This is a genomic window from Humibacillus sp. DSM 29435 (assembly GCF_001758225.1).
Lineage (GTDB): Bacteria > Actinomycetota > Actinomycetes > Actinomycetales > Dermatophilaceae > DSM-29435.
The window spans coordinates 1-44,204 of the sequence record NZ_MAST01000026.1; the positions used below are offsets into that span (position 1 = coordinate 1).

General features: G+C 68.6%; 46 protein-coding genes, 2 tRNA genes and 1 pseudogene. 27 read left to right on the forward strand and 22 right to left on the reverse strand.

From position 1 onward, the window contains the following. Window positions 1-364: pseudogene (locus BA895_RS15140) on the reverse strand (acetyltransferase); the annotation flags it as partial. 201 nt (window positions 365-565) lie between these two features. Here BA895_RS15140 and BA895_RS15145 point away from each other — a divergent pair. From BA895_RS15145 to BA895_RS23600, 5 genes are all read left to right on the forward strand, one after another. Beyond that, the gene (locus BA895_RS15145) at window positions 566-1,555 is read left to right on the forward strand and encodes an alpha/beta fold hydrolase (protein WP_070192737.1); all 990 of its coding nucleotides are present in this window, start codon (window positions 566-568) and stop codon (window positions 1,553-1,555) included. A gap of 294 nt (window positions 1,556-1,849) precedes the next feature. Continuing rightward, window positions 1,850-2,545, forward strand: coding sequence for a phosphotransferase (locus tag BA895_RS15150; protein ID WP_070192738.1), 696 nt, complete (start codon window positions 1,850-1,852; stop codon window positions 2,543-2,545). A gap of 304 nt (window positions 2,546-2,849) precedes the next feature. Beyond that, the gene (locus BA895_RS15155; protein WP_256388453.1) at window positions 2,850-4,016 is read left to right on the forward strand and encodes a GNAT family N-acetyltransferase; all 1,167 of its coding nucleotides are present in this window, start codon (window positions 2,850-2,852) and stop codon (window positions 4,014-4,016) included. Window positions 4,017-4,108: 92 nt separating this feature from the next. Continuing rightward, window positions 4,109-4,663 (forward strand): hypothetical protein, encoded by a 555-nt coding sequence (locus BA895_RS15160; RefSeq protein ID WP_070192740.1) that lies wholly within the window; start codon window positions 4,109-4,111, stop codon window positions 4,661-4,663. A 139-nt stretch (window positions 4,664-4,802) separates the two neighbouring features. Then, window positions 4,803-5,099, forward strand: coding sequence for a hypothetical protein (locus tag BA895_RS23600; protein ID WP_139142689.1), 297 nt, complete (start codon window positions 4,803-4,805; stop codon window positions 5,097-5,099). A gap of 32 nt (window positions 5,100-5,131) precedes the next feature. Here the strand turns inward: BA895_RS23600 and BA895_RS15165 are convergent, their stop codons facing one another. Together BA895_RS15165 and BA895_RS15170 are read right to left on the reverse strand one after the other, a co-directional pair. Next, entirely contained in the window at window positions 5,132-5,782 is a 651-nt protein-coding gene (locus tag BA895_RS15165) for a GNAT family N-acetyltransferase (protein WP_139142690.1), read from the reverse strand. A 90-nt stretch (window positions 5,783-5,872) separates the two neighbouring features. Beyond that, entirely contained in the window at window positions 5,873-6,430 is a 558-nt protein-coding gene (locus tag BA895_RS15170; protein ID WP_175442341.1) for a GNAT family N-acetyltransferase, read from the reverse strand. A 473-nt stretch (window positions 6,431-6,903) separates the two neighbouring features. Here BA895_RS15170 and BA895_RS15175 point away from each other — a divergent pair, with 473 nt between their 5' ends. Continuing rightward, the gene (locus BA895_RS15175) at window positions 6,904-7,380 is read left to right on the forward strand and encodes an NUDIX hydrolase (protein ID WP_070192743.1); all 477 of its coding nucleotides are present in this window, start codon (window positions 6,904-6,906) and stop codon (window positions 7,378-7,380) included. Between the two features lie 36 nt (window positions 7,381-7,416). After that, on the forward strand, window positions 7,417-7,917 hold the full coding sequence (locus BA895_RS15180) for a GNAT family N-acetyltransferase (RefSeq protein ID WP_254666498.1): 501 nt from the start codon (window positions 7,417-7,419) through the stop codon (window positions 7,915-7,917). A gap of 115 nt (window positions 7,918-8,032) precedes the next feature. On the opposite strand, the gene BA895_RS15185 is transcribed toward BA895_RS15180, so the two are convergent. The 3 genes from BA895_RS15185 to BA895_RS15195 all read right to left on the reverse strand — a co-directional run bounded on the left by BA895_RS15185 (window position 8,033) and on the right by BA895_RS15195 (window position 9,496). Then, a complete protein-coding gene (locus BA895_RS15185; protein WP_070192745.1) occupies window positions 8,033-8,254 on the reverse strand; it encodes a hypothetical protein in 222 nt (73 codons plus the stop codon). A 306-nt stretch (window positions 8,255-8,560) separates the two neighbouring features. Then, window positions 8,561-8,791, reverse strand: a complete 231-nt coding sequence (locus BA895_RS23605) for a hypothetical protein (protein ID WP_139142691.1) — start codon at window positions 8,789-8,791, stop codon at window positions 8,561-8,563. Between the two features lie 243 nt (window positions 8,792-9,034). After that, window positions 9,035-9,496 carry a hypothetical protein gene (locus BA895_RS15195; protein ID WP_139142692.1) on the reverse strand — a complete coding sequence of 154 codons (462 nt, stop codon included), beginning with the start codon at window positions 9,494-9,496 and terminating at the stop codon, window positions 9,035-9,037. 316 nt (window positions 9,497-9,812) lie between these two features. On the opposite strand from BA895_RS15195, the gene BA895_RS15200 reads away from it, so the two are divergent. From BA895_RS15200 to BA895_RS15205, 3 genes are all read left to right on the forward strand, one after another. Then, on the forward strand, window positions 9,813-10,601 hold the full coding sequence (locus tag BA895_RS15200; protein ID WP_175442342.1) for a hypothetical protein: 789 nt from the start codon (window positions 9,813-9,815) through the stop codon (window positions 10,599-10,601). Between the two features lie 385 nt (window positions 10,602-10,986). Beyond that, entirely contained in the window at window positions 10,987-11,172 is a 186-nt protein-coding gene (locus BA895_RS23990) for a hypothetical protein (protein ID WP_175442343.1), read from the forward strand. Window positions 11,173-11,371: 199 nt separating this feature from the next. Further along, a complete protein-coding gene (locus BA895_RS15205; RefSeq protein WP_139142695.1) occupies window positions 11,372-11,869 on the forward strand; it encodes a hypothetical protein in 498 nt (165 codons plus the stop codon). Window positions 11,870-11,937: 68 nt separating this feature from the next. On the opposite strand, the gene BA895_RS15210 is transcribed toward BA895_RS15205, so the two are convergent. The 5 genes from BA895_RS15210 to pepN form a co-directional block, all read right to left on the reverse strand. Continuing rightward, a complete protein-coding gene (locus BA895_RS15210) occupies window positions 11,938-12,195 on the reverse strand; it encodes a hypothetical protein (RefSeq protein ID WP_070192750.1) in 258 nt (85 codons plus the stop codon). Between the two features lie 454 nt (window positions 12,196-12,649). Further along, window positions 12,650-13,255 (reverse strand): hypothetical protein, encoded by a 606-nt coding sequence (locus BA895_RS15215; RefSeq protein WP_371327721.1) that lies wholly within the window; start codon window positions 13,253-13,255, stop codon window positions 12,650-12,652. 135 nt (window positions 13,256-13,390) lie between these two features. After that, the gene (locus BA895_RS15220) at window positions 13,391-13,777 is read right to left on the reverse strand and encodes a globin (RefSeq protein WP_070192751.1); all 387 of its coding nucleotides are present in this window, start codon (window positions 13,775-13,777) and stop codon (window positions 13,391-13,393) included. A gap of 28 nt (window positions 13,778-13,805) precedes the next feature. Then, on the reverse strand, window positions 13,806-14,744 hold the full coding sequence (locus tag BA895_RS15225) for a mechanosensitive ion channel family protein (RefSeq protein WP_083283413.1): 939 nt from the start codon (window positions 14,742-14,744) through the stop codon (window positions 13,806-13,808). Between the two features lie 6 nt (window positions 14,745-14,750). After that, on the reverse strand, window positions 14,751-17,324 hold the full coding sequence (pepN, locus tag BA895_RS15230; protein WP_070192752.1) for an aminopeptidase N: 2,574 nt from the start codon (window positions 17,322-17,324) through the stop codon (window positions 14,751-14,753). Between the two features lie 169 nt (window positions 17,325-17,493). On the opposite strand from pepN, the gene BA895_RS15235 reads away from it, so the two are divergent. Genes BA895_RS15235 through BA895_RS15245 form a run of 3 tightly spaced genes read left to right on the forward strand, consistent with a single transcriptional unit; the run spans window position 17,494 to window position 19,783 of the window. Further along, complete coding sequence (locus tag BA895_RS15235; RefSeq protein ID WP_070192776.1) at window positions 17,494-18,105, forward strand: DsbA family protein; 612 nt, start codon at window positions 17,494-17,496, stop codon at window positions 18,103-18,105. 25 nt (window positions 18,106-18,130) lie between these two features. Then, window positions 18,131-18,613, forward strand: a complete 483-nt coding sequence (locus BA895_RS15240; RefSeq protein ID WP_070192753.1) for a ribose-5-phosphate isomerase — start codon at window positions 18,131-18,133, stop codon at window positions 18,611-18,613. 57 nt (window positions 18,614-18,670) lie between these two features. Next, on the forward strand, window positions 18,671-19,783 hold the full coding sequence (locus BA895_RS15245) for a PP2C family protein-serine/threonine phosphatase (protein WP_070192754.1): 1,113 nt from the start codon (window positions 18,671-18,673) through the stop codon (window positions 19,781-19,783). A 71-nt stretch (window positions 19,784-19,854) separates the two neighbouring features. On the opposite strand, the gene BA895_RS15250 is transcribed toward BA895_RS15245, so the two are convergent. Then, window positions 19,855-20,058: an antitoxin gene (locus BA895_RS15250; protein WP_070192755.1), complete on the reverse strand. Its 204-nt coding sequence runs from the start codon at window positions 20,056-20,058 to the stop codon at window positions 19,855-19,857. A 130-nt stretch (window positions 20,059-20,188) separates the two neighbouring features. On the opposite strand from BA895_RS15250, the gene trmB reads away from it, so the two are divergent. Next, entirely contained in the window at window positions 20,189-20,881 is a 693-nt protein-coding gene (gene trmB, locus BA895_RS15255) for a tRNA (guanosine(46)-N7)-methyltransferase TrmB (RefSeq protein WP_254666493.1), read from the forward strand. 38 nt (window positions 20,882-20,919) lie between these two features. On the opposite strand, the gene BA895_RS15260 is transcribed toward trmB, so the two are convergent. After that, window positions 20,920-20,993: transfer RNA gene (locus BA895_RS15260), tRNA-Pro, on the reverse strand. Between the two features lie 104 nt (window positions 20,994-21,097). On the opposite strand from BA895_RS15260, the gene BA895_RS15265 reads away from it, so the two are divergent. The 4 genes from BA895_RS15265 (at window position 21,098) to BA895_RS15280 (ending at window position 22,559) form a co-directional block, all read left to right on the forward strand. Further along, window positions 21,098-21,171 (forward strand) — tRNA-Gly (locus BA895_RS15265). Window positions 21,172-21,193: 22 nt separating this feature from the next. Further along, the gene (locus BA895_RS23995) at window positions 21,194-21,439 is read left to right on the forward strand and encodes a hypothetical protein (protein WP_070192756.1); all 246 of its coding nucleotides are present in this window, start codon (window positions 21,194-21,196) and stop codon (window positions 21,437-21,439) included. Between the two features lie 180 nt (window positions 21,440-21,619). Continuing rightward, window positions 21,620-22,279, forward strand: coding sequence for a VanZ family protein (locus BA895_RS15275; RefSeq protein ID WP_070192757.1), 660 nt, complete (start codon window positions 21,620-21,622; stop codon window positions 22,277-22,279). Further along, window positions 22,245-22,559: a DUF2087 domain-containing protein gene (locus tag BA895_RS15280; RefSeq protein WP_070192758.1), complete on the forward strand. Its 315-nt coding sequence runs from the start codon at window positions 22,245-22,247 to the stop codon at window positions 22,557-22,559. Before BA895_RS15275 ends, BA895_RS15280 begins: the two co-directional genes overlap by 35 nt. A 59-nt stretch (window positions 22,560-22,618) precedes the next feature. Here BA895_RS15280 and BA895_RS15285 read toward each other — a convergent pair whose 3' ends face one another. Further along, window positions 22,619-23,116: a hypothetical protein gene (locus BA895_RS15285; RefSeq protein WP_254666494.1), complete on the reverse strand. Its 498-nt coding sequence runs from the start codon at window positions 23,114-23,116 to the stop codon at window positions 22,619-22,621. 110 nt (window positions 23,117-23,226) lie between these two features. Between BA895_RS15285 and tig the strand changes: the two genes are divergently transcribed. From tig to BA895_RS15325, 8 genes are all read left to right on the forward strand, one after another. Beyond that, on the forward strand, window positions 23,227-24,636 hold the full coding sequence (tig, locus tag BA895_RS15290) for a trigger factor (protein ID WP_070192760.1): 1,410 nt from the start codon (window positions 23,227-23,229) through the stop codon (window positions 24,634-24,636). A gap of 139 nt (window positions 24,637-24,775) precedes the next feature. Next, window positions 24,776-25,027 (forward strand): hypothetical protein, encoded by a 252-nt coding sequence (locus BA895_RS15295; RefSeq protein WP_070192761.1) that lies wholly within the window; start codon window positions 24,776-24,778, stop codon window positions 25,025-25,027. A gap of 137 nt (window positions 25,028-25,164) precedes the next feature. Then, on the forward strand, window positions 25,165-25,848 hold the full coding sequence (locus BA895_RS15300) for an ATP-dependent Clp protease proteolytic subunit (protein WP_070192762.1): 684 nt from the start codon (window positions 25,165-25,167) through the stop codon (window positions 25,846-25,848). A gap of 34 nt (window positions 25,849-25,882) precedes the next feature. Further along, complete coding sequence (locus BA895_RS15305) at window positions 25,883-26,539, forward strand: ATP-dependent Clp protease proteolytic subunit (RefSeq protein ID WP_070192763.1); 657 nt, start codon at window positions 25,883-25,885, stop codon at window positions 26,537-26,539. Window positions 26,540-26,697: 158 nt separating this feature from the next. After that, complete coding sequence (gene glpK, locus BA895_RS15310; protein ID WP_070192764.1) at window positions 26,698-28,215, forward strand: glycerol kinase GlpK; 1,518 nt, start codon at window positions 26,698-26,700, stop codon at window positions 28,213-28,215. 67 nt (window positions 28,216-28,282) lie between these two features. After that, the gene (locus tag BA895_RS15315; protein ID WP_070192765.1) at window positions 28,283-30,013 is read left to right on the forward strand and encodes a glycerol-3-phosphate dehydrogenase/oxidase; all 1,731 of its coding nucleotides are present in this window, start codon (window positions 28,283-28,285) and stop codon (window positions 30,011-30,013) included. A 186-nt stretch (window positions 30,014-30,199) separates the two neighbouring features. Further along, window positions 30,200-31,477 carry an ATP-dependent Clp protease ATP-binding subunit ClpX gene (gene clpX, locus BA895_RS15320; protein ID WP_070192766.1) on the forward strand — a complete coding sequence of 426 codons (1,278 nt, stop codon included), beginning with the start codon at window positions 30,200-30,202 and terminating at the stop codon, window positions 31,475-31,477. 16 nt (window positions 31,478-31,493) lie between these two features. Continuing rightward, complete coding sequence (locus BA895_RS15325; protein WP_254666495.1) at window positions 31,494-32,147, forward strand: hypothetical protein; 654 nt, start codon at window positions 31,494-31,496, stop codon at window positions 32,145-32,147. Window positions 32,148-32,208: 61 nt separating this feature from the next. On the opposite strand, the gene BA895_RS15330 is transcribed toward BA895_RS15325, so the two are convergent. The 7 genes from BA895_RS15330 to BA895_RS15360 all read right to left on the reverse strand — a co-directional run bounded on the left by BA895_RS15330 (window position 32,209) and on the right by BA895_RS15360 (window position 38,816). Further along, a complete protein-coding gene (locus BA895_RS15330; RefSeq protein ID WP_070192778.1) occupies window positions 32,209-33,765 on the reverse strand; it encodes a DHA2 family efflux MFS transporter permease subunit in 1,557 nt (518 codons plus the stop codon). 46 nt (window positions 33,766-33,811) lie between these two features. Next, window positions 33,812-34,483, reverse strand: a complete 672-nt coding sequence (locus tag BA895_RS15335) for a TetR/AcrR family transcriptional regulator (RefSeq protein ID WP_070192768.1) — start codon at window positions 34,481-34,483, stop codon at window positions 33,812-33,814. Window positions 34,484-34,621: 138 nt separating this feature from the next. After that, complete coding sequence (locus BA895_RS15340) at window positions 34,622-35,206, reverse strand: hypothetical protein (RefSeq protein WP_254666496.1); 585 nt, start codon at window positions 35,204-35,206, stop codon at window positions 34,622-34,624. 4 nt (window positions 35,207-35,210) lie between these two features. Next, entirely contained in the window at window positions 35,211-36,527 is a 1,317-nt protein-coding gene (locus BA895_RS15345; RefSeq protein WP_254666497.1) for a DUF58 domain-containing protein, read from the reverse strand. Between the two features lie 5 nt (window positions 36,528-36,532). Then, the gene (locus BA895_RS15350) at window positions 36,533-37,546 is read right to left on the reverse strand and encodes a MoxR family ATPase (RefSeq protein WP_070192769.1); all 1,014 of its coding nucleotides are present in this window, start codon (window positions 37,544-37,546) and stop codon (window positions 36,533-36,535) included. Then, entirely contained in the window at window positions 37,540-38,088 is a 549-nt protein-coding gene (locus BA895_RS15355) for a hypothetical protein (protein WP_070192770.1), read from the reverse strand. Before BA895_RS15355 ends, BA895_RS15350 begins: the two co-directional genes overlap by 7 nt. Continuing rightward, window positions 38,085-38,816 (reverse strand): DUF4129 domain-containing protein, encoded by a 732-nt coding sequence (locus tag BA895_RS15360; RefSeq protein ID WP_070192771.1) that lies wholly within the window; start codon window positions 38,814-38,816, stop codon window positions 38,085-38,087. The genes BA895_RS15355 and BA895_RS15360 overlap by 4 nt, the downstream gene beginning before the upstream one ends. Before the next feature lie 70 nt (window positions 38,817-38,886). Between BA895_RS15360 and BA895_RS15365 the strand changes: the two genes are divergently transcribed. Next, complete coding sequence (locus BA895_RS15365) at window positions 38,887-41,325, forward strand: hypothetical protein (protein ID WP_139142697.1); 2,439 nt, start codon at window positions 38,887-38,889, stop codon at window positions 41,323-41,325. On the opposite strand, the gene valS is transcribed toward BA895_RS15365, so the two are convergent. Then, complete coding sequence (gene valS, locus BA895_RS15370; protein ID WP_070192773.1) at window positions 41,322-44,000, reverse strand: valine--tRNA ligase; 2,679 nt, start codon at window positions 43,998-44,000, stop codon at window positions 41,322-41,324. The genes BA895_RS15365 and valS overlap by 4 nt on opposite strands. Window positions 44,001-44,204: the final 204 nt, after the last annotated feature.

Consider the following 44,204-nt stretch of genomic DNA (forward strand, 5'->3'; position numbering starts at 1 on the left):
CCACCTCGATGAAAGTCATCGCCACCAACTGCTCGTCAGCGTCGAAGACACCGAACCCCCAACGTTTCGCGGTCGGCACCGCACTAGCGGCCGTGAGTGATGCGTGGGCTGTCGCCACGCTTCCCGGGTAGTCACCGGTCGTCGCTGCATCCAAGGCCAGGACTGCGGGACCATCAACTTCGTTTAGTGCTCGATGGGTGTCCGTCGGGCCAAAGAGGGCCAGGTATGTCTCCCACGTCTCGATGTTCTCGCCCGTCACGTCGAGTTGGGCCGCCCAGGACCGCGCCGTCACCGTCCAGCCATCGTCGGCGAGCGACTGGCCCCGCTGGTCATCGGCACGGAGGACCACTACGTCGCTTGGCACGGGCGCAGCCTGACACACCTTCACTCAGAACGTCCGAAGTGCGGCATGATCGGACGAGCGTATCCGTCCTCTACGCGGCAGAGTCGGACGAGCGTAGCCGTCCTCTACGCGGCAGAGTCGGACGAGCGTAGCCGTCCTCTACGCGGCAGAGCCGGACGTCCTCTTGCTGGTGGCCGGGGCTCGGTCTGGTCTTATTGATCCATGCGTGTGCAGGGACACCCGGTCCAGGATGGGCTCCTCGATGTCGGTGATCAAGAGGTCATGTACTGGGAGGAGTGGGGCACGCCGGACGGCGTCCCAGCCCTCTACGTTCATGGCGGCCCTGGCGGAACGCTGCGCACGAGCGCTTACCGGAGCCGATTCGACCTGGACCGCACGCGCGTTATCGGGTTCGAGCAACGCGGCTGCGGACGCTCGAGCCCGCATGTCAGCGACCCGGCCGTGTCGCTGACGGCCAACGACACGCCTCACCTGGTCGCGGACATGGAGGCCCTGCGCGAGCACCTGGGCATCAACGCATGGATCCTCAACGGTGTCTCGTGGGGATCCACCCTGACCCTGGCCTACGCAACTGAGCACCCCGACCGGGTCCTGGGCATCGTCCTATTCGCTGTGACCACCACGAGTCGCGCCGAGGTCGACTGGATCACCGAAGGGGTCGCAACGGTGTTCCCTGAGGCCTGGGACCGCTTCGCCTCCCACGCGGAGCAGGCCGGCATTGGGTACACACGAGGCCACGGTCGCCTGGTCGAGGCCTACGGACGACTGATGGAGTCGCCCGACGCCCGTGTCCGCGCCGCCGCATCTCACGAGTGGGCCTTATGGGAGGACGCTCACGTCGCGATCGGCGCCGGGGGCTACCAGCGAGACCCGCGCTGGGAAGACGATGCATTCCGCCACGCTTTCATGCGCCTTACGGCGCACTACTGGGCTAACGACGGCTTCTGTAACCCGCCGATCCTTGCTCGCCTTGATCGGCTCGCTGGCATCCCCGGCACGTTGATTCATGGCCGTCGCGACATCTCCAGCCCGGCGAACACCGCGTGGCAGCTGCACCGAGGTTGGCCCGGCTCCTCACTCATCATCCATGAAGGCGACGGACACGGCGGCAGCTCGATGGTGGAGTGCTGGCAAGCCGCGAACGACGAACTCGTCGGCCTTCACTCAGATCCACCGAAAGGCGCCGAGTGATCACCCCACCGAGAACCCAACGCCTAATTCTCGGAACTACCGCTCGGCGGCAATTGCGGACGTCTCTTCGCTTGCGGTGGACTCAGACGTTGAACGGGAACCCAGCGACTAGGTTGCCGTCAAGACGCCCGCTCTCTCGCGGACGGTCCGCCTTCTGCAGGTGGCCGAGGAAGGAAACGCGTGGACATGTCCCCTGGCCCGCCTCCGGCGACCGTTCTGAGCGCGTTCGCGGTGACCGGGCCACCCCACCCGGTGCCTGGCGGCCAGGGCACTTCGTGGGGTGCAGGTGGCTTGGTGTTCAAGCCAGAGACCAGCCAGACGTACGAGTGGCTGGCGCAGGCTCTGGCCGAGTTCGCATCCGGCGAAGTCCGCATCGCCAAGGCGGCGAGCACCCAGGACGGCTCGTGGTCTTTCGAGGGTTGGTCGGCCACCCACCGGGTCGAGGGCACCGAGCCGGACTTCTCGGCGACCTCGACCTGGGTAGAGATCATCAAGGCCGGGAGAGCGTTTCATCGGGCGGTCGTGCACCTGCGCCGACCGGACTGCCTCGACGCGCGACACGACTGGTGGGCGCGGGCGGACCGAGCCGCCTGGGGCGAACGACCGATCCAGTTCTACGACGAGTTCGCCGGTATCGCCCGACGCCTGCAGGACGTCCTCGAGCCACTCAGTGCCCCGCAGATCGTCCATGGGGATCTGACGGGGAACGTCCTGTTCGCTCCGGGCATGGTCCCGGCGGTCATCGACATCTCGCCCTATTGGCGTCCGCCCGAGTACGCGGACGGCATTGTTGTCGCGGACGCCCTGGCGTGGCATGGTGCGCGCCCATCTCTGCTGGATCGCGTCGACGTGTCTGTCGCTGCGGTCGCCCGCGCCCTGCTGTTCCGGATGGCGACCACCACCGAGTGCGTGGCCTCTGGCGTCGAGGGAGTCGACGTCGTGGGCGAAGCGCAGCGGTACGCCTCCGCTGCAGCGGCCATCGGCGTGTGATGAGTGGAAGCAGTCGCGTGGCCGGGGCCGGACAGGGGCCAACCCGAAGTGCACCCAACAGGACGGGGCGAAGCCGGCCCCACTTGGCCTTCTCATTGACGCGCTGTCTGCGGCATTCGGATAGGGGTGTTGCTGGTACCGCGGGGCTGGTCAGGTCTCTCGTGTGCCGGCGACCGGCTGGCAGTATTTCGCTGGACGGGGCTGGTAGGAAGGGTTTGTGTCTACAGGTGCCGAGTCGTCCTTTGTCCTGCGGTCGATGGACGCTGGGGATCGTGGACCCGCCTTGGACGTGTTCTGGCGTGCCATGGGGTGGGGAGCGCGCACCGAGGACGCGGACGCTGTGTTCGCCGATCGCGCCATCGAGGTGGACCGCACCTTCGTGAGCCTCGACACCGACTCGGGCGAGATCGTGGGGACGACCAGTGCCTACTCGCTGACGATGTCCATGCCGGGAGGGGCTCTGGTGCCCGTCGCCGGCGTGTACCTGGTGGGTGTCGAGCCCACTCACCGCAGGCGCGGGGTGATGTCTTCCATGATGCGTCATCAGTTGAAGGGGCTCGCGAACGGTGGAGAGGCTGTTGCTGCCTTGTGGACCACCGACCCCGCCATCTATCAGCGCTTCGGGTACGGGCTCGCGACATGGCGCTCGCGCATCGAGCTCGACCTGGCTCGGGCGATGTTCTCGCCCCGTGCAGACGCACTCGCGTCGGCATCGTGCGCACGGTTGAGGCAGATGTCCGTGGCCGATGCGTTGCCACACCTCGCTGCCGTCCACGAAGAGATTGTTGGCTCGAGGCCGGGTGTGCTGGCGCGCTCGGAGAGCCGCTGGAACTTCCTGATGCGCCTCGAGGACGGGGAGCCGGAGGTCGTGGTCGCCATGGGTCCGGAGGGGCCGGTCGGATACGTGGCCTACCGCATCCGGCCGGGGCAGTCCTGCGCGTCACCAGGGGGCGAGGTGGAGGTCCAGGAGATCAGCGCAGTGGATCCGGCTACGCATGCGCAGCTGTGGCGCTACCTGCTCGGCCTTGACCTGATGCGGACCGTGTCGGCTCACAGGCCCCTACCCGATCCGCTTGTTCACCTGCTTGTCGACCTGCGCCATCTACACGCCACCATCGACGACGCCCTGTGGGTTCGACTCGTCGACCTACCTCGCGCTTTCGGACAGCGTGCCTTCGCGGCCCCCATCGACCTGGTTCTCGAGGTCACGGACGCCGTGCTGCCAGCCAACGCTGGGCGGTGGCGCGTGAGCGTCGACGCGGCGGGGGAACCAGCCGCTGCCAGGCCCACCCGTGGCGACGCCGATCTGTCGCTGGACATCTCAGACCTCGGCGCGGCCCACCTCGGCGCAACTCACCTGGCAGATCTCGCCCTGGCTGGGCGCGTCCACGAGCACACTCCGGGCGCCCTCGCAGCCGCATCGCTCGCCTGGTCCTGGTCACCCATCGCAACGTGCCCCGAGATCTTCTGACGACAGGCCTCACCGATCGCGGCAAGATCGGACGTCCCATCCGCGGCAGAAGCGTGCGTTCGCTGTCTTCGACCTTGTGCGATTCTCTTTTCATGGCCGATGACTTGACGCAGTCAGAGCTCGTCCCGATCGGTGGCAGTTGGAGTGGCCTCCTCTTCGACAACCCGCGTGCCGACGCCACGACGGCACTGACCTGGTCCTTCACTTTCGACTTCGCGGACATCGAAAGGGACTACGGGAACGTGACGCCGGGATTGACTGTGGACTGGGCGCCGCTTCCCGGACTCGCATCGTGGCGCGGACTGGCCAGAGCCAACATCTCATGTGCCACCTTCGGTGAACCTGTCGAGTCAAGCGTGTACTACTTCGAGCACCATCGCTTTGACGGCGTCGAGCTCTCGGTTCTGGACCAGGAGGGCGGACGGATCCTGGCACGCGCGCTTGTTTCGGGTGACATCGACGACCTCGGAATTCCCGAGTTCGCGGTCGAAGCATGGCTGGACTTCGAGGGCGTCATTGTCCAACTGCCTCATCAACCAGGGTCACTGCAGGCGGCAGCGAGAGAACTTGCACGGTTCACGTCTGTCGAGGGGCTGCAAGGCCGTGACCAAGGGCGGAGCTACCTCTTCGAATCCGCCCGTTCGTAGCGTCCCCTCATCGGCGCGCGATTTAGCAGCGGCAGGATCGGACGTCCCGTCCGCGGCATCGGGCGTAGCCGTCCTCAGAGCGGCAGATTCGGTGAACCTGTCAGGTAGTGAGCGGGCGGCAGACCTCTATCCTGTGGCCATGAGCCTGAAGGGGAAGCATGGTGTTGATCCGCGACGCCGCAGCAATGACGCATGGTCGTTCGGCTCGCTGGCCGTGATCTTCGGATGGTGGTCCCTCGACCGATGGATCGGCACGGCCGAGAACGGTGCGGACCTGCCCTCACTGGCGCTCACCATCTTCATGACCGCAGGGGTGGCCTTCAATTGCTGGCGCGCGCTCCGAGGGTTTGTCGGGCCAGGCACGCGAGAGCGAGGCGCGTCCGTGAGCACCGGGGTGCAGCGACCCGACATAAGTGAACGAAATCATTCCGTTTGAGCCCCGAACATCGCGGCTGCCGTGAGGACTGCTCAGCGGCACTGTCGCCTTTCGGAGCGGCTCGACCCGGAGGTAACTGTCCTCTCCGCGGCATGAGCGGTAAACGCCTCACGACGATGTCCGCACCATTGAGGCCTCGGCGTGTTGGGCGGTTCGTCAGGCCTCGCCGTGATGACGAACTGGCGGTAGTAGGTCGGCTGGTCCCGGTAGTTTCCGGGTTCGCCGGGTCTTGTCTCGCGTAGGCCGAGGCGCTGCAGGATGCGGATCGAAGCGTGGTTCGCGTCGAGGGCCTCGGCCCAGATCTCGTCAAGGTGCATCTCCTCGAATCCGCGTCTCAGCCCGGCGCGGGCGGTCGCGCGCCCGAGTCCGCGGCCCCAGAGGGTGCGGGGTCCGATGAGGAAGCCGAGCTCGCGGCGGTGTGGCTCGTCACCGTGTAGGGCGAGGTAGCCGACGAGTTGGCCCTCAAGAACAGCCCCCAGCCGGACGAGGTCTGACGGGGGTGAGCAGATAAGACGTGCCTGGAACTGGCGGTGCTCCTCGCGGGAGAGGCCGAGGCTCCACTCAGCGGCTCGGCAGAAATCTTCGTCTGCAGCCCAGCCAGCGATGACGTCGGCGTCCTCGAGCGTCATCGACCGGAGGGCGACCTTCGGTTCTTGGATGGGATCGCGACGAGGCTCATGCACGGATCAATCATGGCGTCCATGGACCGAACGCTCCGACGCACCCGAGCACCCACTGGCTGGATCGGAGTCACTGTCGGCGGCATGATCCGGTTAGTGGCTGACTGCGAAGCGTGGGTCCAGATGAGCCAGGGTGCAGTCATCGAGCCAGGTGCCATCTCTACCGAGGACGGCAGCGCGCTCGGTTCCCTCAAGCTCGAAGCCGTTCTTGAGAAGGACTCGGATGGATGCCTGGTTACGGGAGAACGCCTTCGCGACCACCCGGCGGATGCCCCCGTCGTGGTGCAGGGCCGGTGTGAGGAGAGCGACGGCGGAGCTGGCGATGCCCTGGCCCCACCTGTCCGGTCGCACTGTGTAGCCGAGGTAGAAGTCCCAGCCGTGCGGGTCGGGCCCAAGGGTCTCCGGCCGGTAGCGGCGCCCGCCGATGTCTCCGACCACCTGACCATCGATCGTTAGTGCGCCCATGACCACGTCGGTTCGTGCGGTCCGCTCGGACAGGAAGGCCCGGGCCTCTTCGAGCGTGGCCACGGTGTGGGAGGTGTACTCCTGGCACTCGGGCAGTTGCCAATACTCCAGGAACGCTGCAGCGTCTCCATCGCCGAAGGGACGGATGCTGACCCGGCCGTCAGATAGGGGCCAAGTGATATCCACGCCGGCAGTCTGCCTGGGCCGCGCGGGCGAGGCAACCGTGCGCCCGGCAGAACCGCAGACCCGCGGCCGCAATGGGATGCGTCATCGTCTTGCCAGCGCCCGCGTCGGTCGGCGACAGCTGACCGCGTGTACCCGTACCGGTGGCGGACACGGATGAGGCGTGCGTGGCCGTGGTTCTTGATCGACATGGGTGGTGCGGCGAAGGGACGCCGTAACTGCGGAAGCCACGACTGGTACCGCGAGCACGACGATGTTTGGGGTTTTACCACTGGAAAGCCGGTGAGTTCACGGGTGCTGACCCGCCGGCCGCTACCGGAACCAAGCCTTCCAGAGACCCGGTCAGAACCCATGAGATGGGGACATTCGACAAAGCTCCATGGTCGTCGACCAGTTGATGTCCGGTCTGGTCGTGGGGTGGCTGGCTCAGAAGCTGAATCGTGTCCTTGGTCGGAGCGACGTGACACCGTGGTGACATGACATCCCCCCTCGAAATCGACCGCAAAGGCAACGAGCTGTTGGTGTTCCAGGCCGGGCAAGAGGCTGACCTCGAGCAGCTGGACACGCGTATCCCACTACCGCTCTCTCTCGTGGTCGCCCGACACCAGGGCGACACCCTGCTGGTCTTCAACAAATGGCGCCAGGAGTGGGAACTGCCAGGCGGCATGATCGACCCAGGAGAAACTCCGCACGCGGCCGCTGTGCGCGAGTTCGTGGAGGAGACAGGTCAACCGTGCCCGCAGGCGCAGTACGTCGGCGTCGTAACTTTCCGCCTCATGCCTGACCAACGGGTCGAGTACGCGGCGGTCTACACCGCCGCGCTCTCTGCTCGGGGTGCGTTCGTACCGAACGACGAAATCGATGCGATCCGGTGGTGGGACGGGACGGATCTCGCCGATGTGTCACTGCTCGACGCCGCCATAGCCCGGCTCGTCGTCCAATCACCAACCTGATTGACGGCCTTCTGGACCTAGGATTCGGGCGTGGCCATGCCCGAGACGTTGCAGACACAGCGTCTGGTCCTTCGGCTCTTGGGACCCGGCGACCTCGACAGTGTGCACGCGCTGTTCTCCAGTGCGGGGCACACGATCGGCGACGGGCCGGTTTCCAACCGGGAGTCCACCGCTCAATGGCTCGCGCGGCGGCAGATGCGCTACGCGACCCAAGGGTTGGCCTGGTACGGGCTGTGGACTGCCGACCGGACGTTCGTCGGCAACTGCGGCGTCTTCGTTGGAACCCGTTGCGGAGCCGAACCCGAGATCGGGTACGAGATCAACTTTGCCTACCGGGGCCAAGGCCTCGCTCGGGAGGCCGCTGCCGAGGTTACTCATCTGGTGCACGAGGCAGGACATGAGCACCTCTGGGCCACGATCCAACCCTCGAACCTTGTGTCGGCTCACATCGTTCGGTCACTTGGATACCAGCTTGTTCGAAGCCGCGCCGACTCTGAAGACTCGATTGACTACTACCTGAGTTCGGCCACTCACTGACTCGCTCCGGTCCTGGACGCAACGAACGGCCCCGTCACTCGCAAGGGATCTCGACAGAACTCCGTGACCCGCGCCAATGCACTATCCGCGGCATGATCGGACGTTGGCGCTGCCGTCAGCTCTGTGCCCGCCGGCGTCGCTGACCGGCGACCCGTCTGGGGGGCGGCGTCAGCGGTGAAGGTTCACCCATGATGTCGGCGCTCAGGCGCTTGAATGCTCCCGGTTCGTTTGCGCGCAGCCAGGTCAGGACCTTCTTCATGCTGCGGGTCCGGCCCAACCAGTAACAGGCCGCGCCGAACGCACCAGTCAGCGTCAACTCGATGAGAACCTTGATCACGAGGCGAGCGTGGCATCTGCGCTTCGGTCTGTCCGATGTTTGCGCTCAGACTGCCCATCGGGACTAGTCGGCGAATCGCGGTGTCCGCGTCAGATCATTGCGACTGGACCTTGCTCCTTGCTGCAACGGATACACAATGATGCCCCCATGGAGATTGCCAGCCCCCGACCCTCGGACATGGACCGAGGGCTCCTTCGCATCGTTACCGAAGTATTCGAGCGCCTGCCGTCGGGTGCTGCGACACTTACGCATACATGGAGCGAAGCCGCAGGCATGTGGTTCGTAGAGGTCATGCCCAGGAACCCCTCAGCCGCCATGCTCAGCGTCGCCTTTGACGGCGACGACCTGCTCAACTTCGTGGTAGGGAACATCTGGTTCGAGGTCTTCCCTGTTGAGTCCGCTGAGGACCTTGCCCAGGCCGCTGACATAGCGCGAGCTGTGTTCGAGGGGCGCGTCGAGGAGAGCGGCTTTCGTCGTGAGGACGCCTTCGGGCGCATCTTGCTGGATGACGGACCGATGGGGGTGGGACGCATTCACGTGCCTTGGCCTTGGAAGGCACGTCCCTCGATGCGTCGATATGGGCCCTACTCAGTACAGGCTGCCGCGCAGCGATAGACCTTTCATCGGCATGACCGATCACTCGCACTGCGGCATGTGCGTACGTCGTGATGTCCTGCGTCCGGTTCGCCCGGGGCTGGAGGCCATCCACTGTCGACCACAGGCCCGTAGTCGGTTTCGAGTCGGTCTCCCCAAGGATTCGCGACGCGCGATGTGATCAGGTCAGGCAGTCACAGCGGGGAAATCAAGGACCTCTGGCAACACCTGACGGCGCAGCAGGCGGGCGACGAAATGTCCCGTCGTTGTCATGATGGTGTCTTCTTCACGGTCAGGCCCGTCCGGGTCGATGACCATGGTGGACCTGACGATCTGCCCATCGACTCTGTAGAGAGTGACGCGGGTCGGACCCAGCGTTGCTCGGGCGGCCAGTTCGAGCCGTTGCTCTAAGACTTCGACGCGATCGCGATCCGTGTAGGCGAAGTCGGCGGTGCGGTGCCCAGCAAAATCCAAGAAAAAGATCTCCAGTCCAATCTGAACCTGCGCTTTTCGATCGCTCGCCGCAAGGGGGTAGATGTCGAGGATTGGATCCCTCGTGTCTGGCTGTCCTGACGCCATGGTCCACCCATGAGATGGGTGCTTGGCCATGAGGCCAGGGACCATGTCGGTCAGGTCGCTGATGTTCACAGTGAAGTGAACCATCCACACCCACCGAGGGCCAGAAGGACTCCGCAGGCTCGACGGGCGTCCAAACGGCGGCCTCTGCTCCTACCGGAGTGGCTGGACGTGCCGCCCTCCACGCGGCATGATCGGTAAACATTTCACGTTGATGATCGGACTCCTGGGACCGGGCCCGGTCTTGTCCCTAGCGCCGCCTGGCCTCCAGTCGCGGACGAGCCGCACCGCCATGAACCCGCTGGTCTACGCGTGGGGATCTGATTCGACACCCGTGTCGCTGCGCTGTCGTCGGCTCGCTATCCGCCGATCTGACATGCTGCCCCGCATGACTGCTCTCGGCCGGCGGGCCCACACCTTGAGGTGTGCTGCGGCCGTGATGATGTTCGCCGGCTCGTGCGTGTTGTTAGGTTGCACCACAACCCCAGCGCAACCTCAACCGCAGCTCATCACCGACACGTCCGCGACGCTCTCCACGGGCCCGACGATGACAGCGATCGCTGCTGCCGCTCGATGTACGACCCACAAGATCGACGATGACTTGGAGCATTCGCTGCGACCGCAGCAGGTGTTCACCAACTTCGTCAGCGGAGGCGCTGCTCAAGCCGACGTGACGCGGCTGGGCCCCGACGGTGGCGATCTCTCGAGTTGTCCCGGGGATCTGCCTGAAGACACGTGGTGCGATCAGGGCATCCCTTGGTCCGGACTGGACTGGAACACCTTCGTCACGGCGAGCGGAACAACCCGGGAAGTGCGTCAGGAGCTGCAGGCCTTCCCCGCCGACGCCGCCCCAGACCCCGATATTTTCGCACCTGGGGCGCGTTTCCTCGAGTACCGCCAGTACGACATCGCCGCGGGCGACCCGCGGGGCCTGATCCCCTACCTTCAACGCGCGTTTCAGCACTGCGCGCACGCCAAACCCACCACGATCGCCGGGCACCCTGCCTTAGCGGGCACCGCGCCTTCCGAACAGGGAAGTACCGTCCCAGCGCGCTACATCCTGTTCACCGGCCAGCGCAGAGTCGCGTGGGTGGCCCTTGACGGCGCCGGCTGGGACGGCCCGAGCCGTCAGCATGCCGTCCAAGCCGCACTCACGTTCATGACCAGCACGCAATAGTTATGAAGAGGCCGGGCGAACGGCGGCGGCTCACGCCTTGAGGGACAATTAGGCACGTTCGGTAACACGCGAAACTTACCCTTGGGAGCTGCGTGAGATCCCGCGCCTCGGCGGATTCGATCACCTATGTATCGGCACGACCGCGCGGATTGCGGCAGAGTCGGACGAGCGTAGCCGTCCTCAACGCGGCAGTTGAGGACTTTGGTTCCGTGCTGTTAGACAAGGTCCCATGCCACCCGAAGAGGCTTTGCCTCGCGACCCACGGTTGGACCCGTTCCGTGATGCGGTCTGGGAACTGCGTCGTTCGGGGAGCCTGGAGGCGTACCTCGTCACGAATGTGACGTACTTTCGGTCTTGGCCGTTCGGGCGCAAACCCCGTGAGTGCATGTGGTCCAAGGTCTGTTGGCTCGACGGCCGACAAGACATGCCCGAGGACGACTACGGCCCTGAGTGGTACTTCGTCGCCGACTTGGAAGAGGGCAAGTATGAGGACACGCACGGCCTGTTCGACGCCAAGCCGGTGGAAGGGTCCGTGCGTGACCAACTGTGGGAGAAGTACGGGCCGCCGTGACACACGAGCAGGAAACGTCGGCCATACTTTCGCCACCTGACACGACTGTTCGCGACGCACAACCGGGTGTTGCGATTCGATCACGGCCGGTCTGCGGCAAGTGGTTCTGTGCAACGTTGGGCGCGTGAGATCCCTTGATCCGCTGAGGCGGACACGCTGGCGAGTTGCAGGTGCAGCAAGCCTCGTGATGGTCACGACAGTGACGACCTCGGCCGGATGCGAGACCGTCGCCGGCGCCGGGGCTACGGGCATCAGCGTCGATGCTCAGGCTCGACCGATGGTCGTGTTCACGCTGTGCAACGACCACATCGACGGAGCGACGATCTACCGTGACCGACTCACGACCGACCCGAAAGGGGAAGACTCCTCGGTTCCAGTGGCGGATTGGAACGCGATTTCACCGATCACACCCGGTAACGCGATGAAAGCCAGTCTGAGCACGGCCGAGCCGTCGCAGTCGTGGTCCCGCGTTGGCGCTGTAGAGGCGTTGCGCCCCGGCGTGCGCTACGTCGTATACGGCTGGACCCGCGACAACACCTGGTCTACGGCAGCGGTGGAGTTCACGCTCGAACGTCTCTCCAGATTGAAGCCTGGGCAGGTGCTCACCCAAACGTACGTGCAAGCCACAGGTAAGGACGTGGACACCGTGCAGTCTTACCGGCAATTCGAGTCGTCGACCTGCGCTGTGACGTCGTAGTCAGCACTTCCCGCCAGCGTCGGACTAGAGGCAGAGTCGGTCTCGCGAGGTGTGCGGGGGTTGGCGTCTCAATCGTCCGCGGCTTCGCCAGGGCCAACGGCGCGAAGTTCCTCGTGGAGGGTCGCGAACCGTAAGAGACCCAGCGAGTCCCACGGCTTCTGATCACCTGACTTGAACACTGAGATGGTCTTGCGATCGTCCAGTTCGCTCTCGAGGACCAACAACCAGTGACCTGGCAGCGACCCCTTGAGGTGGTCGTCAACTTTGCCGACCTTGTCGATGGCGCGCTGAAGAACCTCGTCAGGATCTAATGGTTTCGAGGCCATGGACGAGCAAGACCCTCCTTCGCGACGTTGGGGCTTCAGCCCTGATCAAAACACAGTCGAGGGCATCTACCGCCGTGTCCCCAACGACGGATTCTCGGCCCACGTCCGCACATCGGCATGTGAGTAAATTGAGCCGAGGCGAGCGACCCCCGGTTCTACCGCCCGACGGGCTTAGTTCTGAGCCTTCGTCTCAGCCTCCATCGCGGAACGTGTCCCAGAGTCTCCCTTTCTCACCTGGTCGTGTCCCAAAGTCGATCCTCGCCGACAGGGGCTTCACCTCTCTCGAGCCGGTGGGGCACCACGCGTGGGCGCAGGCGGGCGCCACCTGGTGGGTCGAGAGCTGGTGGGATGTGCCCCGGGGCCCTGACGGCCTCGAGATGGTGCGCCGCCGGGTCGCAGCCGGCCCGCCCACGCAGTGAGCGCGCGGGCGGGCCTCGTCGGGACGAGAGCGTCGTCAGCGTTGCCCTCGGTCGCCACCCATCCCGATCACGCCGGCCTTGGCCGCCTTCTTGACGGCGTCCGCCTCGGCCTGGGTGAGCTTGCTGTCCTTGACGGCCTGAGCGAGGCGGTCGTCGAACGCCTTGGTGCGATGGGCCTCCGCTGCCGTTCGCAGCTCGGTGAACGCCGCCTTCACCTTGGCGCTGTCGATGCCCAGCTTGCTCGCCAGCTTGGTGGCGAGCTCGTTGTCGCGGACGCTCCGGTCGGGCTTGGCGGCCCCGTCGGGCTTGATGCCGTCGGGCCTGATGCCGTCGGCCGGCTTCATCTCCTCGCGCACCGTGGTCAGCGCTGTCTGAAGCTTGGTCTGGTCGACGCCGAGCGTGGTCGCGAGCGAGCCCAGGTCGAGCCCGCGCCCCGGCCCGCCCCCGTGTCGACCGCCCGGGCCGTGACCGGCGCGAGACGAGCTTGAGGCGGCATCCCCCGAGCTCTGGGTCGAGGTGGACGTCGGGGTCGGGGTGGTCGTGTCGGCCTGGGCGACGCCCGAGACACCGAACCCGATCGCGGCGGCGGCGGCGGTCGCGGCCGCCATGCTCACGGCCTTCTTCTTCGCAGTCATCGACATGGTGGGGGTTTCCTCACAGCTGTGGCCCGGCCCCTGCTGGGCTCGAGTCCTGACACCCCCGACCATGCCCAGCGCACCTGTCCGCAACGGCATTCCCAGCCTGTGGGTTGCTGTGAACCCTGAGACGCCGCGAGCTCAGACGGCGCCGTCAGGCCCGGGTGTGTTCACCAGCGAGTAAGCCGCTCGAGTGAGGTAGTCGCGAAGCCGCTCGTCGTCGTCGGGCGAGAGAGCCAGGGTGTCGACGGCGTTCAACATGTGCAGCAGCCAACGGTCGCGCATGTCGGGCGTGACGGCGTACGGCACGTGTCGCATGCGCAGGCGGGGATGACCACGCTGGTCGGAGTAGGTCGTCGGGCCGCCCCAGTACTGCTCGAGGAACATCCGCAGACGCTCCTCGGCAGGGCCGAGGTCGGCTTCGGGGTAGAGCCCGCGAAGCACCTCGTCGTCGGCCACGCCACGATAGAACTCGTGAACGAGCTTGCTGAAGGCTGCGTGGCCACCGAAGTCGTCGTAGTAGGTCACCGGGCCAGTCTCCCAGAGCGGCCCGGCCTCACTTCGCCGGGCCGGGTCCGAAGGGCGGTATCACCGGAGGTGTGCGCACCCCGGCCGCGTCGAGGGCGAGCTTGATGCGCTCGCGCATCTCCCGTTGCACGCCGAAGTGCTGCTGCGCCACGGTCTTCGCCACGACCCGGATGGTTGTTGCGCCGTTGGCGACCGACTCGACCCCGACCACCTCCGGCACCTCGAGCAGCCGCTCGGACCACGGCTCGTCGGCGTCCATCGCGGTGACCACGCCCCGGATGATGTCCATGGCGCCGTCGACGTTCTCGTCGTAGGCGATCGCCACGTCGAGCAGGGCGGTCGACCAGCCCTGAGACCTGTTGCCGATACGCACGACCTCACCGTTGCGCACATACCAGGCGACGCCCTGGGCGTCGCGCAGCTGCGTTACGCGCAGCGAGACGTTCTCGACGGTGCCGACCACCTCGCCGGTGTCGATGACATCGCCCACGCCGTACTGGTCCTCCACGATCATGAAGACCCCGGAGAGGAAGTCCTTGACGAGGCTCTGCGCCCCGAAGGCCAAGGCCACGCCACCGACTCCCGCCGAGGCGAGCATCGGGCCGAGGGGGATGCCGACGATCGACAAGATCGTCAGGCCCGCCACCCCGAACACGACGAACGTGGTGATGCTGCGCAGCAGCGCGCCCATCGTCTGGGCGCGTTGGGTGTGCCGCTCGCTCGCCATCCCCGCCGCCGCCAGAGCCCGGCCGGCCCCGGGCAGCCCGGCCAGCCGCGTGGCGTGCCGGCTGGTCGTGGCCTGCACGACGCGCCGAATCCCCCGGTGCAGCGCCCACCGGGCGCCCACCGAGACGACGAGGACGATGAGGATGGAGACCGGGGCGCCGACCAGCCAGCTGACGAAGCTGTCCATGGTCAGCGTCGGGATCGCCGCCACCGCAGGGATCGCCGTGTGTGCCGCCGGCATCCTCCCTCAGCCCTGCGCGTCGCGGGCCTGCGCCCGCAGGGCACGCGAGATCGTGTCGCGGTTCTCGGCCACGGTTCGCACGAGGCCGGGCGCGGCGTAGGGGTGAGCGGCCAGCCAGGCGTCGGAGGCCTCCTTCAGCTCGGCGCTGGCCAGCGAGAACGGGTAGAAGCCGCCGACGACGCGCTCGCCGATCGCGGCACTCCGGCTCGCCCAGGCTTCGACCGCCACGGCGTGGTACCTCTCGATGTAGGGCTCGAGCAGCGACAGGTCGCAGCTGCGTCGGAACCCGGCGCTGACCGCCTCGACCATCTGGTTCGAGAGCACGTTCGCCTCGACCGCCTCCGCCCAGGCCTGGGCCTTGGCCTCGGCCGTCGGGCGAGCGGCCAGGGCCTCGTGGGCACGCTCCTTGCCGGTCGAGGTGCGGTCACGACCGAGCTCGGCCTCGATCTGTGTGTCGTCAGCCGCGCCGATGGCTGCGAGCGCCTTGACCAGGGTCCACCGCAGCTCGGTGTCGATCTCGAGACCGGGCAGCACGTCGTCTCCGGAGAGCAGTGCCCGCAGGGGTGCTTCGGCGCTGGGATCGGAGGTGCCGTCAGCCCACGCCTGCACGAGCTGGAACTGAGCGTCGCTGCCTGGTTCGGCCGCCAGGGCCAGGTCATGCAACGAGGAGGTCAGCAGCGCGGCCGTCTCGTCGCGGTGGGCCGGTGCGGTGTAGAGACGGGCCGCTGTCGAGAGCTGCCCGATAAGCACCCCCAGCATCGTGGAGTCGTTCTCGCCCGGCAGGGTCTCGAGCACGAAGCGCACGAAGTCACGAGCCGACATCTCGGCGTCGCGGGTCATGTCCCACGTGGCCCCGAGCACGAGGGAGCGGGGGAGGGAGTCGGTGAAGCCCCGCGGCAGGCGCAGGGCGGTCGCGAGCGACCGCTCGTCGAGGCGGATCTTGGCGTAGGCGAGGTCGTCGTCGTTGACGAGCAGCAGGTCGGGCTGGGCCATCCCGACGAGTGCCGCGATCTCGGTGCGCTCACCGGCGATGTCGACCTCGTCGTAGCCCACCCGCTCGAGCCCGTCGCCGTGCTCGCCCGGCCGAGCGGCGTACCGCCCGATGCCCAGTCGATGCGGGCGCAGGGTGGGATGTACGTCGCTCGCCGTCTGGCTGATCGCGAACGAGGTGTACCGGCCGTCGGCGTCGACCTCGAAGACCGGCCGCAGCGTGTTGACGCCCGCAGTCTCGAGCCAGAGCCGGCTCCACTCGGTCAGCTCGCGACCGGATGCCGTCTCGAGCTCGCCGAGCAGGTCGGCAAGCGTCGTGTTCCCCCAAGCGTGCTTGCGGAAGTACTCGCGAAGGGCGGCCACGAAGGGTTCACGACCGACGTAGGCGACGAGCTGCTTGAGCACCGACGCGCCCTTGGCGTAGGTGATTCCGTCGAAGTTCACCTCGACATCCTCGAGGTGGCGCATGTCGGCCGCGATCGGGTGGGTCGAGCTGAGCTGGTCCTGCGCGTAGGCCCAGGCCTTCTCGGACGTGCCGAACGTGGTCCAGGCGCTCGACCACTGTGTCGCCTCGGCCTGGCAGGTCGTCGAGGCCCACTCGGCGAACGACTCGTTGAGCCAGAGGTCGTCCCACCACTTCATCGTCACCAGGTTGCCGAACCACATGTGCGCGAGCTCGTGCAGGATGGTCAGGGCGCGGCGCTCGACCTTGGCCTCGGAGACCTTCGAGCGGAAGACGTAGACCTCCACGAAGGTCACCGCGCCGGCGTTCTCCATCGCGCCCATGTTGTACTCCGGCGTGAAGATCTGGTCGTACTTCTCGAACGGGTAGGGCTGGTCGAACTCCCGCTCGAAGAAGGCAAAGCCCTTCTTGGTGGCGTCGAAGATGTTGTCGGCGTCGAGGTACTGGGTGAGCGACCGGCGGCAGAACACTCCGAGCGGCACGGTGCCGGCTCTGGTCTCCACCTCGTCGCGCACCTCGTCGTAGGGCCCTGCGATGAGCGCGGTGATGTAGGAGGAGATGCGTCTCGTCGGCGAGAAGCCCCACGTCGCGCGCTCGACGCCCTCGGCGACGCCGGCCGGCACGGGCTCGGGCGTGGGGGAGTTCGAGATCACCTTCCAGTGCGCGGGAGCCGTCACCGTGAACCGGAAGCTGGCCTTGAGGTCGGGCTGCTCGAAGACGCTGTAGACCCGCCGGGAGTCAGGCACCTCGAACTGGGTGTAGAGGTAGACCTCGTTGTCGACGGGGTCGACGAAGCGGTGCAGCCCCTCGCCGGTGTTCGTGTAGCTTCCGGTGGCCTGCACCGTGAGCTCGTTCTCGGCCGCCAGCCCGACCAACGCGATGCGTGAGTCGGCGAAGGCGGATGCCGGATCGACCGCCTTGCCGTTGAGGGTGATCGACTCGACCGACGCGGCGATGAGGTCGATGAAGCTGTCGGCGCCGGGCTCGGAGCAGGCGAACCGCACCGTGGTGACGGTCTCGAACGTGGTCGGACCCGTCGTGAGGTCGAGGCGCACGTCATAGTCGTCGACGCGCAGGATGTGGGCGCGGGCGGCGGCTTCGTCACGGGTCAGGTTCTTGCCGGGCACAGAGGGTCCTCTCGATGGCGGTCGTGGTGGTCGGCAGCGGCGCGACCGAGCTGGGATCGGCGTCATCGCGCTCAACATCCTCGCACGGACCTCCTCCCGGACCGCCATCTCCGACCCGACCCGGGCACCGCCGTCAACGCCTATGCGGTCGCAGTGTCATGATGACGACATGGCTGATGAGCAGACGTCCGTGGAGCTGTGGTTCGACCCGTTGTGCCCATGGGCGTGGATGACCTCGCGGTGGCTTATGGAGGTCGAGCGCCAACGCGACATCGCCGTGACCTGGTCGGTGATGAGCCTGGCGGTGCTCAACGAGGGTCGCGAGCTCGACGCCGACTACCGCGACATGATGGACCGTGCCTGGGGCCCCGTGCGGGTCATCATCGCGGCCCGGGAGCAGCACGGCGACGAGGTCGTCAAGAAGCTCTACGACGCGTTCGGCACGCGGATCCACCTCGGCGAGAACCCTGACCTGGACCTCGTCATCAAGGAGGGGCTCGATGAGGTGGGCCTCCCGGCCGAGCTGGCCGAGGCGGCGCACGTCGACGACTACGACACGTTGCTGCGCGCCAGCCACGAGCGCGGCATCAGCCTCGTGGGTGACGAGGTGGGCACGCCGGTGATCTCGGTCGACGGGGTGGCCTTCTTCGGACCGGTCGTGACCCCCGCCCCGAAGGGCCAGGCCGCCCTCGACCTCTTCGACGGCTGCGTGCTCGTCGCGGGCACTCCCGGCTTCTACGAGCTGAAGCGCACCCGCACAAAGGGCCCCGACTTCTCCTGACCCCGGATCGACCGAGAGGACCGACATGCGCATCCACATCGGCGGTGACCACGCAGCCTTCGAGCTGCATCACGCGCTCGTCGAGCACCTGCAGCAGGGGGGTCACGACGTCATCGACCACGGGCCGTTCGAGTACGACGACCAAGATGACTACCCGGTCTTCGTGCTGCGCGCGGCCGAGGCCGTGGCCGCCGACCCAGGCTCGCTCGGCGTCGTGCTCGGCGGGTCGGGCAACGGTGAGCAGATGGCCGCGAACAAGGTGACCGGCATCCGGGCTGCGTTGGCCTACGACCCCGAGCTGGCGCGCCTGGCTCGCCAGCACAACGACGCGCAGATCGTCTCTCTCGGCGCGCGGTTCACCGCGGTCGCCCTGGCCCAGGAGATCGTCGACGTCTTCGTCGCCACCGATTTCTCCGATGAGCCACGCCACGCCCGCCGCCTCGGTATGGTGACGGCCTACGAGGCATCCCGACAGCTCCCGTCCCCCCCGGAGAGCACCGCCCCCTGAGCACCGTGGATCCTGGCCGTACGTCCCCGGCGCGAGCGATCCCGGGAAGGAACGTACGTGGCCGCCCAGGCGACCGTCAGAGCCAGAGCCCATGCCGTGACGAAGCCGTTGCGCCAGCTTCGTCTGCGCACCCCCGTGGTCGAGCGGTCACCGTGGCTGCTGGTCGTCTGCTTCCTGGCCGGGGGCATGCTCACCGGCTGGGCGATCTTCGTGTGGCCGAGCGACATCCCGTGGTCGGTTTTCGGGTTCATCGTCGTCGCTGCCGGCCTCTTCCTCGAGCCGCGACTGCTCATGGTCGTCTACCTCGGTGTCGCTGCCGTGATCGCCGCGGTGGGCGTTCGGCTCGGCCCCACGCGCCCGATCGTCATCGGCGGTGAGGTGGCGATCGCCGCCACCATGGGCCTGATGCTCTGGCTGGCGCACGCTCGGGCCCAGCTCGGGGTGGTCGGGGTCAGCGGAGAGTCGATGCTGGTCGACATGCGTGACCGCCTGCGCGCCCAGGGCGAGCTGCCCGAGCTGCCCCCGTCGTGGGCCGCTGAGGTTGCGCTCGAGTCGGCCTACGGCGACGGGTTCGCCGGTGACTTCATCGTGGCCAGCCGCTCGACCGACGGCTCGATGCTCGAGATCGCGCTCGTCGACGTCTCGGGCAAGGGCCGGCAGGCGGGCACCCGTTCGCTGCTGCTCTCGGGGGCTCTGGGCGGCCTGCTCGGCGAGATGAGCGAGGGCGGCTTTCTTCGCTCGGCGAACAACCACCTGCTGCGACTGCGTTGGCCGGAGGGCTTCGCCACCGCGGTGCACGTCGCGATCCACCTCGACACCGGGGCCTTCACGATCGGCTACGCCGGGCATCCGGCCGCAGCCCAGTTCTCGGCCGGCTCCGGGCGCTGGCGCATGCTCGCCGGGGGACGGGGGCCGTTGCTCGGCGTCATCGAGCACGCCGACTACCCGCGCGAGTCAGGAACATTGCGCCGTGGCGATGCCCTTGTGCTCTACAGCGACGGCGTGATCGAGTCGCGCGACAAGTCTCTCATCGAGGGCATCGACCGGATGCTGGGCAGCGCGGAGTCGTTCGTGACCAAGGGCTTCGACGGACTCGCTCGCCGGCTGTGTGACCAAGCCATGGCCGGACACGGCGACGACCGGGCCGTCATCACCATCTGGCGCCGCTGAGCCCAAGCCGAGCGGGGGGAGGCAACCTCGCCGGTCGCCTCCCCCCCGCGGTGGCGCAGAGGCCTGGTGCGTCAGGAGATGTCGTCGTTCTTGCCGTCGAGTCCGTCGAGTCCGTCCTTGACCTTCTGCTGGCCCATGTCGACCTTGTCGGCGTACTTGCCGCCGGTCTTCTCGTCGACGAGGTCACCGGCCTTGTCGATGCCTTCGCCGGCCTTGTCACCGTGCTGGTCGACGAGCTCGGTGACCTTGTCCTTGATGTTGTCGAAGACGCCCATCGGGGCTTCCTTTCGTCGTCGGGGACCTCGGACGAACCCCGTGGCGGCAACGGTAGTCCCCCGGCTTGGGCTGCGGGTCGCCGCGACGCCGGGTGCCCGTCGGCACCCGCGGCTGGCTAGCATTCGGGCCGTGAGCCAACACTCGGGCGTGCCAGACCTGCCGGTGGGCGTCGTTCCCTCGCGGGTGCGAAGCTTCGTGCGCCGAGGGCGGTTCTCCGACCTCACCCGTAGCCGGCTGGAGCAGCTGGCACCGGGGCGAGCCCTGCCCGCGGGGCCCTTCGAGCCCCGAACGGTGTTCGAGCGCGACGCCCCGCTCGTGCTCGAGATCGGGTGTGGACACGGGGCGGCCGCGCTGGCCTACGCCGAAGAGCATCCTGACCATGACCTCGTGGCCATGGACGTGCACACTCCCGGGCTGGCCCGGATGCTGGCCGAGGCCGCCGACCGGGGGCTGCCGAACCTGCGGATCGAGATCGGTGACGCCGTCGTCTTCCTCGAGGCGCGAGTGGCGCCAGCAACGTTCGACGCCGTGCACCTGTTCTTTCCCGACCCGTGGCGCAAGCAGAAGCACACCAAGCGGCGCTTCGTCAGCCCGGCCAACCTCGACCTCCTCGCTGAGGTGCTGAGACCCGGAGGGCACGTGCTGGTCGCCACCGACCAGGACTTCTACGCCCGGCACGTGCTCGAGCAGGTCGGCGCCCACCCTCGGTTCGAGGCCCACGACTCGGCGCGGCCGTCGTGGCGGCCGACCGTGGGCTTCGAGGCCAAGGGCCGCGCCGCTGGTCGAACCATCACCGAGCTGCGGCTCGACCTCACCAGCTGAACCCACCAGCGTCACAGGTCGAGACCGCCACCACACCGTCGGGGCAACAGGATTCGAACCTGCGGCCTTCCGCTCCCAAAGCGGACGCGCTACCAAGCTGCGCCATGCCCCGTACACGCCACACCGTAGCCGGTGCCCGTCGCCACGCGATTTCCGGATGCCGGTGAGCGGGCAGTAGTCTGTGCCACCGAACCTCGGGTCGATGACCCGGTTCCTGCGGGCGTAGCTCAATGGTAGAGCCTCAGTCTTCCAAACTGATCACGCGAGTTCGATTCTCGTCGCCCGCTCCACAGTTCTGCAGGGTGCAGCCGCATGACGACCTGGCTCATCGAGGGCTTCGCGTCGGTACTGCTTTTCGCGTTCCTCTCGCTCGTGCTGGCAGGGCCGTTGCTGGCGGTGGTCTACCGACGGTTTCGGTACGCGGCCCCGCTGCCCACCCTGCTGGTGGCGGCCACGGCGCTGTACGGCGGCGCGCTGGTGGCCTTCACCACGTTTCCCTGCCGTCCAACATCGACCGGTACTGCCGTCCGGGCGCCGTCGTCGACTACTGGCAGCTGATCCCGCTCCACTCCCTCGACGAGGTGCTGACGAAGTACGAGGCGGTAGGGCTGAGCTCAACTCTCACCAGCGCCACCTTCCTGCAGGTGGTGTTCAACGTGCTGTTCTTCGTGCCACTCGGGTTTCTGGTGGCCTACGCCGCCCGCCGCGGCGTCGGGTCTGCGCTGGTGGCAGGGCTGGGTGGTCTCGCTGCTGATCGAGACCACCCAGGGCACCGGGATCTTCGGTCTGTACCCCTGCCCGTACCGGCTCGCCGACGTCGACGACCTGCTGACCAACACGCTGGGCGCCGTGATCGGCTGGTGCATCGGCGCGGGAGCCCGGCGAGCCTGGCCCTTCGTGCCGCCGCCGGCCCGGGTCGACCTCAAGCCACCGACCGGCCGTCGGCGTTTGGCCGCGGCCTTCGTCGACGTCAGCCTGGTCGTGCTGATGGGGGCCGGTTCCAGCGTGGTCCTGACGCTCTTCGCGGCGGTGCGCGGTGAGAAGGGCACCTCGCTGCAGATCCTCGCCGACGTGCTGCAGGTCGGCGTCACGGTGGTCGGTGGTGGTGCGGTTCGTGCTGCGCTGGCTGCCGATCATCATCTGGGGCCGGTCGCGCTCGCCCTGGTGACGCTCGTCGAGCTCGTCACGATCTGGGTGCGGTGCGACGACCGCAGCCTGTCGTCGGTGCTGACACGAACCGTCACCCGCACCCACGACGACATCGGGCGCCGTGACCAGAAGGCCGCTGAGCAGAGGGCCGCTGAGCAGAGGCCGCTGAGAAAACGGCATGACGGCGCCACCGGGCGCGACGTAGCGTTGAAGCATGGACCGGCCAGACCTGCAGCACGCCCTGAGTGACCGCGACGCGGTGCTGCGCGCCTTCGTCGCGCCCGACGGTTCCCTCAAGAGCATCCCGACGAAGATCCGCAAGCGGCTCGTCGTGCTCGACCTGCTGTCCCAGGAGTTCGAGCTCGGTGAGAGATACCCCGAGACCGAGGTCAACAACCGGCTGCGGGCCTTTCACCCCGATGTGGCCGCGCTGCGTCGCTACCTGGTCGAGGAGGGTTTCCTCGACCGGGCCGAGGGGCAGTACTGGCGCGCCGGCGGCACCACCGTCGCTGACCCTGCCGACCGCTGACCCTGCCGACCGCTGACCCTGCCGACCGCTGACCCGGCCAGCGGCATCCGGGATGCCGCTCAGCCCTGACGGAAACCGAGCGCCTCGCTGAGGTAGCTCTTCGCGCCGTCGGCCTCCAGGCCCCGCTCGGTCGCTGCCGCAGTGCGCGGTGAGGGCCAGGCGTGCAGCCAGAACAGGGCCAGGGCTCCGGGCAGGGCGATGGCGAGCGGCAGCCACGTGTGCGGGGTGAAGGCGAACGACACGGCGAAGGCGATGAGCACCGGCGCCTCGGCGAGGGCGGTGCGAAGCACCGTGGTCGAGGTGAAGAAGCGCAGAGACGTCGTCTCGGCGTTCTCGCGTGGCAGGCCGAGCGGCAGCGCCGGAACGCTGTAGCCCGCGTACGTGATGAGCAGGGCCCCCCCGAGCAGAGCCACGAGCACGACGGCGATGGCGAGCACCGACGGCATCGGCGCCGAGGGGTCGACGAAGACGCGCACGACGGTGATCATCAGGGCGCCCATCCCGACCGCGACACAGACCAGCTGGATGGGTCGCAGGGTCGCGGCAGCCGGGCTCATGGTGACCGAGCATAGATGGCGCATTTAGCCATCCGGCCTGCGCCCGTTAGCATGGCCTGTCGGTTGGTGTTTCCGCCGGCCCATCCCGCCGATCCCTTGGAGTACCCGCAGTGAAGAGTGCGCTCGAGACCCTCAGCCCGACCCGGGTCAAGATGACCGTCGAGGTCCCGTTCGAAGAGCTGAAGCCGAGCCTCGACGCGGCCATCAAGAACATCGGCGCGCAGATCCAGGTGCCCGGGTTCCGCAAGGGCAAGGTGCCGGCCCGCATCATCGAGCAGCGCGTCGGCCGGGCCGCCGTGCTCGAGGAGGCCGTGAACAGCGCGCTGCCGGAGTTCTACGGCCAGGCCCTGGCCGAGAACGAGGTTCGCCCCATGGGCCAGCCCGAGATCACCGACCTGCAGGTGCCCGCCACCGACGGCGAGGGCCTGACCTTCGTCGCCGAGGTCGACCGCCGGCCCGACATCGTGCTGCCCGACTTCGACGACATCGAGCTCATCGTCGACGAGGTCACCGTTGACCAAGCCGCAGTTCAGGAGCGTCTCGACGCCCTTCGTGCCCGCTTCGGCACCCTCGTCGGGGTCGAGCGCGCCGCCGTCGACGGCGACTTCGTGACGCTCGACCTCTCAGCCACGATCGGCGACGACGAGATCGACTCCGTCACCGGCGTCTCCTACGAGGTCGGCAGCAAGAACATGCTGGAGGGCCTCGACGAGGCACTCATCGGCATGACCGCCGACGAGACCAAGACCTTCACCGCCCCGCTCGCCGGCGGCGACCGTGAGGGCGCCGACGCCGAGTGCACCGTCACGGTCACCGCGGTCAAGGAGCGCGAGCTGCCCGAGCTCGACGACGACTTCGCCCAGCTGGCGTCCGAGTTCGACACCCTCGAGGAGCTGCAGGCCGACCTCGAGGGCAAGGTCGAGATCGACGCCAGGTTCGCGCAGGGAGTCTCGGCCCGCGACCAGCTGCTCGAGGCCATCCTCGAGAAGGTCGACGTGCCGATTCCCGAGGGTGTCGTCACCGCCGAGGTCACCAGCCACCTGGAGGGTGAGAACCGTCTCGACGACGACGAGCACCGCGCCGAGGTCGACGAGAGCACCCGCAAGGGCCTGAAGACCCAGCTCGTGCTCGACGCGATCGCCGAGGCCACCGAGGTGCAGGTCGCCCAGCAGGAGCTCATCGAGTTCCTGGTGATGAGCTCGCAGCAGTACGGCATGGACCCGAACCAGTTCGCCCAGCAGCTCGACCAGGACGGACAGATCCCCGCCATGGTGGCCGAGGTCGCCCGCCGCAAGGCGCTCGCCAGCGTGCTCGAGAAGGTGTCGGTCAAAGACACCGCCGGCAACGTCATCGACCTGAACGAGACCGTCCCCGGCACCGAGGACGACGAGGTCGAAGCGGTTGACGACATCGTGATCGAGGGCGAGGTCGCGGAGTCCACCGACGACGCAGTCGCTGCTGACACCGACGACGCAGTCGCTGCCGAGCCCACCGACGAGACGGTCACCAGCAACGCCTGAGCGACAGACCAGCACGGATGCCGTGAGGCCGGCTCCCGCACGGGAGCCGGCCTCACGCGTCTCGGTCGAGGGCGGGTCGCAACGGGTAGGTCGAGGATGGCCGATCGACGGCCTCGACGACGACCGTGAGGACCCAGTGATGAACAGCATCAGCGACGACACCGAAGACACCCGGAAAGCCACCCCGACCAGCGTCGAGCAGTCCGACGCCGAGCGCGGCAACCTCGATGGCAGCAGCGCCACCAACGCACCGCGTGAGCACTCCCTCGAGCAGGCGCAGGGCAACGGCTCGTTCGACGACGCGTCGGGCGACGACGCCGTCGACGGTGACGAGGCGCGGATGGCATCGGACGCGGGGGAGTCGGGCCAGGACGGTGGGTCGATGAGCTGACCGGCGTCTGCGGTTTGTCTGCTCAGGGCGAACAGCGCGCCAATGGGAAATCTCCCTCGTACCTCGCGCGTTAGGGTCAGTGACGAGCCAGCCGGCACCTGCAGACCGCGGTGCGGCCGACTGGACACACTTCGACGATGGAGACTTGGGTGACTTCGCAGACCTCCGCCAACGGCAACGGCATGCCGAGTGGTCTGGACGACCACATCTACAACCGCCTGCTCAAGGAACGCATCATCTTCCTGGGCTCAGACGTGCGCGACGACAACGCGAACGCGATCGCGGCGCAGCTGCTGCTGCTGTCGGCCGAAGACCCCGAGGCCGACATCTGGCTCTACATCAACAGCCCCGGTGGGTCGATCTCGGCCGGCATGGCCATCTTCGACACGATGAACTGGATCCCCAACGACGTGGCGACCGTGGCCATGGGCATGGCTGCCTCGATGGGCCAGTTCCTGCTGTCGGCCGGAACCCAGGGGAAGCGCTACGCCACCCCCCACGCCCGCGTCATGATGCACCAGCCCTCCGGCGGCATCGGCGGCACGGCCACCGACATCAAGATCCAGGCTGAGCAGATGCTCTACGTCAAGCAGCAGATGGCCATGCTCATCGCCGAGCACACGGGCCAGACCGAAGAGCAGATCACCCGTGACTCCGACCGTGACCGGTGGTTCAGCGCGCAGGAGGCCAAGGAGTACGGCTTCGTCGACCACGTCTTCACCAGCGCCGGCCAGGCCGTCGAGGGCTCCAGCGTGGGCCAGGCCGAGGCCAAGACCGACGGCCCGGGCGTCGACACCTCCGGCGCCACCGACAACGCCTGAGCACGACGGCATCCCAAGGATTTTGGAGACAGACATGATGATCAACCCCACCGCGCGCCTCGGCGACGCTGCCCAGCCGTCGAGCCGCTACATCCTGCCGCAGTTCGAGGAGCGCACCGCCTACGGCATGAAGCGTTCCGACCCCTACAACAAGCTCTTCGAGGACCGCATCATCTTCCTCGGGGTGCAGGTCGACGACGCCTCGGCCGACGACATCATCGCCCAGCTGCTGGTGCTCGAGTCGCTCGATCCTGACCGCGACATCCTGATGTACATCAACAGCCCCGGTGGCTCGTTCACGGCGATGACGGCCATCTACGACACGATGCAGTTCGTCCGGCCCGACATCCAGACCTTCGTCATCGGGCAGGCCGCCTCAGCCGCCGCAGTGCTGCTCGGAGCCGGCGCCCCCAAGAAGCGCTTCGCCCTGCCGAACGCGCGCATCCTGATCCACCAGCCGGCCCTCTCGGGCGGTGAGTACGGTCAGGCGTCCGACATCGAGATCCAGGCCAACGAGGTGCTGCGCATGCGCACCTGGCTCGAGGACACCCTGGCCCACCACACCGGCCGTTCCTCGGAGCAGGTGCAGAGCGACATCGAGCGCGACAAGATCCTCTCGTCGGCCGAGGCCATGGAGTACGGCCTCATCGACGAGGTGCTCTCGTCACGCAAGGCCTCGCTCGAGACCTGAGTCGACGCGTCTCACGCCAGTCGGATGCCGCTGGACCCATCGGGTGACCGAGCGGGCCCAGCGGCATCCGTGTGCCGGCACGCCGAGATCGCGGTGGGTGTGCCGTGGTGTCGGAACTGCGCCAAGATCGAGACCAGCCACATCGCAAAGGAGCACTCATGGCGAAGTACGTGGGTTCGATCGACCAGGGCACGACCAGCACGCGCTTCATGATCTTCGACCACTCGGGCAACGAGGTGGCCCGCCACCAGCTCGAGCACGAGCAGATCCTGCCCCAGGCGGGCTGGGTCGAGCACAACCCCGTCGAGATCTGGGAACGCACCTCCTCGGTGATCCAGACGGCACTCGGCAAGGCCAACCTCACCAGCTCTGACCTCGTCGCGCTCGGCATCACCAACCAGCGCGAGACGACGGTCGTCTGGGACAGAACCACGGGCCGGCCCTACTACAACGCCATCGTCTGGCAGGACACCCGCACCGACCGCATCGCCTCGGCTCTCGACCGCGACGGGCGTGGCGACGTCATCCGCGCCAAGGCCGGCCTGCCGCCCGCGACCTACTTCGCCGGGGGAAAGATCCAGTGGATCCTCGAGAACGTCGACGGCGTGCGGGAGGCGGCCGAGAAGGGTGACGCGATCTTCGGTACGACCGACAGCTGGTTGATCTGGCAGCTGACCGGGGGCACCGACGGCGGGGTGCACGTCACCGACGTCACCAACGCCAGCCGCACGATGATGATGAACCTCGAGACGCTCGACTGGGACGAAGAGCTGATGGGCTTCTTCGGCGTCCCGCGCTCGATGCTTCCCGAGATCAAGCCGTCGTCGTGCCCCGAGGGCTACGGCACGACGCGTGCCACCGGCCCCTTCCGGGGTGGGGTGTCCATCACGGGTGACCTCGGCGACCAGCAGGCAGCCACGGTCGGCCAGGTCTGCTTCGCCCCGGGAGAGGCCAAGAACACGTACGGCACGGGCAACTTCATGCTGCTCAACACCGGCACCGAGATCGTCCGCTCCGAGAACGGCCTGCTGACCACGGTGGCGTACAAGTTCGGCGACGACGACGCCGTCTACGCCCTGGAGGGGTCGATCGCCGTCACGGGCTCGGCCATCCAGTGGCTCCGCGACCAGCTCGGCATCATCAGTGGAGCCTCCCAGTCCGAGTCGCTGGCCCGGCAGGTCGACGACAACGGCGGCGTGTACTTCGTGCCGGCGTTCTCGGGCCTCTTCGCTCCCCACTGGCGCTCCGACGCGCGTGGCGTCATCGTCGGGCTGTCGCGTTTCAACACCAACGCACACGTGGCGCGCGCCACGCTGGAGGCCATCTGCTACCAGAGCCGCGACGTGGTCGTCGCGATGGAGCAGGACTCCGGCGTCAAGCTCGAGGTGCTCAAGGTCGATGGCGGCGTGACCGCCAACGAGCTGTGCATGCAGATCCAGGCCGACGTGCTCGGGGTTCCGGTCAGCCGTCCGGTGGTCGCCGAGACCACCGCACTGGGCGCGGCCTACGCGGCCGGCCTGGCCGTGGGCTTCTGGGCGACCACCGACGAGCTGCGAGAGAACTGGAACGAGTCGAAGCGCTGGCAGCCCACCTGGAGCGAGGAGCGGCGCGAGACCGGGTACGCCTGGTGGAAGAAGGCCGTCACCCGCTCACTCGACTGGGTCGACGTCGAATGAGACCGCTCCGGCTCTGTGCCCCCATCCCACCACCAGTGCGCGTGCTGCACGTGCCGAGAGGAAGCTGATGCGTACCGCCCCCCTGTCTCCCCAGCTACGAGACGCCGCCCTCGAGGAGATGGCTCGAGACACGCTGGACGTGTTGGTCATCGGCGGCGGGGTGGTGGGTGGCGGCGCCGCCCTCGACGCTGCCACCCGGGGCCTGCGCGTCGGGCTGGTGGAGGCGCGTGACTACGCCTCCGGCACCTCGAGCCGCTCGAGCAAGCTCATCCATGGCGGTCTGCGCTACCTCGAGATGCTCGACTTCCGTCTGGTCGCCGAGGCGCTGAAGGAACGCGGGCTGATGCTCGAGACGCTGGCCCCTCACCTGGTCAAACCGGTGTCGTTCGTCTATCCCCTGAAGGGCCGGGTGTGGGAGCGGGCCTACGCCGGGTCGGGCGTGGCCCTCTACGACGCCCTGTCGAAGGCCTCCGGTCATGGCGCCGGCGTGCCCCTGCACCGACACCTCACGCGACGGGGCGCTCGACGGGTCGTCCCGTCGTTGCGCAAAGACGCCCTGATCGGCGCCCTGCAGTACTACGACGCTCAGGTCGACGACGCCCGGCACACGATGTTCCTCTCCCGCACCGCCGCCGCCTACGGGGCGCACGTCGCCTCCCGCGCGCGGGTCACCCAGCTGCTGCGTGAAGGCGAGCGGGTCACCGGGGCCGTGGTGCACGACCTCGAGTCCGACCGGAGCTTCACGATCACCGCTCGACAGGTGATCAACGCCACCGGCGTGTGGACCGATGACACCCAGGCGATGGTGGGCGAGCGGGGGCAGTTCCACGTGCGCGCCAGCAAGGGCATCCACCTGGTGGTCCCGCGTGACCGCATCCGGTCGTCGTCAGGGCTGATCCTGCGCACCGAGAAGTCGGTGCTGTTCGTCATCCCGTGGGGCCGACACTGGCTGATCGGCACCACCGACACCGACTGGGAGCTCGACAAGGCCCACCCGGCGGCCAGCCAGGGTGACATCGACTACCTGCTGCGCCACGTCAACGAGGTGCTCGAGACACCCCTGACCCGGGCCGACGTCGAAGGCGTCTACGCCGGGCTGCGGCCGTTGCTCGCGGGGGAGTCCGACTCCACGTCGAAGCTCTCGCGTGAGCACGCCGTCGCCCACACGGTGCCCGGGCTGGTCGTCGTCGCCGGTGGCAAGTACACGACCTACCGGATCATGGCCAAGGATGCCGTCGACGAGGCTGTGCACGGGCTCGACGCCACCCACGACCGACGGATCCCGCCGTGCTGCACCGAGGAGATCCCGCTCCTCGGCGCCGAGGGCTACACGGCCCTGTGGAACCAGCGTCATCTGCTGGCCGAGCAGAGCGGCCTGCACGAGGTGCGCGTCGAGCATCTGCTGAACCGCTACGGGTCGCTGACGAGCGAGGTGCTGGAGCTCATCGAGGCCGACCCCTCGCTCGGCGAACCACTGGGCGGGGCCGAGGACTACCTCCGGGCCGAGGTCGTCTACGCCACCACCCACGAGGGCGCTCGCCACCTCGACGACGTGCTCACGAGGCGCACGCGCATCTCGATCGAGACCTTCGACCGAGGCACCGACTCGTGCCGCGAGGCGGCCGAGCTGATGGCTCCGGTGCTGGGCTGGACGCAGGAGCAGATGGCTCGCGAGGTGGAGCACTACCTCGCGCGGGTCGAGGCCGAGCGCGAGAGCCAGCAGATGCCCGACGACGCGACCGCCGATGCCGCCCGCAAGGGTGCTGCCGACGTAGTACCGATCACCACGGGAAGCTGACCGGGGCCGATTTTCCGGCCATGGGGGCCGGGGCGCCGTTTGTCCGCCATCAGCGGACAAACGGCGTTGCGCTATCGGTGACCGGCCGGTGAGTCGTCTAATAGGGGGGTGCCCCGGGGTCGGGGCGGGCAGGGAGCGGTCGGGGCGCCTCCTGCGCCGTAGTCGTCGACGGACCAGGAGCTTCCAGTGGCACGCATCGGAGAAGGCGGGGACCTGCTCAAGTGCTCCTTCTGCGGAAAGAGCCAGAAACAGGTCAAGAAGCTGATCGCCGGTCCGGGTGTGTACATCTGTGACGAGTGCATCGACCTGTGCAACGAGATCATCGAGGAAGAGCTCGCCGAGAGCAGCGAGCTGGGCCTGGACCACCTGCCCAAGCCGCGGGAGATCTTCGACTTCCTCGAGAACTACGTCATCGGCCAGGACATCGCCAAGAAGTCGCTGGCCGTCGCGGTCTACAACCACTACAAGCGCATCCAGGCGGGCGAGGGTGGGGCGCGCGACGACGACCACGTCGAGATCGCCAAGAGCAACATCCTGCTCATCGGGCCGACCGGGTCGGGCAAGACCTACCTGGCGCAGACCCTGGCCAAGATGCTCAACGTGCCGTTCGCCATCGCCGACGCGACCGCGCTGACCGAGGCCGGCTACGTCGGTGAAGACGTCGAGAACATCCTGCTCAAGCTGATCCAGGCGGCCGACTACGACGTCAAGAAGGCCGAGACGGGCATCATCTACATCGACGAGGTCGACAAGATCGCCCGTAAGAGCGAGAACCCGTCGATCACCCGCGACGTGTCGGGCGAGGGGGTTCAGCAGGCCCTCCTGAAGATCCTCGAAGGCACCACGGCTTCCGTGCCGCCGCAGGGGGGCCGCAAGCACCCGCACCAGGAGTTCATCCAGATCGACACCACGAACGTGCTCTTCATCGTCGGTGGCGCGTTCTCGGGGCTCGAGAAGATCATCGAGTCCCGTTCGGGGCGCAAGGGGCTGGGCTTCGGTCAGCCGCTGCACAACCCGAAGGACGTCGGCGACAGCTTCAGCGACGTGATGCCTGAAGACCTGCTGAAGTTCGGGCTCATCCCCGAGTTCATCGGGCGCCTGCCGGTGCTGACGACGCTGACGCCGCTCGACCAGCAGGCGCTGGTCAACATCCTCACGGTGCCGCGCAACGCGCTCGTGCGGCAGTACCAGAAGATGTTCGAGATCGACGGCGTCGAGCTCGAGTTCACCGCCGACGCGATCGAGGCGGTGGCCGACCAGGCCCTGTTGCGGGGCACGGGCGCGCGAGGCCTCCGGGCGATCATGGAGGAGGTGCTCCTGCCGGTCATGTTCGACGTGCCGAGCGACGACGACATCGCCCGGGTGGTCGTGACCGAGGAGGTCGTGCGCCACAACGTGCTGCCGACGATCGTGCGTCGCCCCGCCGAGCCGCGGGCCAAGCGCCCACGCAAGGAGTCCGCCTGAGGGCTGAGGCCCGGTGGTGACGCCGTTTCGGCTGCAGCTGGGGGATGCCGCCCCCCGCCAGCAGTCGCCGACCACCTGTGGCTCCGCCTCGTTGACCGTGGCCCGCATGCTGGCCGACCCGTGGTTCGCGAGGTGGATCACGCTCGGTCTCGCTCGGGAGGTCGACGCGGATGCCGGGCCGTCGGCAGCGGTCGAGGTGACGGCATCCGAACGCTTCGCCTGCTACGAGCAGGTCGTCGTGGGCCGTACCAACGCCCTCTTCGGGGGCGGCGGACGGCTGCAGCTGCCGTGGCCGCGAGCCTTGGGCACTCCGCCGTGGGGTGCCCGCCACGAGCTCGAGCTGGGGATCGGCGCTCCCGGCGAGCGGTTCGCGGTGCGCCCGCTGCGGGTCGGCTCACCCCGCAGCCTCGAGCGGGAGTTCGCGAACCTGTGCTCGCGCGTGGAACCTGGTCGGCCGGCGCTGCTCTACGTCGGCAACCGTTGGCTCCCGCGACACGTCGTGCTCGTTCTGCCCGCCACCGGGGCGTCGGAGCTCGACGTCTACGAGCCGTCGGCCGGTCGAGTGGTCGCCCTGCGACGCGAAGCCTTCGTCAACCGGTCGCTGGCGCTGGGTGGCTGGGACGTGCCCTGGGCCGCGGTCTGGGCCGACCGCGTCGTCAACGCATCCTGACGCCCGGTACGAAAGTGGCCACTCGACCGGGCAGGTCGAGTGGCCACTTTCGTACGGTTTCTCAGCCCGCGTGGACGGGCGCGGCGCCGTCGCTGGCCAGCTCCTCGTGCTTGACGGTGAGGAAGACCAGCACGATGACTCCGGCGGCCGCGATCATGATCGCGGCGACGAGGTAGGCCCGGCTGGCGCCGTAGCTGAAGGCCTCGGCCTGGATCATGGCCTTGGTCGCAGCCAGCTGCTCTGCGGTCGGGGCCGGTCCGCCCTGGGGCAGTGCGGCCGTCAGCTCGGCCGCCCGGTCGGCGAGGTTGTTGACGAAGATGGTGCTCAACGTTGCGAGCCCGAGCGTGCCACCGACCTGCTGCATGGTGTTGAGCACCGCCGAGGCGACGGAGGAGTCCTCATGGGCCACGGCGTGCACGGCGGTCAGGGTCATCGGTACGAAGATCAGGCCGAGCCCGAGAGCGAGCACGACGATCCAGGGCATCAGGTCCGCCGTGTAGGTGCTCTGGGGCGTCAGGTGGGTGAAGCCCCACATGCCGAGGGCGGCGAGGCCGGCCCCGGTGCCGGAGATCCAGCGCGGGTCGACGCGCGAGATGAGCTGGGAGGCGACCTGGGCGGCCACGACGATGCCGACCGAGAACGGCAGGAAGGCGAGACCGGTCTTGAGGGCCGAGTAGCCCAGGATCGTCTGGATGTAGATGCCGAGGAAGTAGAACATCGCGAACATGGCCGCGCCGACGATGAGCATCACGAAGTACGAGGTGCCGCGGGTGCGGTTGCCGGGGATGCGCATCGGCAGCAGCGGGTGCGAGACGCGCGTCTCGATGACGACGAAGGCCACGAGCAGCGCCACTCCGGCAGCAAGGAAGCTGACGGTGGTGGTGTCACCCCACGAGCTGCTGGCCGCGTGGGTCAGCCCGTACACGAGCGCCGACAGGCCCGCGATCGAGGTGATGGCCCCGGGAACGTCGATCGAGCCCCGACCGTCGTCGCTCTCGGTGAGGATGCGCTGGCCGAGCACGGCGACGACAACGCCGATCGGGAGGTTGATGAAGAAGTTCCAACGCCAGTCGATCTCGGTCAAGGCGCCGCCGAGGATGAGGCCGATGGCAGCGCCGGCGCCGGACATGGCGGCGAACACGCCCATGGCGCGGTTGCGTTCCCTACCGGCCGGGAAGGTGGTGGTGATCAGGGCGAGCGCGTTGGGCGCGGCGAGGGCGCCGCCGAGGCCCTGGACGGCCCGGGCGATGAGGATCGTCTGCTCGTTCTGGGCCAGGCCGGCGGCGAGCGACGAGAGGGTGAAGAGCACGATGCCCCAGACGAACATGCGGCGGCGTCCGTACAGGTCACCGAGGCGCCCACCGAGCAACAGCACGCCGCCGAAGGCGAGAGCGTAGATGGTGATGACCCACTGGAGGTTGGCCTGGCTGAAGCCCAGGTCGGTCTCGATGTGGGGCAGGGCGATGTTCACGATGGTGCCGTCGAGCACGATCATGAGCTGGGCGGCGCAGATGACGATGAGCGCCAGCCCGAGCTTTTTCGGGATGACCGCATCACCGGATGCCGTCATCGACGGGTCGGACGGTTGACCGACCTCGTCGACGGTGGTTGAAGACATGGGTTTCCTCTCGGACGTGCTTGGGGTGATGGTGGCTGCGGCGCTGTCAGCGACCAGGCCGTGCCGCAGCACGGTCGGATCTGCTGAGGGTGGCGGCGCACGCCGGGAGGACAACGGTGTCCACGAGCTGGGTGATGCGTTCCGGGCCGGGTCGCTTCCCCGAGAGCATGGCCTCGTGGATCGACAGGGCAGGAAGAATGGAGAGCAGCGTCTCGAGATCGGCGTCGGGGCCGAGCTCACCTCGCTGCTGGGCGTTGCGCAGCACGACGCGGGCAGCATCGGTCTTGGGCGCGATGAAGCGGGCGTGCAGCTCGGTCGCCAGCTCGGGGTCGCGGTGGATCACCGGCAGCAGGGCCGCCCACGTCTCGCTGACCACGGCGTCGTCGAGACCACCGTCGGCGCAGGCCTGACCGATGAGGTCACCGCGCAGCGACCCGGTGTTCGGGTCGCGCTCGGCGGGGCAGCCCACGAGCAGCCCGACCGCGTCAACCACCAGCTCACGCTTGTTCGGCCACCGTCGGTAGAGGGTGGCCTTCGAGGCACGGGCAGCGGCGGCCACCGCGTCGAAGGTGAGACGGTCGTAGCCCACGTCTCGCAGCACGTCGACGGCGGCGCGCAGGATCTCGGTCTCCCGCTCGCCGACCACACGCGGACGCGAGCCACCATGGGGGTGGGCGGAGGCAGGAACGTCGGGCGTCGTGCTGGACGGACCGCTCATACTCTCCCCCTTTGGGCTCTTGCTCTCGCTGGCCAGGACCACATGGAACGAAACTGTTTCGTTCCATGCAAGCGTACGTCGCTGTCAGCTGGTTCGCAACCGAACCCTTGAGATCTCAACGGTCGGTGGGGCGATCGGTCAGTCGCGGGGGCGGGGCGGGTTGGTCCGGGCCAGCCACAGGCCGGCCGCCACACCGACCAGGCCGATCGCGTACGCCACCGGGCTGGGCCCGAGATTGCGACCCGACAGCACGGCGGCTCCGGCCGCCATCACGACGGCCGCCGACAGGGCGACCAGATGTGCTCGGAGCCGTCGTCGCAGCTGGTTCCGGCTGAACCGCGCGGTCGGTGGGGCGGTGGCACTCAGCGACGCCGCTGAGTGTGAGAGCAGCAGACCGGCCGCCGCCGGGAGGCTCCACCAGGTGAAGCTCCCGGCGGGCACCAGGATGAACCAGCCGTAGAGCAGCACCCCCATGACGCCCAGCGAGAGCCCGGAGCCGGCGAACGACATCGTGGTGGCCGGCACGACGAGGAGCAGCCAGCAGGCGCCGGGAAACCCGCCTGCCGCAACGTTCAGGGCGGCGAGGTACATGCCCACGCCCAGGGTGTTGGCCGCGGTCAGCGCCAGCTGGTGCGACGACCACTCGGGGCCGGTGCCGAAGCGGAGCGTTCGGGTCTTGGTGGCCACGGGGGTGCTCATCGAGACGGGCGGTCGCTCTGACATCAGCTCACCGCCTGACCAGACGTGGCGCGGCCGACCGTCTGGCCACGTCACGCAGCACGTGGTCGAGCGACCCGGGACCTCGCCACGGCACGACCGGCACCCCGCGGGCGATCAGGCTCGACACCTGCGCCTCGCGCGAGAGCAGGCGCACCCGCCAGGCGAGCGACTGGTAGGCGTTCTGGGGGTTGTCGACCAGGTGGGGCGGGAAGGTGTCGACGAGCACCACCGTCAGCCCCCGCGCTGCAAGGCGGTGGGACAGCTCGACCATGGACGGGTCGATGAGGGGGGTGAGTACGAGGCACAGCGCCATGGGGTCGATGCCGCGGATGGCGCGTTCCCCCTCGTCGCGTCGCTCGGTCGCCGGCGCGATCGAGGCCAGCAGGTCGAGCACTCGCCGCAGGTGGCCGGTTCCCGACCCGATGGGCAGGAGCGGCACGTCGGCCGCTCCCACGGTGCGCAGGGTCAGCCGGTCGCCCGAGCGCAGGAAGTGCTCCGCGATGGCGCCGGCCGCGCGCACCGTGACATCGAGGCTCGTCGGCCGCCCGTCGATACCCTCCCGGGGGCCGAGATCGCTGTAGGCGTCGAGCAGCACGAACACGTGGGCGTCCTCGTCGGTGTACGTCGAGGTGACGTGCAGCCGACCCGTGCGCATCGAGACCGGCCAGTGGATGCGGCGCAGCCGGTCGCCCGGGTGAAACTCGCGGATGGTGTTGAACTCGCTGCCCGAGCCTGGCCTCGAGCTGCGGTTCTGCCCCACGACACCGCGTGGATGCGGTGTGGGCGCGGTGGTGTCGAAAGCAGCGGGCACCGGAAGGGTCTCGGTCGACAGGTCGGGCAGGTCGACGGGCCCGACCCGGAACGCATCCCAGGTGCTGGTGAGCGAGAGGCTCACGGTGCCGACCTGGCGTCGGCCCCACCGGGTGGTGCGTACGGCGATCGCGGCTCGTCCGTCTTCCATCATGACGGTGCCGGTGGAGGGCCGGCGCTCGACCCACGGGGCCAGGGCCAGGGTGGCCACCCCCTCGAGGTCGTCACCCATCGGCTCGGCCCGCACCACGATGGTGCTCGCCTCGCCTTCCCGCAACGTGGTCGTCGCGATCTCGGCGGTACCGGTCGACTCCACGCGCGGGCGGGCGAGCTGGCCCCATGCCGCGGCGACCGCCAACGGCGCGACGATGACGAGCAGGTCGGCGCGCCGGCCGATCACGGCGGCCACGGCGGCCGCGGCCGAGAGCACCAGGGCTCGCACGTGGGCCGCGGTCGGCTGCCACGCACCGAGCGCGCGGCTTGACCGCTTCTGGCGTCGTGAGGGCACCAACACGCGGCTCAGCCTCCCGCCGTCTGCCCCGGGTGGGCCCGACGTTCAGCCGATGACGGGCTCTCGCGCGCCGCCGGGGCCGGAACCGTTCGCAGGATCGCGTCGACGACGGCCGAGCCGCTGACGTTGCTCATCCACAGCTCGGGCTTGACGGTGATCCGGTGGGCCAGCACCGGACGGGCGACGGCCTTGACGTCCTCGGGCAGCACGTAGTCGCGGCCGTCGACCACGGCGTAGGCGCGTGAGCAGAGCAGTAGGCCGAGGGACCCGCGTGGGGAGGCGCCCATGAGCACGTCACTGTGCGTTCGGCTCGCCGCCGCGAGCGCCACGCAGTAGCGTCCGACCGACTCGTCGACCACCGTCGCCTCGATGGCCTGCTGCATCTCCAGCAGCTCCTCGCCCGTGACGACGGTGGTGAGGGTCTGCTCCTCCTGCTGGCGCCGCATCCGCCCGGCGAGGATCTGCCACTCCTGCTCGAGGCTGGGGTAGCCGAACGAGACCCGCATCAGGAAACGGTCGAGCTGGGCCTCCGGCAGGGGGTAGGTGCCTTCGTACTCGACGGGGTTGGCCGTCGCGAGCACGTGGAAGGGCTGGGGGAGGGGAAAGGTGCGGCCCTCGACGGTGACCTGCTTCTCCTGCATGGCCTCGAGCAACGCCGCCTGCGTCTTGGGTGGGGTGCGGTTGATCTCGTCGGCGAGCACGAGCCCGGCGAAGATCGGGCCGGCGCGGAACTCGAACTCACCGACGCGCTGGTCGTAGACGAACGAACCGGTGATGTCGCCGGGCAGCAGGTCGGGCGTGAACTGGGCCCGCTTGAAGGTCAGGCCCAGGGTCTGCGCGAAGCTGCGGGCGGCGAGGGTCTTGCCGAGGCCGGGAAAGTCCTCCATGAGCACATGGCCCCCGGCGAGGATGCCGGAGAGCACGAGTCGCATCGACTCGCGCTTGCCCACGACGGCCTTCTCCACCTCGTCGAGAATCGCGTTCGCGTTCGCGCTGACCTGTCGAAGATCCATCGTCACCATGACTCGATTCGTTGCAGGATGCCGTCCAGCTGCGCGGGGCGGTAGAGGTCGGGCGGGGGAAGGCTGACGATGAAGTCCCACAGCGCGGGAGGCATGACGCCCTCGCTCCAGCGCGGTTCCTCCTCGATGACCAGCCCGTGCTTGGCGAAGAGTCGTTCGCGGATGATCTGGCTCAGCTGCAGGTGCAGGTCGCGCACCAGGGCCTCCCGGCCCTCCGACCGGGCGTTGGCGCCCTCGAGCCGGGTGGCGAGGCTGGTGACCCTGAAGTCGTTGCCGCGTGAGCCGGCTCCGAGATGTCCGTCGACGAGCGGCCAGACCGTGAGGTGGTTCGCGGCCGTGTGGTCGACCACGAACCACGTCAACGAGAACAGGGAGGCGAGCACGACGAAGAAGATGGGCACCGAGGGTGACAGCCCCAGCACCTGTGCCCCGAGAAGCCCCACGAGCCACACGGTCGCCAGGGTGACGAGGCGTCGGCGCCACGGACGGACGGCGGCCACCACGTCGGCCAGACCGAGGGCGCGGGCGAGACCCCGGCTCATGAGGGTGCACCCGACCCGTCTGGCACAGTGGCCTCCCGCTGTGCCCGTGCGACGCGTTCGAGGTCGGCGTGGAGCACGGCGAGGTCGTCGATGGCACGGCGGCGATGCCCCTCGTCGAGCGGGTGCACCGAGAACCGGGCCTCCCGGTAGAGGGCGGCCAGGTCACCGAGCCGGGCCGGGTCGACCTCCCAGACGCCGATGACCCGCGCCGTGTACTCGGTCGAGGTCTCGGCTCGGTCACGAGGCAGGCCGGTCTCGCCGGCCGCCCGTTCGAGGTCGAGCCACGCTGCGACGATCGCGTTGCGCGGCTCCCCGGTCTCGAGCAGCTCGAGCCGCTTCCGGGCCCCGCCGAGCAGCTCGTCGGGAACCGGTGGGGCCGCAAAGGTCGCCTCGGTGTGGCTGGTCAGCGACGGGCGACGGAACGCGCTGCGGATGGCCGCCACGATGAGGCTGATGATGAGCACGGCGACCGCCACGCCCAGCACGGCGAGCAGCACCCCGAAGATGGCGCTGAGGCTCGAGGTGCCCTGGGCGGGGCCGGTCGAGGAGGTGGTCGTCGTGGAAGGCGTCGGCAGCGGCGGCAACGTCAGCGCCGGCGCCCGCGAGGCCGCATCGGTGTTGACGGGGCGGCTGACGATCACGAGCGGGGCCCCCAGCGAGGCGATCAGCAGCGCCGCCGCGACGAGCACGCCGAGCACAGTGGTGACGATCACCCCCCGTCGTGACATGACGACACCCTAATCCAGCGCCCATCTCGCGTACCGCTCCAATTCACCTTCGGCAGGTACTGTGCCCAGCGTGCGGATCCGTCTTCTGTGGGGCGTGCTGGCGGTGACCACAGCAATCGCGTCGACGGGCTGGGCAGGTGGTGTGCCTCTCCTGCTCGTGGGCGGCTACTGGGCGGCGTGGGCCTGGGGCGTGGTCGGGCCCGGCATCCTCGTGCACCGGTGGGTGCGTGGACGGCCGACGACGTTGGTCGGCGACCTGGCGCTGGGGGCCTGCACCGGGCTGGTGCTCCAGCTGGCGGCCTGGGCGGCGATGACGGCGCTGGGCTGGCAGAGTCACCTGGTCTGGTGGCCGGCGCTCGTCATGCTGCTCTTCGCCTCGGTGCCGCGGCTGCGACGACACTTCTCGGTGCGACCGTACGAGCAGCGGGTCCCCACGGGAGCGGCGGCGCTGGGCCTGGGCGGGTTCGTCGTGGCCCTGCACGGTGTCGCCGGGTCGTTCGGCAGTGCGGCCCTGCCACCCAGGGCGATGGCCTGGTACCAGGACGACCTGTGGAACCTCGGCAACGTGGCCGAGCTGATGCGAACCGTCTCGCCGCAGGTGGCGCAGGTGGCCGGTCGGCCGTTCTACTACCACTGGTTCAGCGACGCCCACCTCGCGGCCATGAGCCTCACGACCTCGATCGACCCGGTGACGGTCGTCGGCCGGCTCTGGGCGCCACCGTTGCTGTTGCTCACCGTCGGTGTCACCATGGCCGTCGGTCACCGGCTGTCAGGGTCGGCCTGGGTCGGTGCGGCAGCGGCCTTCTGCTTCGCAGTGGCTCCCGGCATCGAGGTCTCGGGGTGGTTCATGCCTTCGGGCGCCTCGGCGGAGGCGGTGAACAGCCCGTCGCAGGTCTTTGCGGTTCCCCTGACCCTGTTGACGATCGACCTGCTGGTGAGCACGATGCGGCGACGAGAGCCAGCCCGCACCTGGCTGCTGCTCACGGCAGCGCTGGTCGCTTGTGCGGGGGCGAAGAGCTCGGTGCTGCCGGTGCTCGTCGGAGGCCTCACGCTGGCCAGCCTCGTCGCTCTGATCGCGGCCCGACACCGTCTGCGAGCGGCCCTCACGAGCGTTGTCCTCGCCCTCGCCGTAGTGCTGCTCACCCAGGCCCGGCTGGCCGGGGGGCAGAACGGTTCGACCCTGCAGCTGTTCGCGACCCTGAAGGCAGCCCGCCCCTGGAGGCTCGTGCAGGACGCTTCGGCCGCGTCCGGCGGTGCGCTCGCAGGTTTCGGCGAGAACGGGACCGGCCGGGTGCTGGCCCTGCTCGTCGTGGCGTACCTGGTCAGCTACGTCTGGCTGTTCGCGGGCGTCGGTGCCCTCCGGCGCACCGACCCGACCGGCTGGTTCCTGCTCGGCACCGGGCTGGCCGGCCTGCTGGGGCTGCTGACGATCCGGCATCCGGCCTACTCACAGATCTACTTCCTCAAGATCGGGATCGTGGCCTGGCAGCTGTTGGCCCTCTGGGGCTACCGCCGGTCGCTCGAGACGTCACGTGACCGCGCCGGCGGCAGGGCGACGCTGCGGTTTGCGATCGGTGGTGCCGTGTTGGGCGCGCTGCTGCTGGCCCTGGCTCGCTGGGCCGGGGGGCCGGCGCCGTCGGTTCCGCCGGTGTCCGCCGTGAGTGCTTCGCTGCAGCGGTCGCTGCTGGTGGCGACGGTCGTGCTGGTGGCCGCGGGGGCTGCCCTGCTCGTCGCGCGGCGACGATCGGGCCAGGGCGCGTTTGCACTGGTCGTGGTCGGCGTCGCGTCGGCCGGGCTCTCGGCCGCTCTGGTCGTACCCGCCGGCCGGGTGGCTGCCTCGTTCGGAGTCGGCGGGGCCCCTGCTCTCGTCATGGCCGGGCTGGCCCTGGCGGCCGCCGCCCTGCTCACGACCGCCCCATGGGGTAGGAGCCGAGTCGCAACCGTGTCGGTCGCAGTAGGAGCCCTCATAGCCGTGACGTGTGCCGTGGCCGTCGCCACGCCGAGGGTCGCTATCGGCAAGCCCGCGGTGGCCACCCCCACCGACCCGAACCTGGTGACGACCGACGAGGTGGCAGCCGCACGCTGGCTGGGCCAGCACGCCAGACCGTTCGACGTCGTCGCGACGAACGTGCACTGCCTGCCGACCCCCACCGCCCCGAGCTGCGACGCTCGGGCCTTCTGGGTCAGTGGCCTCACCGGGCGACGGGTGCTGGTCGAGGGGTGGGGGTACACGGATGCCGCCCAGGCCGCCAATGGTCGCGGTGGCCTGCGCTTCTTCCGTCAGCCGTTCGACGACCCGGCGCTGCTGGCCCTCAACGACGGGATCTTCACCGAGCCGACCCCCGAGAAGGCCAGCAAGCTGTACGCCCTCGAGGTGCGATGGCTCTTCGCCGACCGACGGGCCGGTCCGGTCTCGCCCGGCCTTTCCGGGGTGGCCTCGCCGCAGTTTCGGTCCGGGCCGGTCGCGGTCTACCGACTGACGGCGCCTGTCGCGAACCTCGCTCGCTAGTCGGTCTTCTTCGGAACCGGCACCAGCACGGCGTCACGCACCTCGAGGGTTTCGGCGTCGGCATAGGTCAGGTCGGTGATGTGCCCGCTGGCGCGCAGGTCGGCCTCGGACGCCCGCACGTGGTGGAGCGCGGCCGGGGGCCCGGCGAGGGTCATGGTGGCCACCTCCGCGCGCATGCCGACCTTGGCCTCCGACTTCGCCCGGCGCACCCCGGCCAGCGCGGTCCCGACCGCAGTGAGCAGCGTGGGGTCACCGCCGGAGGGCAGCTCGGAGGCCACCGGCCACGCCTGTCGGTGCACCGACGACGCGTCACCGAACCATGACCAGACCTCCTCGGTCACGTACGGCAAGAACGGGGCCAGCAACCGCAGGAGGGTCTCGAGGGCGAGGCGCAGCGCGGCCCGCGCGCTCGCGGCGGCGGCTTCACCCTGGCCTCCGTAGGCGCGGTGCTTGACCAGCTCGAGGTAGTCGTCGCAGAAGGTCCAGAAGAAGGTCTCGGTGGTCTCGAGCGAACGCGTGTAGTCCCACGCCTCGAAGCCGGCCGTCGCCTTGTCGACCACGTCGCCGAGAGCGGCCAGCATGGCGAGGTCGAGCGGGTTCGTCACGGCCGCAGCGAGCTCGGCGCGGGCCGAGCTGTCGACCTCACCGAAACCGAGCGCGAACTTGCTGGCGTTGAGCACCTTGATCGCGAGCCGCCGGCCGACCTTCATCTGGCCGGTGTCGTAGGCCGCGTCGGTGCCGAGGCGCCCGGATGCCGCCCAGTACCGCACCGCGTCGGCGCCGCTGGCCACGACGACGTCCTCGGGCGTCTCGGCGTTGCCCTTGCTCTTGCTCATCTTCTTGCGGTCGGGGTCAAGGATCCAGCCGCTGATGGCCGCGTTGCGCCACGGGGCGGTTCCGTGCTCGAAGTGGGCGCGCACCACCGTGGCGAAGAGCCAGGTGCGGATGATGTCGTGGCCCTGGGGGCGCAGGTCCATCGGGAAGATGGCCTCGAACAGCTCGGCGTCAGAGCGCAGGCCGCCATCCGCGACCGGCCAGCCGGTCGCGATCTGCGGCGAGAGCGACGACGTGGCCCAGGTGTCCATGACGTCGGGGTCGGCGGCGAACCCGCCTGGCACACCGCGCTGCTCAGCACGGTAGCCCTGCGGCACGTCGGTCTGCGGGTCGACCGGCAGCGCCGACTCGGGGGCGGTGATCGGGTGGTCGTGGTCGATCTCGCCGTCGGCGTCGAGGGGGTACCAGACGGGGAAGGGCACGCCGAAGAAGCGCTGCCGGGAGACCAGCCAGTCGCCGTTGAGGCCATCGACCCAGTTGGTGTAGCGCGAGCGCATGAAGGCCGGGTGGAAGTCGACCTCGCCGCCGCGGGCCACGAGGGCGGCCCGCAGGTCGGCGTCGCGGCCGCCGTTGCGGATGTACCACTGGCGTGAGGTGACGATCTCGAGGGGCTTGTCGCCCTTCTCGTAGAAGTTGGCCTTGCGCTGGGTCTTGACCGGTTCACCGCCCAAGTCACCCGACTCGCGCAGCGCACTCACCACGGCCTCGCGCGCACTGAAGGTGGTCTTCGTGGCGAGCTCAGCGGCATACAGGCTCTCGCCCGGCCCGCCGACGAGCCACTCGGGGGTCTCGGCCTGCAGGCGCCCGTTGCGGGTGATGACCGATCGGATCGGCAGCTGCAGCTCACGCCACCAGATCACGTCGGTGAGGTCACCGAAGGTGCAGCACATGGCGATGCCGGCGCCCTTGTCGATCTCGGCGAGGCGGTGGGCCACCACCGGCACCTCGACCCCGAAGAGGGGCGAGGTGACCGTGCTGCCGAAGATCGGCTGGTAGCGCTCGTCGTCGGGGTGGGCGATGAGGGCCACCACCGACGGGATGAGCTCGGGGCGGGTCGTCTCGATGAAGATCGGCTCAGCGTCGGTGCCGTCGGTGCCGTCGGTGCGGTGGAAGGCGACCCGGTGGTAGGCACCGGGGTAGTCGCGCGCCTCGAGCTCGGCCTGGGCGACGGCCGTCTGGAAGGTGACGTCCCAAAGGCCCGGGGCCTCGCTCTGGTAGGCCTCACCGCGGGCGAGGTTGCGCAGGAAGGCCTGCTGGGCCACCGCGCGCGACCGCTCGTCGATGGTGCGGTAGGAGATGTCCCAGTCGAGGGAGAACCCGAGCCGGCGGAAGAGCGACTCGAAGGTCACCTCGTCGGCGGCCGTGAGCTCGTCGCACAGCTCGATGAAGTTCTTACGGCTGATCGGCACCTGGTCGAAGGCCTTGACCGCCTTGCCGTTCGCGTCGACGCCCTCGGTGAACGGTGGCCGGAAGCCGTCGACGTAGGGGAGGCTGGCGTCGCCGCGCACCCCGTAGAAGTTCTGCACCCGCCGCTCGGTGGGCAGACCGTTGTCGTCCCAGCCGATCGGGTAGAAGACCTCGAGCCCCTGCATCCGCTTGTACCGGGCCATGCAGTCGGTGTGGGTGTAGCTGAAGACGTGACCGACGTGCAGGCTGCCGGATGCCGTGGGCGGCGGGGTGTCGATGGCGAACACCTGGTCGCGAGGCAGCGACAGGGCGCGGGCCCGGTCGAAGCGGTAGGTGCCCTGCTCGGCCCAGACCCGCATCCACTTCTCCTCCAGGCCGTCGAGCGTGGGCCGCTCGGGGATCCGTGAGGTCGAGGTCGCGGGTGCGTCAGTCATGCGATCGATCCTTCCATGCGCGCGGGGGTGCGCTCGACCGAGTTCTCACGGTCGGCGGGCGGTCGGGGCAGCCGGCCGTGGGGATCGGACCGTGGCGGGGTTGGTGAGGGTGGGGGCGGGATCTGGCCGCGGGGATCGGACCGTGGCGGGGTTGGTGCGGGTGGGGGCGGGATCTGGCCGCGGGGATCGGACCGTGGCGGGGGT

Bases quoted from the DNA above. Each gene is read 5' to 3' on its own strand.
- BA895_RS23995 (WP_070192756.1), top strand. From the start codon at position 21,194: ATGACGACCTGGCTCATCGAGGGCTTCGCGTCGGTACTGCTTTTCGCG.
- BA895_RS15285 (WP_254666494.1), bottom strand. From the start codon at position 23,116: ATGAGCCCGGCTGCCGCGACCCTGCGACCCATCCAGCTGGTCTGTGTC.
- BA895_RS15295 (WP_070192761.1), top strand. From the start codon at position 24,776: ATGAACAGCATCAGCGACGACACCGAAGACACCCGGAAAGCCACCCCG.
- BA895_RS15175 (WP_070192743.1), top strand. From the start codon at position 6,904: ATGACATCCCCCCTCGAAATCGACCGCAAAGGCAACGAGCTGTTGGTG.
- BA895_RS15210 (WP_070192750.1), bottom strand. From the start codon at position 12,195: ATGGCCTCGAAACCATTAGATCCTGACGAGGTTCTTCAGCGCGCCATC.
- BA895_RS15145 (WP_070192737.1), top strand. From the start codon at position 566: ATGCGTGTGCAGGGACACCCGGTCCAGGATGGGCTCCTCGATGTCGGT.
- BA895_RS15240 (WP_070192753.1), top strand. From the start codon at position 18,131: ATGCGCATCCACATCGGCGGTGACCACGCAGCCTTCGAGCTGCATCAC.
- BA895_RS15360 (WP_070192771.1), bottom strand. From the start codon at position 38,816: ATGTCACGACGGGGGGTGATCGTCACCACTGTGCTCGGCGTGCTCGTC.
- BA895_RS23600 (WP_139142689.1), top strand. From the start codon at position 4,803: ATGAGCCTGAAGGGGAAGCATGGTGTTGATCCGCGACGCCGCAGCAAT.
- BA895_RS15180 (WP_254666498.1), top strand. From the start codon at position 7,417: ATGCCCGAGACGTTGCAGACACAGCGTCTGGTCCTTCGGCTCTTGGGA.
- BA895_RS15335 (WP_070192768.1), bottom strand. From the start codon at position 34,483: ATGAGCGGTCCGTCCAGCACGACGCCCGACGTTCCTGCCTCCGCCCAC.
- BA895_RS15215 (WP_371327721.1), bottom strand. From the start codon at position 13,255: ATGTCGATGACTGCGAAGAAGAAGGCCGTGAGCATGGCGGCCGCGACC.
- BA895_RS15280 (WP_070192758.1), top strand. From the start codon at position 22,245: ATGGACCGGCCAGACCTGCAGCACGCCCTGAGTGACCGCGACGCGGTG.
- valS (WP_070192773.1), bottom strand. From the start codon at position 44,000: ATGACTGACGCACCCGCGACCTCGACCTCACGGATCCCCGAGCGGCCC.
- BA895_RS15340 (WP_254666496.1), bottom strand. From the start codon at position 35,206: ATGTCAGAGCGACCGCCCGTCTCGATGAGCACCCCCGTGGCCACCAAG.
- BA895_RS15250 (WP_070192755.1), bottom strand. From the start codon at position 20,058: ATGGGCGTCTTCGACAACATCAAGGACAAGGTCACCGAGCTCGTCGAC.
- BA895_RS15355 (WP_070192770.1), bottom strand. From the start codon at position 38,088: ATGAGCCGGGGTCTCGCCCGCGCCCTCGGTCTGGCCGACGTGGTGGCC.
- BA895_RS15315 (WP_070192765.1), top strand. From the start codon at position 28,283: ATGCGTACCGCCCCCCTGTCTCCCCAGCTACGAGACGCCGCCCTCGAG.
- BA895_RS15330 (WP_070192778.1), bottom strand. From the start codon at position 33,765: ATGTCTTCAACCACCGTCGACGAGGTCGGTCAACCGTCCGACCCGTCG.
- BA895_RS15225 (WP_083283413.1), bottom strand. From the start codon at position 14,744: ATGCCGGCGGCACACACGGCGATCCCTGCGGTGGCGGCGATCCCGACG.
- glpK (WP_070192764.1), top strand. From the start codon at position 26,698: ATGGCGAAGTACGTGGGTTCGATCGACCAGGGCACGACCAGCACGCGC.
- BA895_RS15160 (WP_070192740.1), top strand. From the start codon at position 4,109: ATGGCCGATGACTTGACGCAGTCAGAGCTCGTCCCGATCGGTGGCAGT.
- BA895_RS15235 (WP_070192776.1), top strand. From the start codon at position 17,494: ATGGCTGATGAGCAGACGTCCGTGGAGCTGTGGTTCGACCCGTTGTGC.
- BA895_RS15300 (WP_070192762.1), top strand. From the start codon at position 25,165: ATGGAGACTTGGGTGACTTCGCAGACCTCCGCCAACGGCAACGGCATG.
- BA895_RS23990 (WP_175442343.1), top strand. From the start codon at position 10,987: ATGTGGTCCAAGGTCTGTTGGCTCGACGGCCGACAAGACATGCCCGAG.
- BA895_RS15200 (WP_175442342.1), top strand. From the start codon at position 9,813: ATGACTGCTCTCGGCCGGCGGGCCCACACCTTGAGGTGTGCTGCGGCC.
- BA895_RS15155 (WP_256388453.1), top strand. From the start codon at position 2,850: ATGGGGTGGGGAGCGCGCACCGAGGACGCGGACGCTGTGTTCGCCGAT.
- BA895_RS15350 (WP_070192769.1), bottom strand. From the start codon at position 37,546: ATGGTGACGATGGATCTTCGACAGGTCAGCGCGAACGCGAACGCGATT.
- BA895_RS15305 (WP_070192763.1), top strand. From the start codon at position 25,883: ATGATGATCAACCCCACCGCGCGCCTCGGCGACGCTGCCCAGCCGTCG.